Origin of the sequence: Thalassospira sp., assembly GCF_030690045.1 — a bacterium.
Classification (GTDB): Bacteria; Pseudomonadota; Alphaproteobacteria; order Rhodospirillales; family Thalassospiraceae; genus Thalassospira.
Genome location: NZ_JAUYHK010000011.1, coordinates 689049 through 746719, shown reverse-complemented (window position 1 = coordinate 746719; position 57671 = coordinate 689049). Strand labels below are relative to the sequence as shown.

Annotated in this window: 46 protein-coding genes (2 of these 46 cut by a window edge); 30 read left to right on the top strand and 16 right to left on the bottom strand. The window is 56.0% G+C overall.

Features of this window, described 5'->3' with window-relative positions; translation table 11 throughout:
* Positions 1-795 carry the start of a nitrite reductase large subunit NirB gene (gene nirB / locus Q8O73_RS09400; protein WP_305557855.1) on the bottom strand. The gene continues 1680 nt to the left of window position 1, outside the view, so the window shows 795 of its 2475 coding nt (coding positions 1-795); the start codon lies at positions 793-795; the stop codon falls past the left edge of the window.
* Positions 796-1489: 694 nt separating this feature from the next.
* Here nirB and Q8O73_RS09395 point away from each other — a divergent pair.
* The 3 genes from Q8O73_RS09395 to Q8O73_RS09385 all read left to right on the top strand — a co-directional run bounded on the left by Q8O73_RS09395 (position 1490) and on the right by Q8O73_RS09385 (position 4738).
* Entirely contained in the window at positions 1490-2845 is a 1356-nt protein-coding gene (locus tag Q8O73_RS09395; protein WP_305557853.1) for an MFS transporter, read from the top strand.
* A 118-nt stretch (positions 2846-2963) separates the two neighbouring features.
* Entirely contained in the window at positions 2964-3551 is a 588-nt protein-coding gene (locus Q8O73_RS09390; protein WP_305557851.1) for an ANTAR domain-containing response regulator, read from the top strand.
* 2 nt (positions 3552-3553) lie between these two features.
* Positions 3554-4738 (top strand): CmpA/NrtA family ABC transporter substrate-binding protein, encoded by a 1185-nt coding sequence (locus Q8O73_RS09385; protein WP_305557849.1) that lies wholly within the window; start codon positions 3554-3556, stop codon positions 4736-4738.
* Between the two features lie 21 nt (positions 4739-4759).
* Here Q8O73_RS09385 and Q8O73_RS09380 read toward each other — a convergent pair whose 3' ends face one another.
* From Q8O73_RS09380 to Q8O73_RS09345, 8 genes are all read right to left on the bottom strand, one after another.
* Entirely contained in the window at positions 4760-5470 is a 711-nt protein-coding gene (locus Q8O73_RS09380) for a GNAT family N-acetyltransferase (protein ID WP_305557847.1), read from the bottom strand.
* Positions 5471-5572: 102 nt separating this feature from the next.
* The gene (locus tag Q8O73_RS09375) at positions 5573-7321 is read right to left on the bottom strand and encodes a SulP family inorganic anion transporter (protein WP_305557845.1); all 1749 of its coding nucleotides are present in this window, start codon (positions 7319-7321) and stop codon (positions 5573-5575) included.
* A gap of 180 nt (positions 7322-7501) precedes the next feature.
* A complete protein-coding gene (locus tag Q8O73_RS09370) occupies positions 7502-9286 on the bottom strand; it encodes an ABC transporter ATP-binding protein (RefSeq protein WP_305557843.1) in 1785 nt (594 codons plus the stop codon).
* Between the two features lie 11 nt (positions 9287-9297).
* Positions 9298-10377, bottom strand: a complete 1080-nt coding sequence (locus Q8O73_RS09365) for an ABC transporter permease (protein WP_305557841.1) — start codon at positions 10375-10377, stop codon at positions 9298-9300.
* A 91-nt stretch (positions 10378-10468) separates the two neighbouring features.
* Complete coding sequence (locus tag Q8O73_RS09360) at positions 10469-11809, bottom strand: CmpA/NrtA family ABC transporter substrate-binding protein (protein WP_305557839.1); 1341 nt, start codon at positions 11807-11809, stop codon at positions 10469-10471.
* A gap of 441 nt (positions 11810-12250) precedes the next feature.
* On the bottom strand, positions 12251-13723 hold the full coding sequence (locus Q8O73_RS09355) for a multicopper oxidase family protein (RefSeq protein WP_305557838.1): 1473 nt from the start codon (positions 13721-13723) through the stop codon (positions 12251-12253).
* A 76-nt stretch (positions 13724-13799) separates the two neighbouring features.
* Entirely contained in the window at positions 13800-14180 is a 381-nt protein-coding gene (locus tag Q8O73_RS09350; RefSeq protein ID WP_305557837.1) for a hypothetical protein, read from the bottom strand.
* A 130-nt stretch (positions 14181-14310) separates the two neighbouring features.
* Positions 14311-15387, bottom strand: a complete 1077-nt coding sequence (locus Q8O73_RS09345) for an NAD(P)-dependent alcohol dehydrogenase (RefSeq protein ID WP_305557836.1) — start codon at positions 15385-15387, stop codon at positions 14311-14313.
* 404 nt (positions 15388-15791) lie between these two features.
* Here Q8O73_RS09345 and Q8O73_RS09340 point away from each other — a divergent pair, with 404 nt between their 5' ends.
* The 5 genes from Q8O73_RS09340 to Q8O73_RS09320 all read left to right on the top strand — a co-directional run bounded on the left by Q8O73_RS09340 (position 15792) and on the right by Q8O73_RS09320 (position 22787).
* Positions 15792-17618 (top strand): ABC transporter ATP-binding protein, encoded by a 1827-nt coding sequence (locus tag Q8O73_RS09340; RefSeq protein ID WP_305557835.1) that lies wholly within the window; start codon positions 15792-15794, stop codon positions 17616-17618.
* Between the two features lie 39 nt (positions 17619-17657).
* Positions 17658-19190 (top strand): ABC transporter substrate-binding protein, encoded by a 1533-nt coding sequence (locus tag Q8O73_RS09335; protein WP_305557834.1) that lies wholly within the window; start codon positions 17658-17660, stop codon positions 19188-19190.
* Between the two features lie 63 nt (positions 19191-19253).
* Complete coding sequence (locus Q8O73_RS09330) at positions 19254-20177, top strand: ABC transporter permease (protein ID WP_305557833.1); 924 nt, start codon at positions 19254-19256, stop codon at positions 20175-20177.
* Between the two features lie 4 nt (positions 20178-20181).
* Positions 20182-21036, top strand: coding sequence for an ABC transporter permease (locus Q8O73_RS09325; protein WP_305557832.1), 855 nt, complete (start codon positions 20182-20184; stop codon positions 21034-21036).
* Entirely contained in the window at positions 21033-22787 is a 1755-nt protein-coding gene (locus tag Q8O73_RS09320; protein WP_305557830.1) for a peptidase M14, read from the top strand. Before Q8O73_RS09325 ends, Q8O73_RS09320 begins: the two co-directional genes overlap by 4 nt.
* On the opposite strand, the gene Q8O73_RS09315 is transcribed toward Q8O73_RS09320, so the two are convergent.
* From Q8O73_RS09315 to xylF, 5 genes are all read right to left on the bottom strand, one after another.
* Positions 22751-23995: an ROK family transcriptional regulator gene (locus tag Q8O73_RS09315; RefSeq protein WP_305557828.1), complete on the bottom strand. Its 1245-nt coding sequence runs from the start codon at positions 23993-23995 to the stop codon at positions 22751-22753. The genes Q8O73_RS09320 and Q8O73_RS09315 overlap by 37 nt on opposite strands.
* A 62-nt stretch (positions 23996-24057) precedes the next feature.
* Positions 24058-25236 carry a fumarylacetoacetate hydrolase family protein gene (locus Q8O73_RS09310; RefSeq protein WP_371135068.1) on the bottom strand — a complete coding sequence of 393 codons (1179 nt, stop codon included), beginning with the start codon at positions 25234-25236 and terminating at the stop codon, positions 24058-24060.
* Entirely contained in the window at positions 25233-26072 is an 840-nt protein-coding gene (locus Q8O73_RS09305; protein ID WP_305557826.1) for an ATP-binding cassette domain-containing protein, read from the bottom strand. Before Q8O73_RS09305 ends, Q8O73_RS09310 begins: the two co-directional genes overlap by 4 nt.
* 11 nt (positions 26073-26083) lie before the next feature.
* Positions 26084-27349, bottom strand: a complete 1266-nt coding sequence (locus Q8O73_RS09300) for a sugar ABC transporter permease (protein WP_305557824.1) — start codon at positions 27347-27349, stop codon at positions 26084-26086.
* A gap of 90 nt (positions 27350-27439) precedes the next feature.
* On the bottom strand, positions 27440-28471 hold the full coding sequence (gene xylF, locus Q8O73_RS09295; protein WP_305557822.1) for a D-xylose ABC transporter substrate-binding protein: 1032 nt from the start codon (positions 28469-28471) through the stop codon (positions 27440-27442).
* Between the two features lie 249 nt (positions 28472-28720).
* Between xylF and Q8O73_RS09290 the strand changes: the two genes are divergently transcribed.
* Together Q8O73_RS09290 and Q8O73_RS09285 are read left to right on the top strand one after the other, a co-directional pair.
* Positions 28721-29482 carry an SDR family NAD(P)-dependent oxidoreductase gene (locus Q8O73_RS09290; protein WP_305557820.1) on the top strand — a complete coding sequence of 254 codons (762 nt, stop codon included), beginning with the start codon at positions 28721-28723 and terminating at the stop codon, positions 29480-29482.
* Positions 29483-29545: 63 nt separating this feature from the next.
* Positions 29546-31717, top strand: a complete 2172-nt coding sequence (locus Q8O73_RS09285; RefSeq protein ID WP_305557818.1) for a dihydroxy-acid dehydratase — start codon at positions 29546-29548, stop codon at positions 31715-31717.
* On the opposite strand, the gene Q8O73_RS09280 is transcribed toward Q8O73_RS09285, so the two are convergent.
* Together Q8O73_RS09280 and Q8O73_RS09275 are read right to left on the bottom strand one after the other, a co-directional pair.
* Positions 31714-33675, bottom strand: a complete 1962-nt coding sequence (locus Q8O73_RS09280; protein WP_305557816.1) for a 3-hydroxyacyl-CoA dehydrogenase NAD-binding domain-containing protein — start codon at positions 33673-33675, stop codon at positions 31714-31716. The two genes, Q8O73_RS09285 and Q8O73_RS09280, sit on opposite strands and share 4 nt — an antisense overlap.
* Positions 33675-34511 (bottom strand): alpha/beta hydrolase, encoded by an 837-nt coding sequence (locus tag Q8O73_RS09275; protein ID WP_305557814.1) that lies wholly within the window; start codon positions 34509-34511, stop codon positions 33675-33677. The genes Q8O73_RS09280 and Q8O73_RS09275 overlap by 1 nt, the downstream gene beginning before the upstream one ends.
* A gap of 171 nt (positions 34512-34682) precedes the next feature.
* On the opposite strand from Q8O73_RS09275, the gene Q8O73_RS09270 reads away from it, so the two are divergent.
* The 20 genes from Q8O73_RS09270 to Q8O73_RS09175 all read left to right on the top strand — a co-directional run.
* The gene (locus tag Q8O73_RS09270; RefSeq protein ID WP_305557812.1) at positions 34683-36977 is read left to right on the top strand and encodes a bifunctional salicylyl-CoA 5-hydroxylase/oxidoreductase; all 2295 of its coding nucleotides are present in this window, start codon (positions 34683-34685) and stop codon (positions 36975-36977) included.
* Position 36978: 1 nt separating this feature from the next.
* Positions 36979-37740: an SDR family NAD(P)-dependent oxidoreductase gene (locus Q8O73_RS09265; protein WP_305557810.1), complete on the top strand. Its 762-nt coding sequence runs from the start codon at positions 36979-36981 to the stop codon at positions 37738-37740.
* Positions 37737-38234, top strand: a complete 498-nt coding sequence (locus tag Q8O73_RS09260; RefSeq protein WP_305557808.1) for a MarR family winged helix-turn-helix transcriptional regulator — start codon at positions 37737-37739, stop codon at positions 38232-38234. Before Q8O73_RS09265 ends, Q8O73_RS09260 begins: the two co-directional genes overlap by 4 nt.
* A complete protein-coding gene (locus Q8O73_RS09255) occupies positions 38227-39039 on the top strand; it encodes an enoyl-CoA hydratase family protein (protein ID WP_305557806.1) in 813 nt (270 codons plus the stop codon). The genes Q8O73_RS09260 and Q8O73_RS09255 overlap by 8 nt, the downstream gene beginning before the upstream one ends.
* Complete coding sequence (locus Q8O73_RS09250; protein WP_305557804.1) at positions 39039-40196, top strand: acyl-CoA dehydrogenase family protein; 1158 nt, start codon at positions 39039-39041, stop codon at positions 40194-40196. The genes Q8O73_RS09255 and Q8O73_RS09250 overlap by 1 nt, the downstream gene beginning before the upstream one ends.
* A gap of 23 nt (positions 40197-40219) precedes the next feature.
* Positions 40220-41842 (top strand): AMP-binding protein, encoded by a 1623-nt coding sequence (locus Q8O73_RS09245; RefSeq protein ID WP_305557802.1) that lies wholly within the window; start codon positions 40220-40222, stop codon positions 41840-41842.
* Complete coding sequence (kynU, locus tag Q8O73_RS09240; protein ID WP_305557800.1) at positions 41842-43035, top strand: kynureninase; 1194 nt, start codon at positions 41842-41844, stop codon at positions 43033-43035. The genes Q8O73_RS09245 and kynU overlap by 1 nt, the downstream gene beginning before the upstream one ends.
* Entirely contained in the window at positions 43032-43874 is an 843-nt protein-coding gene (gene kynA, locus Q8O73_RS09235; protein WP_305557798.1) for a tryptophan 2,3-dioxygenase, read from the top strand. Before kynU ends, kynA begins: the two co-directional genes overlap by 4 nt.
* Positions 43875-44085: 211 nt before the next feature.
* Positions 44086-45231 (top strand): ABC transporter substrate-binding protein, encoded by a 1146-nt coding sequence (locus Q8O73_RS09230; RefSeq protein ID WP_305557796.1) that lies wholly within the window; start codon positions 44086-44088, stop codon positions 45229-45231.
* 65 nt (positions 45232-45296) lie between these two features.
* Positions 45297-46214 carry a branched-chain amino acid ABC transporter permease gene (locus Q8O73_RS09225; RefSeq protein ID WP_305557794.1) on the top strand — a complete coding sequence of 306 codons (918 nt, stop codon included), beginning with the start codon at positions 45297-45299 and terminating at the stop codon, positions 46212-46214.
* A 7-nt stretch (positions 46215-46221) separates the two neighbouring features.
* On the top strand, positions 46222-47202 hold the full coding sequence (locus tag Q8O73_RS09220) for a branched-chain amino acid ABC transporter permease (RefSeq protein WP_371135066.1): 981 nt from the start codon (positions 46222-46224) through the stop codon (positions 47200-47202).
* On the top strand, positions 47195-47947 hold the full coding sequence (locus Q8O73_RS09215) for an ABC transporter ATP-binding protein (protein ID WP_305557791.1): 753 nt from the start codon (positions 47195-47197) through the stop codon (positions 47945-47947). The genes Q8O73_RS09220 and Q8O73_RS09215 overlap by 8 nt, the downstream gene beginning before the upstream one ends.
* Positions 47944-48633, top strand: coding sequence for an ABC transporter ATP-binding protein (locus Q8O73_RS09210; protein WP_305557790.1), 690 nt, complete (start codon positions 47944-47946; stop codon positions 48631-48633). The genes Q8O73_RS09215 and Q8O73_RS09210 overlap by 4 nt, the downstream gene beginning before the upstream one ends.
* A gap of 9 nt (positions 48634-48642) precedes the next feature.
* A complete protein-coding gene (locus Q8O73_RS09205; protein WP_305557789.1) occupies positions 48643-49047 on the top strand; it encodes a thioesterase family protein in 405 nt (134 codons plus the stop codon).
* A 12-nt stretch (positions 49048-49059) separates the two neighbouring features.
* Positions 49060-49473 carry a RidA family protein gene (locus tag Q8O73_RS09200; protein WP_305557787.1) on the top strand — a complete coding sequence of 138 codons (414 nt, stop codon included), beginning with the start codon at positions 49060-49062 and terminating at the stop codon, positions 49471-49473.
* A gap of 85 nt (positions 49474-49558) precedes the next feature.
* Positions 49559-50254, top strand: a complete 696-nt coding sequence (locus tag Q8O73_RS09195) for a dienelactone hydrolase family protein (RefSeq protein ID WP_305557785.1) — start codon at positions 49559-49561, stop codon at positions 50252-50254.
* A 296-nt stretch (positions 50255-50550) separates the two neighbouring features.
* Entirely contained in the window at positions 50551-50763 is a 213-nt protein-coding gene (locus Q8O73_RS09190) for a cold-shock protein (protein WP_305557783.1), read from the top strand.
* Between the two features lie 173 nt (positions 50764-50936).
* Positions 50937-51074 carry a hypothetical protein gene (locus Q8O73_RS09185; protein WP_305557781.1) on the top strand — a complete coding sequence of 46 codons (138 nt, stop codon included), beginning with the start codon at positions 50937-50939 and terminating at the stop codon, positions 51072-51074.
* A gap of 116 nt (positions 51075-51190) precedes the next feature.
* Positions 51191-51379, top strand: coding sequence for a Thivi_2564 family membrane protein (locus Q8O73_RS09180; RefSeq protein ID WP_305557779.1), 189 nt, complete (start codon positions 51191-51193; stop codon positions 51377-51379).
* A 271-nt stretch (positions 51380-51650) separates the two neighbouring features.
* Positions 51651-57671, top strand: the 5' portion of a protein-coding gene (locus Q8O73_RS09175; RefSeq protein ID WP_305557777.1) for a GH36-type glycosyl hydrolase domain-containing protein. Its footprint extends 2550 nt past the window's final position; only the first 6021 of its 8571 coding nucleotides appear in the window; it begins with the start codon at positions 51651-51653; the stop codon falls past the right edge of the window.

Sequence of the window (57671 nt, the reverse complement as noted above, 5' to 3'; positions counted from 1 at the left end):
CAGGCCGCTTGCTGCGGCCAGCCGTCCGTTGGGGCGAATGCCAACTGCCATCACCACCAGATCGGCCGGGATCATCGTGCCGTCTTTCAGACGGACACCGGTGACGCAATCGATGCCGATGATTTCACCGGTATCGGCCCCGGTAATCACATTTATGCCGCGCCGTTGCAATTCCTGTTGCAACAGATATCCGGCGGACGGGTCCAACTGACGTTCCATCACATGCCCGGCCAGATGCAAAACCGTGACCGACATGCCGCGTGCCTGAAGGCCGACGGCGGCCTCAAGCCCCAATAGACCACCGCCAATCACCACCGCCGGGCCACCGGTTGCGGCGGCCTTTAACATGACATCAACGTCATCGACATCGCGAAAGGTGACAACGCCGGGCAAATCCTTGCCGGGCAGGGGGATCATGATCGGGTCGGACCCGGTCGCCAGCAAAAGCTGGTCATAGGCAATTTCATGACCGTTTTGGGTGATGACCGTCTGGCGGGCGCGGTCAATGGTGATGACCGGATCGCCGGAATGCAGGGTGATGTTGTTTTCCTGATACCATTCGGCAGTGTTGATGACGATTTCATCAAAGGTTTTTTCGCCCGACAGCAAGGGCGACAACATGATGCGGTTATAATTCACCCGGGGTTCTGCCCCGAAAACCGTGATGTCATATTTGTCCGGTGCGCGGGAGAGTAATTCTTCGACCGTGCGCATTCCGGCCATGCCATTGCCGATCACGACAAGGCGGGGGCGGGCGGTTCCGGTAATACTGGCGGGTGCAGGGACGTGATTCATCTGTCTCTGGCTCCATGTCGCGGGAAGCGAATTTGCAATAAAAAAACGCCCGATGCCGATCTGCGATAAAGCTGATCTTGCAACGGACGTCATTATCCGGTGAACCCGACATTGGATTCAGTATGTAAGCCGGTCTTCGACCGGCGCAGCAAACATCTGTGTCTGCGCTGCCCCCTTCTATACAAGATGCGTGCCAGAACCGGTATGGGTTGGCAAAAAACTGTAATCGGCTGGAATAGAAAAGAATTTCGCCCCAATTGGCACTGCACAGATTTTGGGCGAATTATGATGTGATTAAAAAACAAACATACGGTGCGCGTGATGATTAAAAAATAAACATAATGCGGGGTGATGTGGGATGGCAGATCGGACATTTGCCGGGAAGTCTGGCAGATTCATCAGGCAAAACAGCGGGCTGAACAGATAATTCTGCACTGCGGCAAAACTGGCGTGGCGTTTGCAAATCTGATGGCGTGATCGCCGCAATGTTTGCGGTATTTCCCCAGTGCCGGGGAAATCACAGTTCTTCGTCCAATGGCGGGCGACCAGATATCCGGAATTTTGTGCGCCTTTGCGGTGCGCATGGGTCGGGTTTCGCAGGCCGCCAGCGGATTTTCAAGATGAAGCGCGTGGCCCATGACACAAACGTCGGTCGCCACCCCGTCAGGCGACCCAAACGAAGGGCTTCATTGGTATGGAAATCAGAAACAAGGCACCGCGCATCACGTTATTCAATCTGAAAACGGTTCAGATGCGGACGTTTCATCTGACATGGATGGCATTTTTCCTGTGTTTTTTTGGATGGTTTGGCATTGCGCCATTGATGCCGCTGGTGCGGGCGGATCTGGGCCTGAGCAAAGCCGATATCGGCAATACCATTATTGCCTCGGTGGCGATTACCGTTCTGGTGCGGCTTTTGATCGGTCCGTTATGTGACCGGATCGGCCCGCGCAAGACCTATACCGGTTTGCTGGTTTTTGGGTCCTTGCCGGTGATGCTGATCGGCCTTGCCGACAGTTACGAAACATTTTTGCTGGCCCGTCTGGCGATTGGGGCGATTGGCGCGTCTTTTGTGATTACGCAATATCATGCCTCGATGATGTTTGCGCCCAATGTGGTCGGAACGGCCAATGCCACGACGGCGGGTTGGGGGAATCTGGGCGGCGGGGTTACGCAAATGGCGATGCCCGCCATTCTGGCCGTGATTCTTGGATTTGGCGTGACAGAGGCCATGGGGTGGCGTCTGGCGATGATTGTGCCGGGCGTTATGATGCTGGCGATGGCGGTATTGTACTGGAAATTCACCACCGATTGCCCGGATGGCAATTTTGGCGACATGCGCAAAGGCGGTGCCCTTAAACCCGAAGACGACCATGCCGGGGCGCGCAAGGGTATGTTGGCGGCGATGCGCGATGTCCGGGTCTGGGCGCTGTTTGTGGTGTATGGTGCCTGTTTCGGGGTGGAACTGACGATCAACAATATCGCGGCGATTTATTTCTTTGACCGGTTTGAGTTAAGCCTGCAAACCGCAGGGCTGATTGCCGGGTTGTTCGGATTGATGAATATTTTCGCCCGGACTCTGGGCGGGGTGTTTTCCGACCGCTTTGCCGCCAAAAGCGGATTGTCGGGCCGGGTACGGTTCCTGTTTTTTGCGATGTTTGTCGAAGGCATCGCGCTGATCGCGTTTTCACAAATGGACGCCCTGCTGATTGCGGTAGTGATGATGATTGTGTTTTCGCTGTTTGTGCAGATGTCCGAAGGGGCCACCTTTGGCATTGTGCCGTTTGTCAATCGCAAGGCATTGGGGGCGGTTGCCGGGATTGTCGGAGCCGGCGGCAATGCCGGGGCGGTGGCCGCCGGGTTTTTGTTTGCATCCGAAAGCCTCAGCTATCAGCAAGGCCTGATGTATCTGGGCGGGGCGGTGGTGTTGTGTTCCTTTGCTGCCCTTGTCGTGCGGTTTTCGCCCGAAACCATTGCGGCGGAAAAGGCGCGGTTTGAACAGGCCGAACGGGACCGGCATGGATATGCCAGCCCGATTGCCGCAGAATGAAATTGACTGATCCGGCAGGGCATATCGCCCCTGTATCATGCGCCGCCATACCGCTGATAAAAGCGGGATAATAACAAAGAGAGAGAAAGATCATGATCAGGGATCGTGGCAGGATTGAATGAAACTTGAAGAATTCAGCATTCTGGTAATCGACGAGGATACCGACCGCGCGGCCATTGTCGAACGCGGCCTTGCCGAAGGTGGCTATACAAGGGTCAGCCGGATCGGCACATCGTATAATCTGGTGGAACGGGTGCAAGCCCTTGCCCCGGATGTAATCATTATTGACCTTGAAAACCCGGACCGCGACACGCTGGAACAGATGTTTCAGGTGTCGCGTGCCATCAAACGCCCGATTGCCATGTTCGTCGGGCAAAGCGACAGTTCGATGATCACGGCATCGGTGGAGGCCGGGGTCAGTGCCTATGTCGTGGATGGTTTGCGGCAGGATCGTATTCGTCCGATTGTCGAAATGGCGATTTCCCGTTTCAATGCCTTTGACCAGTTGCGCCGCGAACGCGACGAGGCACAGGCCAAACTGGGCGAACGCAAGCTGATCGAGCGGGCCAAGGGTATCCTGATGCAGCAAAAAGGTCTGAGCGAGGAGGAGGCCTATGCGCTTTTGCGCAAGAACGCCATGAAGCATAACCGCAAAATTTACGATATCGCGCAAAGCGTGATCACGGCTTTTCAGTTGGAGTTCTAAGCATGACACGCAAAATTGTCCGTCTTGGTTTTGTGCCGCTGGTTGATTGTGCCCTGCCGGTGGTGGCCCACGCGCAGGGGTTTGATGTTGCGGAAAATATTGATCTGCATCTGATCCGGGAAATGTCATGGGCGGCGATCCGCGACAAATTATCCTATGGCGTTTTTGATGCAGCGCACATGCTGGCGGGGATTCCGCTGGCGGCGCGGATCGGTCTGGGCGGGATGCCGGCGCAAAATCTGGTGGTGCCGATGGCGCTGGGTCGGGGGGGGAATGCGATTACCGTGTCCACCCGCCTGTATCAGCGCATGCTGGAACTTGCCCCGCAGATCATGCAGGGACCGCGCGGTTTAAGCGCACGGGCGTTGAAAAAAGTGATCGAGGATGACCGGGCGCACGGACGCCCGGTGATGTCCTTTGCAACGGTGTTTCCGTTTTCCAGCCATAATTACGAATTGCGATACTGGCTGGCGGCGGCCGGGATTGACCCGGATCAGGATATCAATATCGGGGTGATTGCCCCTCCCCGGATGTTTGACAGTCTGCGCAATGGCTGGGTGGACGGGTATTGCGTCGGTGAACCGTGGAATTTGCGTGCTGTATTTCATGGCGACGGGGTGATTGTCGCCCTGAAAGACGATATCTGGCCGCGCAGCCCGGAAAAGGTTTTGGGTGTGCGCGAAGACTGGGCAATATCGAACCCCGATACGGTATCGTCGCTGGTGCGGGCGTTGGTGCGGGCCGCTGAATGGGCTGATCAGGCGGAAAACCGCACGGAACTGGCGCAATTGTTGGCCGATGAGGGGCATGTCGGGGCGTCGTTTGATATTTTAAAGGCGTCACTGGGCGGACAGCCGGTCTTGCGACCGGGCGGCGAGGTGATTGATGTGCCGGACCGCCATGTTTTTTATCGCTATACCGCCACTTTCCCGTGGTTGTCGCAGGGGCAATGGGTTGGATCGCAAATGCAGCGTTGGGGACAGGCGCCGCTGGATATCAATATGGCGGAAATGGTCAAACGGGTTTATCGCCCCGATCTGTACCGGACGGCGGTGGCGGGCATGGATGTTGCCCTGCCGCGAGAAGACTGGCGGATTGAGGGATTGCGAGATGCGCCGGACCGGGCGTTGGTCGGACCGGACGGGTTTTTGGATAACAGCATTTTCACCCCGGATGTGATCGACTGATCCCATCCGGGAGAGGAGACATCAGACAGTGCGCAAGGCGGCAAGGCTTTGGCGTTGCTGGCCGTTTTCATCGAAATTGTCGGGCGACAACCAGGTTTCAAAAGCCTGTTTGATGCCGGGCCATTCAGTATCAATGATGGAAAACCACGCGGTATCGCGGTTACGGCCTTTATAGACCAGCGCATTGCGAAAAATGCCTTCAAACCGAAACCCGTAACGGGCGGCGGCGGCACGGGACGGTTCGTTCAGGCTGTCGCATTTCCATTCATAGCGGCGATAGCCCAATTCATCAAAGGCACGTTTCATCATCAGATACATCGCCTCGGTCCCGGCGATGGTTTGGGCGAGGGCGGGCGCATAATTGATATGGCCAACTTCGACCACGCCCATCGGGGCATCAATGCGCATAAAGGCCGCGACGCCAAGGGCGGTGTTGCTGGCCCGATCCAGAATCGCATGCAACATCGGGTCATTTTGGGCGGCCATTCCGACCAGCCATGTGCGATAGGTGGTGAAATCGTCAAAGGCATCGGTGCTGAGATAGGTGAACCGACGATCATCAAGGGCGGCGAGATTAGCATCAAACAATTGCCGCGCATGTTTTTCAGCGTCAATGGGTTCGACAATGCAATGACGCCCGGTCATGGCGATGCGGGGCGGCATGTTGCAACCCTGCCAATCGGGAACGGCAAGGCCAATCGGCTGGTCATAAGGATTTGTGCGGATCGTCATCAGGCCCCCTGAAAATGGAATTTCAACACAGGTGCTTATCGCCGGATTGGATCGCCCGGCGAAGGGCCAGTTTGCATCAGATCATGGGACCAATTGCCAAAATTACGCGGTTTTGGCGATTTCGGCCAGGGCGGCATCGATATCGGGTACACATAACAATTGCGGATGGGTCAGGATATCCATGTCTTCCAGTACCCGGCGGGGCCGGTCGCGCAGGCCGCTAAGGAACAGGCGGGTGCCGTGTTTCTGACAGGTGGCGATGAAATGTTCGATCCGCGATGCGCCGGTGGCGTCAATCATCGGCACATCATCCATGCACAGGATAAAGTCGCGCGGATATCCGGCGATGCTGTCGATCACATCGGTCAGGCGGTTGGCGACACCAAAAAACAGCGGGCCATTCAAGCGGTATATTTCAACATTGTCAGGCAGGCTGTCACGATAACGGGCGATGTCGGATTCGTGGTTACGCTGGCTGACCGGGGCGGCCGGGGTTGCCATCTGATCGGGTTGATCCTGCGAAATCAGGCCATTGCCGTTATGGGTGCCAGATTGGGTAATGGTGACACTTTCAGACATGCGGTGCATGAACAGAACGGCGGCCAGAACCACCCCGGTCTGGATTGCCACCGTCAAATCCACCATTACCGTCAGGCCGAATGTCAGGATCAGGACAACCCGGTCGCCCAAGGGGCCGCTTAGCAGGCGTTTGAAACGGTCGATTTCGCTCATATTCCAGGCGACGACCATCAGAACGGCGGCAAGGGCGGCCAGCGGCACATAATTGGCCAGCGGGGCCAGAACCAGCATGAAAGCCAGCAGGAAAACCGCATGCAGCATCCCGGCGACCGGCGACCTTGCTCCGGCGCGGATATTGGTGGCGGTGCGCGCAATGGCCCCGGTGGCAGGCAGGCCGCCAAACAGGCCCGATGCAATATTGGCAACCCCTTGGGCCACCAGTTCGCAATTGGAACGGTGGCGACGCCCGGTCATGCCATCGGCGACCATTGCCGATAACAGGCTTTCAACCCCGGCCAGAAAGGCAATGGTAAAGGCGCTGGGCATCAGTTCGGTCAGGCGGGCCAGTGTGATCACCGGCAAATCTGGTAGTGCCAGACTGGCCGAAATGCCGCCAAAGCGTGACCCGATGGTATCAATCGGCAAATTCATCAGGGCGACGGCCAGCGATGCCCCGCCAACCGCAATCAGGAAACTGGGCCATTTCGGGGCCTTGCGACGCAGGAAAACAATCACGCCAAGGGCCAAAAGGGCGACGGTCAGATTGACGATATCGACCGTATCGCGGGCCTGCCACAGGGCGGTGATTTTTGCGATGAATTCGGCGGGCAGTTCGGCCATGCTCAACCCGAACATATCCTTGATCTGGCTGGTGAAAATGATGACGGCGATGCCCGATGTAAAACCGGTCACCACCGGTTCGGGGATGTATTTGATCCAGGTGCCCAGCCGGGCAAACCCGGCAATCAGCAACATGAATCCCGCCATCAGGGTGGCGATGATCAGGCCGTCATAGCCATATTGGGTGATGATGTTAAACACCACGACAACAAAGGCCCCGGTCGGCCCGCCGATTTGAAAGCGGCTGCCGCCCAAGGCGGAAATCAGGAAACCGGCAATAATTGCGGTGATCAGGCCCTTGTCGGGTGTGGTGCCGCTGGCAATTGCCAGCGCCATCGCCAAAGGAAGGGCGACAATCGCCACCGTCAGCCCGGCAAAAATGTCATGACGCAAGGCCGTCAGGCCATAGCCTTCGCGGAAAGTGGTGACCAGTTTGGGCACAAAAAGGGGCCAGACCGGTTTGCGCGGCGAAGACGAGCGGGTTTTGGACATTCTATGCGGTTACCGGTCCCTAAGATATACAGGCGGAATATGGGTTGGGGATAATTATCCACTGAAAATGGTGTTAATGATCCTTACTAAACGACGTTCATTTTGTCAATTGTCTGATGATAAATTCGACCAAAGCATAAGCCGGTCAGAAGGACCGGCTTATGCGGGGTAATGTGTATTTTATTCGGCGACCGCCATCAGGCGCGGCGGGGCGGTTTCCTGTCGCTGCATGCGTGATGCGCGTTTTTGTTTGATGCTTTGCAACAGATGTTCATCGGGATGCGCCCCGCCTTCATAGGCTTCGAGGAATTCCAGAAGTTCTTCGCGGTAAGCGTAATAATCGGGATGATCCAGTAACGCCTTGCGCGACCGGGGCCGGGGCAGATCGACCTCCATGATATTGCCGATGCGGGCATTGGGGCCATTCGACATCATCACCACCCGGTCGGCCAGCAGGATTGCCTCGTCCACATCATGGGTGACGCAAATCGCGGTGACCCGGGTGCGTTTCCAGACATCCATCAACACATCCTGCAATTCCCAGCGTGTCAGGGAATCCAGCATGCCAAACGGTTCGTCGAGCAGCAGCAATTTTGGCGACAGGGCAAAGGCGCGGGCAATGCCAACCCGCTGTTTCATGCCGTTCGACAGATCGGCGGCCTGTTTGTGCATGGAATCCGCCAACCCGACCCGCGACAGGTAATATTCGACGACATCCTTGCGTTCCTGCCGGGTGGCGTGCGGATAAACCTGATCGACCCCCAGTGCCACATTGTCATAGGCCGTCAACCACGGCAGCAATGACGGGGCCTGAAATACCACGGCCTTGTCCGGCCCGGCTTTGGTGATGGTAGTGCCATCAAGGATGATCGCGCCGTCGCTGATATTGTTCAGGCCCGACACCATCGACAAAACAGTTGATTTGCCGCAGCCGGAATGACCGATCAGGGTGATGAATTCGCCTTTGTTCATGGAAAGATCGAACCCGTCCACCACGGTCAGCGGTCCCTTGGGGGTCGGGTAAACCTTGCTGAGATTTTTGAATTCCAGAAAACCGGCATCCTTGTGCGATGCCCCGGCGGCAAGGATTGCCGCAGGCGGTGCATTGCCGATGGTGGTAGTAGAGCCGGTTTTTTTAGTGATCGGCACAATATCGGGCAGGATGATGTCTCGGTCGGTTTCCGCCCCGCGTTCGGCACCGATGGTCATCAGATAATCGGTCACGGCGGCACGCAGGCGGATGAATTCGGGGTCGCTATTCATATCGGCCCGATCCCGCGGGCGGGGCAATGTCACCCTGAATTCTGGGCCCAGTGTGGCATTGGGGCCGGGTTTGAGCGGAATAATGCGATCTGCCAGCAGGATGGCCTCGTCCACATCATTGGTGATCAGGATGATGGTCTTTTTCTCCTGCCCGCAAATGGCGGCAAATTCATCCTGCAATTTGGCGCGGGTCAGGGCATCAAGGGCGGATAATGGCTCATCCATCAGCAGGACTTCGGGTTGCATCGCAAGGGCACGGGCGACCGCCACCCGTTGGCGCATCCCACCCGAAAGTTCGGCAGGTTTGCGGTCGCGGGCATGTGACAGCCCGACCATATTGATGTATTTTTCGGCAATCGCGGCGCGTTCGGATTTCGGTTTGGCCTTGAAAACACTATCGATGGCCAATGACACATTGCCGAAAACCGACAGCCAGGGCATCAGCGAATAGGATTGAAACACCACGCCGCGTTCCGGGCCGGGGCCGCTGATTTCCTTGCCCTTGAAGATGACGCCGCCCCGGTCGGGGGCAATCAGCCCGGCAAGGGCGGAAATCAGGGTGGTTTTGCCTGATCCGGAAAAACCGACAATGGCGATGAATTCGCCTTCCTCGACTTTCAGATTGATATCGGACAGGACATCGGTGCGCCGTACGCCGTCGCCATAATGTTTTGACAGGCCGGAAATTTCAAGAAATGCCATTATTCCTGCCCCTATCGGTTGGCCGAGAAGGTGAAGGCGCGTTGCAGCGCATACATCACCCGGTCCAGCATGAAGCCGACAATGCCAATCGTCAGAACCGCAACCATGATTTTGGCCAGCGATTGCGACGATCCGTTTTGAAATTCATCCCAGACAAATTTGCCAAGACCGGGATTTTGCGCCAGCATTTCAGCGGCAATCAAAACCATCCAGCCCACGCCCAGCGACAGGCGCAACCCGGTAAAAATCAGCGGCAAGGCCGATGGCAGGACCAGTTTGGTGATGGTTTTGCGGGTCGGCAATTGCAAGACCTTGCCGACATTCATCAAATCCTTGTCGATAGAGGCGACGCCAACCGCAGTATTGATCAAGGTCGGCCACATCGAACACAACATCACCGTGACGGCCGAAATTACCAGCGATTTTGGAAAAAGATCGCTGGTATCGACATACAGGGCCGAGACAATCATCGTGACAATCGGCAGCCACGCCAAGGGTGATACCGGTTTGAAAATCTGGATCAGCGGGTTGATCGCACCATTGAAGGTTTTCGACAGGCCCGAAGCAATGCCCAGCGGCACGGCCACCAGTGTCGCAATCGCAAACCCCAGCCCGACGGTAAACAGCGATGTGATGATTTGATCGATATAGGTCGGCTTGCCGGTATAGGTCCGCATTTTGATTTTGTCGGCATCGCCGCTGGCGATCAGTTTGGCGTTGCGTTCGTCCTGACGATCATAAAAATCGGCGGCTTTTTCGCGTTCGCGCACATGATCATCCCACAAATTCACCGCCTGTTCCCAGACCTGCGCCGGGCCGGGGATGGCGCCCAGTGATGTTTCAACCTTGGGGGCCAGAACGCCCCACGCCACCAGAAACAGACCAATCCCCAGCAAGGGAATAACCAGAACCCGTTTAAGTTCATGAAGCTGTTCACGCGGACTGTCGCCCGCGATCATTTTCAAAAGGGGTGTCAGCCAGGAAAACCCCAACGCGTCAAGCCAGCCGCTGGCCTTGTTGATCGCCGTGAAGATTTTTTCGCGGCGCGGGGCGACTGCCGGGGTGGAATGGGCATCTGTTGCATGGGCCATCTTGCAGATCCTTGGAATTCTTTCGGGAAATATCTGGCGGTGTGCCGGGGCAGGGCCGGTCATGGCGAAAGACCGGCCCGGCTTGCGTGGCCTAACTGCCTGCAACCTCGTTGCCGTCGATGATCTGGCCGGATTTCAGGCCAATCGGCAGGGAATCGATATAGGCGTTCGGCTGTTTGCCATCGAACGGAATGCCATCAATGACGTCCGTTGCCGGGGTTGTCGGGCGATAACCGTCGCTGCCCCACGGAAAGTCGGCCTCGGCAACGTGGCCTTCCTCGACCAGCATTTTGGCGGCCTCAAGATAAATATCGGGCAGATAGACCGATTTTGCGGCTTCTGCGTACCATGCATCATCCTTGTGTTCGGCAATCTGGCCCCAGCGGCGCATTTGCGTCAGATACCAGACGGCATCGGAATAATAGGGATAGGTGGCAAAGTGACGGTAAAACACGTTGAAATCGGGAACGTCGCGTTTGTCGCCCTTTTCATATTCAAAGGTGCCGGTCATCGAATTGGCGATGACTTCCTTGTCCGCCCCGACATATTCGGGTCGTGACAGGATTTCGACGGCTTCCATCCGGTTGGCATTGTCGCCTTCATCCAGCCATTGGGCGGCACGGATCAGGGCCTTGGTCAGGGCCAGCGTGGTGTTGGGATTTTGTTTGGCAAAGTCGGCGGTAATGCCAAATACCTTTTCCGACCGGTTTTTGAAAATGTCGTAATCGGTGACGACCGGGACGCCAATGCCCTTGAAAACGGCCTGCTGGTTCCAGGGTTCGCCTACGCTGTAACCGTGAATGGTACCTGCCTCAAGGGTGGAGGGCATTTGCGGTGGCGGGGTGACGGAAAGCAGGGCGTCGGCCTTGATCTGGCCGGAAATGTCGGTCGGCGAATAATAGCCAGGGTGAATATTACCCGCCGCCAGCCAGTAACGCAGTTCGTAATTGTGGGTCGAAACCGGGAACACCATGCCCATATTGAACGGCTTGCCTTCGGCCCTGAATTGATCAATCACCGGTTTGAGGGTATCGGATTTGACCGGATGGACCGATTTGCCATCGGCGTCCGTCGGAATGTGGGGTTTCATCATCGCCCAGACATCGTTGGAAACGGTAATGGCGTTGCCATTCAAATCCATCGTGAAGGGGGTGACGATGTGGGCGGGGGTGCCAAAACCGATGGTCGCGGCAATCGGTTGCCCGGACAGCATATGCGCGCCGTCCAGTTCGCCGGTGATCACACGATCCAGCAAGACCTTCCAGTTGGCCTGCGGTTCAAGGGTGACAAACAGGCCTTCATCCTCGAAAAAACCTTTTTCGTAGGCAATCGCCAGCGGGGCCATGTCGGTCAGCTTGATGAAACCAAATTTCAATTCGTCCTTTTCCACATCCAGCATATCGGCATGGGCGGGGAAAAGACCTGTCGTCATCAGCAGAACAGAGGCGGCTGCGCCTAACAGAGTGCGGCGGGTAAATTTTAATGAACGCATCTTTGTGTACCCATTTTTAAAGCCCGACGGGCCTTGCCCAAATAAAAAAGCCGCCGAACGAACATTATCGCCCTGGTGCAACAGGGGATGTGTTCATTCGGCGGCTTTGCCTGAGGCACCCATCATTGGGTGCGGTATTTCGGGGTTCCAGAAACAATCATGGAACCTGACTGAGCAACTGCAAACAATGTGCCAGAAGCCGGGAATAGATAAATTATGATGTGATTTCAGGTAGGTCTGCCAAAATCCCTGATTTTGATGCGGTTATTATATGTGCGCCGCACAGAAAATAATGATTAAATTTTAATCTTGTTCATTTTTGGTGATTAAAATTTATGCATTATGGCCCGGCGCGGATAATCATCCGCGCCGGGATCGTGGTCAGGCGATACCGTCATAATCCAGCGTTGTCATCATGCCGGTCGCCATATGATACATATGATGGCAATGAAACGCCCATTTTCCGGGATTGTCGGCATCAAAGGCGATGGTGACGGTTTGTCCGGGCGGCACCATCACTGTATCGCGCATGGCCCCCTTTATGCGGACGTCATTGATGGCGGCAACCTGAAAATGATGACCATGCAGATGCATGGGATGGGACATCATCGACGGATTTCGGAACGTGATTTCGACCCGGTCCTGCGCCCGCACCCGAACCGGGATATTTTCAACCCCGTCAATCGCCATGCCCCAGACATAACCCGCCATCGTGCCGGTCAGATCAACCGTGATGTGACGATCCGCCGGGCGGTCGGCCAGTGTTTCAATGCTGCGCAGGCGGGTTTCAAGATCAAGGCCGACAACCGGGCCATCTGTTGCGCCGGCCGGATCGATTTTGCGCACATTGACCCCGGCAGGTTGCAGAATGATGCCGGTGCGTTCGCGTGCGCCTTCGCGCAGGGCCAGAACAGGCACGGCATCGCCATCGTCGGGCATGCGCAAAACGATATCAAGGCGCTGGGCAATCGCGATGGGAAATTGCGACCCGGTCAGCGGTGCAACCGGATTGCCATCCACCGCCACAAGGGTGCCAGTGACGCGGCCCAGATCAAGGGTGAAGCTGGTCGATGCACCGCCATTGATGACCCGCAGCCGCACCATGCCGCCGCGTTCGGTGGCAATGATTTCAGGATCATCCAGAGTACGGTCATTGGCAAGATAGGCGTTATGATCGATGTCGTTCAAATCCATCATCATGTTGCCGGGCATGGTGTTCATGGCACCGGCCATACCGCCCATATTATGGCCGGCCCCATGACCCGCGCCATGCCTCATCGCACCATGACCGGAGCCGCCGCGCAGCTTTTCCAGCAATTCCATCGGGTCGGCAAAGGAAAAATCATGCAGCATGACCACGACTTCCTGCATGTCGGTCTTGCGGTCTTTGGCATCGTGAATAATCAACGGGGCGGCCATCAATTGTTGTTCCTGCAAACCATGATGGGAATGCATCCAGTGGGTGCCTGCACGCCGCAGGGCAAAGCGGTAATCATAAGACGCGCCGGGGGCAAGCAGGGGTTGCGAGATATCCGGCACGCCATCATCCCGCCATGGCGGGGTCAATCCGTGCCAGTGGATCAGGCTGGGATCGGCAATGGCGTTTTCAAGGCGCAGGGCAAAACCGTCTTCGCGGTTCAGGGTCAGGCCCGAAACACCATTGGGGGTCAGCAGGCCATAAACCGTGGCGGCCCGGCCTTTGACCTCGATCTGCCGGGTCGTGATCCGAAGGGGTGCAAGATCGGCATGGGTCATCGCCGCATGGGCGCTGCGCACAAAGGCGGGGGTGGCAAAGGCGGTCGCGCCGATACCGGCCAGTCCGGCAAGCATTTGCCGACGGGTGATCATGGTCATGAGATTATCCTGTGTAACGATCAAAAACATACCGGACGCGGTGCAGCACCTTGTCCGGGGTTGCTGTCAAATGGCGTTACACGGTTTGCGGAGGCTGTTGCGGCAGGGATGGTGTAAAGGCGCGGGCGATATGATTGCCCGGATGCCGCCATGTCGGATTTATGATGCCGATCTGTGCGGTGATCAGGGGCATGACCGGCACGCACAGGCCGCAAATACCATGTCCGTGATGATTGACCGCGAGGGGATCGGCGGTGCTGTTATCCGGGGATGAGGTGTGATGTTGATGATGGGACATTGTGGCGTGGTGGGTGGCAGAGGTTGTTTGCCCCAAGGGTGGAGCAAAATGCGACATGCCCGATAAAACAAGGGCCAACATCAGGCAAATCGACAGCCCGCGCCGATCCGACAAGGCGCGCAGGCAATGTTTGCAAAACAGATGAAATATGTCGGTCATGGCATATGTTGTTCTGAGGGATCCAAACCCGATAAAGCCTGCATAATATGGCAGATTAAGGGTCATAGTGCCAGCCGGATATAAATATCCCCTCGTCTGGCGGGGATATTTACAATGTTATCCTGTGTCATTATGCCGGAGTAATCGCGACCTTTAAAACACCATCACGTTGATGGGAAAACAGATCATAGGCGTCTTCGATCTGATCAAGGGTAAAGCGATGGGTGACCATCGGGCGCAGATCGACGCGGTTCGACGCGACAACATCAATCAGGCGACGCATGCGTTCCTTGCCGCCGGGGCACAGGGTGGTGATGATTTTATGATCGCCCAGACCGGCGGCAAACGCGCCCAGCGGAATGCGCAAATCGCCGGAATAAACCCCCAGACTGGACAGGGTGCCACCCGGACGCAGGGCATTCAGGCCTGCTTCAAAGGTGGCCTGGGTGCCAAGGGCCTCGATAGCGACATCGACACCCCGGCCATCCGTCAGGCGCATGATTTCCTCGACCGGGTCGGATTTTTTGAAATCAATCACATGATCCGCCCCCATTTTTTTGGCAATTGCCATGCGTTCAGGCACGGTATCAACACCTATGATGGTAGTCGCCCCCATCAGTTTGGCCCCGGCAACAGCGCACAGGCCAATCGGGCCCAATGCAAAGACAACCACGGTATCGCCAATTCGTACCTTGCCGCTTTCGGCCCCGGAAAAGCCGGTGGACATGATGTCGGGGCACATCAGAACCTGTTCGTCGCTTAAACCATCGGGCACCGGGCTTAAATTCGTCATGGCGTCGGGCACCAGAACATATTCGGCCTGACAACCGTCAATGGTATTGCCAAACCGCCAGCCGCCCATTGCCTTGAAACCGTGTTTTGTTCCGGCCCCATCCTGTGAATGGCAGCCACACAGGCAGGCGTAACTATGGCCGCTGGGCGTGATTGCACCGGCAATCACGCGCTGACCTTCGTGGTATCCTTCAACACCGGACCCCAGTTTTTCAATGATCCCGACGGGTTCATGACCGATGGTCAGACCCTTGGCAACCGGATATTCGCCTTTGAGGATATGCACATCGGTGCCGCAAATGGTGGTGGTGGTAATGCGGATCAGAGCATCCATCGGCCCGACATCGGGGATCGGTTTGTCATCCAGCACGATGCGTCCGGGTTCGACAAAAATCGCTGCTTTCATCATGGCCATCAAGAATCTCCTTATATAGGGTTCCGGGTTTGGGGCGATCATTTCGCCAGCGACCTGTGCGACGTCGTCCTGCGGTCCCATGCCGGGGATTTAACCACGGAGTGGAATGTGGATGCCATGCGGTATGTCAATTTGCCCTGATCATCGATTTGTTGACGAAATGTCGAATAAATGCTGATATCGAATCATAAACAATATACAGTCTACAAAATCAGATCAGGATGAGGCGGGATATGACGGGCATCAGGTCATCCGGGCGACACGAATGCGTTGCAACCGCAGGCATGAAGCCGGGGGCACATGCCGGATTCAGGCTGCGCCGTGTGTCATTGTTTCCTGAAACGCATCCCTGATCGCGCCCCTTACTTTTTCATCGAATGCCGACATTTTACGAGGATATTTGCGTGACCGAAGCTGCATCTTCTCCGCTTTTGAGTGTCGATAATCTTTCTGTTGAATTCGGGTCGTCGCGTGTTGTCGAAAATCTGGGTTTTTCTGTTGCGGCTGGTCGGACTTTGGCGATTGTCGGGGAATCGGGTTCCGGAAAATCGGTGACATCGTTGTCGGTGATGCGTCTTGCCGACATGATGGGGGGCAGCTATGCCAGCGGTAAAATCATGTTTGCCGGGAACCGGGGAACGGTTGATTTATTGTCGCTGACGCAAAAGGAGATGCGAGCCATTCGTGGCAAGGAAATTGCCATGATCTTTCAGGAACCGATGACGTCGCTTAATCCGGTTTTTACGATTGGCGACCAGATCACCGAAACCCTGATCCTGCATGAAGGCATGGCGAAAACGTCGGCAATGGCCGAGGCCAAACGGCTTTTGGATATGGTACGCCTGCCCGATGCCAAAGACCTTTTGCATCGTTATCCCCATCAATTGTCCGGCGGCATGCGCCAGCGGGTGATGATTGCGATGTCGCTGGCCTGTGGCCCCCGGCTGTTGATTGCCGATGAACCGACAACCGCCCTTGATGTGACCATTCAGGCGCAAATTCTGGGGATTATTCAGGATTTGCAAAAAGAACTGGGTATGGCGGTGGTGTTTATCACCCATGATATGGGGGTTGTTGCCGAAGTCGCCGATGATGTTGTGGTGATGTGGAAGGGCAAGAAGGTTGAAGAAGGCCCGGTTGCCGATATTTTCGCCCATCCGTCCCATCCCTATACCCAGACCTTGCTGGGGGCTGTGCCCCGGCTGGGCAGTATGGCGGGTGAAGATTTTCCCAAACGGTTTCCGGTCATTGTCATGGAGGGCAATATCCCGAAATGCATGGGTACCGAACATGTGCAAAACACCGTGCAATATGACAAAAAACCGATCCTGTCGGTCCGCGATCTGGTGACGCGATTTGATATCAAAAAGGGATTTTTTGGCGGTGTGACCCATCGGGTACATGCTGTTGAAAAGGTCAGTTTTGATATTTATCCCGGTGAAACCCTTGCTCTTGTCGGGGAATCCGGATCCGGCAAATCGACGATTGGCCGCACGATCCAGCAATTGCAGGATGCGACCAGTGGCGATGTTTTTTTCAGGGATCGTTCCCTTGCCGCGATGAACAAGGGTGAACGCCAGAAACTGCGCCAGAAAATCCAGTATATTTTTCAGGATCCGTTTGCATCCCTTGATCCGCGCCAGAAAATCGGATTTTCGATTGCCGAGCCGATCCGCACCCATCATTTGATCATGGATGAAAAACAGATCGGCAAGCGGGTGGATGCCCTGCTGGAACGGGTGGGGTTGCCAATCAGTTGCGCCGGCCGGTATCCGCATGAATTTTCGGGCGGCCAGCGCCAACGCATTTGCATTGCACGGGCGCTGGCATCCGATCCGGAACTGATTATTGCCGACGAGGCCTTGTCGGCCCTTGATGTGTCGATCCAGGCGCAAATCATCAATCTGTTTATGGAATTGCAGGAAGAACGCGGACTTTCCTATCTTTTCATCAGCCATGACATGGCGGTTGTCGAAAAGATGAGCCACCGGGTTGCGGTTCTGTATCTGGGCCAGATGGCGGAACTGGGTACCCGCCGTCAGGTTTTTGAAACGCCGTCCCACCCCTATACGCAGCGCTTGCTGGCCGCCGTTCCGGTTGCCGATCCGCGCCGCGCCCATAATCGTGTTTTGCTGGAAGGGGAAATTCCAAGCCCTGTCCGGCGGGTCGGGGATGAGCCCGATCTCCTTGTTCACAGGGAAATCGCCCCCGGTCATTTCGTGGCCGTCTGATCGTCTGAAATTCGGGTTTTCGCAACAGGAGAGAATGGCATGGTGAAGAAAAAGGGATTACAGGCAGCGCTGCTGGCGCTTGCCCTGACGGGGGGCGTTTTTGCAACTGCCCCGGCACAGGCTGAAGGAACACTGATTGTTTCGTCGCCGCAAGACCCCGGCAGTTGGGACCCGATTGACACGTTTCTGGTCAACTGGGCATCTGTTTCGACCAATATTTATGATGGCCTGACCTATCGCGGGCCGGATGCCAAACTGGTGCCGGGGCTGGCGACGTCGTGGGATGTTTCCGAAGACGGCAAAAAAATCCGGTTTCATCTGCGCGAAAATGTCACTTTTCACAATGGCGAACCGTTTAATGCCGATGCCGTGAAATTCACCTTTGACCGCCTGTTGGGCGAAGAAGGCGCCAAAGGCCCGCAACGGTCAAACTATATCGCGATCAGTTCGGTTGATGTGATCGACGATCTGACGGTTGATTTTAACCTGACTGCGCCCGATCCGGTTTTGCTGACCAAATTGGCGGGGTACGGGGCGATGATCGTGCCGCCGAAATACATCACCGAACAGGGCGACGATTATTTCAACGTCAATCCGGTCGGCACAGGGCCGTTCAAATTTGTGTCCTACGAACCGAAAATCGGCATCAAGCTTGAAGCCTTTGCCGATCATTGGGGCGGTGCACCCAAATTGTCGAACCTTGAATACCGGTTTATCACCGAACCGGCTACCGCCGTTGCCGAATTGCAGGCGGGCCGGGTTGATATCGTGATTCCGCCGACCATTCCGATTGGCATGATTCCGACCATCGAAGCCGATGACAAACTTGCTGTGGTCAGTGTCGCCAGCCCGACGGTTGTCGCCCTGCGTTTCAACACCGCCAACGGCATTACAGCCGATGAGAAGGTGCGCAAGGCACTGATTCTGGGTGTGGACCGCGAGATGATCATTCAGTCGATTTTGGGTGGACAGGCATCGCCGATTGCCAGTTTCCAGGGTGAATTGTCGTTTGGTAATGACCCGGACATGGTGCCGCTGCCCTATGATCCGGAACAGGCGATGGCCCTTTTGGCCGAAGCCGGGGTCGCACCGGGTGCAAGCCTGCAAATTGATATTCGCGGCAATGACGCGACCTTTAACGAAGTGGTACAGGCTGTCGCCAGCTATCTTCAGGTTATCGGTCTTAATGCGACGATCCAGCCCTATGAAACCAATGTGTTGTTGAACGACATCATTCCGACCGGCAAAACCGGCGAGATGTTCCAGCAATCATGGGGCGGCTGGACGCTGGATTACGACAATACGGCGTATTCGATGTATCACAGCGGCGAAAAATGGAACCCGTATGACAGCGACGCGGAACTTGATGCGTTGCTGGAATCTCAGCGCGCCATCACTGATCAGGCCAAACGCGAGGAAATCCTGAAATCCATTGCGCATTATACGGCAGATCGGGCTTTGGAAATGCCGCTTTATAACCTGAACGCCATTTTTGGCGTGAACAAGCGCGTCAAGAATTTTGAAGGTGTGCCGGACAGCCGTTTGCGACTGACCAATGTCAGCGTTGACTAACACAACAGGAATGCCGCCCGTCTGGTGCGGGCGGCATTTATCCTTACAATAAGGACGGGGCCCTTGGTCGGTTTTCTTATCAAACGTTTCGCACAAGCGGTATTTGTCATTCTGGCGGTGACGCTGATTGTGGCCTTTGCCATCCGCCTGACCGGGGATCCGGCGTTGATGTTGACGCAAGGGTCAGGCAGCGTGACCGAGGCCGATCTGGTGCGCATCCGCGAGGCGTTGGGCCTGAACCAGTCCTTTTTTGCTCAGTATTGGGGATTTCTGACGGGGCTGGTTACCCTTGATTTCGGGCGCAGTTTTTTGGGGGGCACCCCGGTTGTCAAACTGGTCGGCGCGGCCTTGCCTGCCACCCTGTTGTTGGCCCTGGCATCTTTGGTGGTGTCGATTGCGGTGTCGATCCCGCTGGGCATTCAGGCGGCAGTATCGCGTGGGAAATGGCCAGATCAGATGATCCGCATCCTGTCGCTGGTCGGCTTATCCTTTCCGAATTTCTGGCTGGCGATCATGATGGTTCTGTTGTTTTCGATCACCCTGCAATGGTTGCCGCCCAGCGGCATGGACGGCGCGATGAGTTTCATCATGCCTGCCCTGACCATGGGAATCATCCTGACGGCGACCAATGTGCGGCTTGTCCGGACGTCGATGCTTGAAACCCTGCAATCGCAATACATCATGGTGGCCCGCGCCAAGGGGCTTAGCGAAAATGTCGTGCTGTACAAACATGCCCTGCGCAATTGTGCCATTCCGCTGATTACCTATTTCGGTTTGCAATTTGGCGCGCTGTTGGGCGGGATTGTGGTAGTGGAACGGGTGTTTAACTGGCCGGGACTGGGCACGCTGGCTTTTGACGCCGTCGGGGCCCGTGATTATCCGGTGTTGCAGGCGGTGATTACCGTTCTGTCGCTGTTGATCGTTGCTGTCAATCTTCTGGTCGATATTGCCTATGGCTTTATCGATCCGCGCGTCCGGACGGAGTAGGCCGATGTCATCCCCTGTTTCATCATCGCGGTTTGCACAGTTCAAAGGTCTGGAATTCGTGCTGGGTACGATCCTGACCGGCGGTATGTGTCTGGCCGTTTTGTTTTCCGATTTCATTTTTCCCGACAGCGCCTTTAAAATCAATCTGATGGCGCGCCTGCTGCCACCCTTTGCCGATTGGAGCCATCCGTTTGGCACCGATCCGCTGGGCCGAGATGTGTTGGCGCGGGTGATTGGCGGCGGCAAAATTTCGCTTCAGGTCGGGTTTGTTTCGGTTGCCGGGGCGGTCGTTGTCGGCGTGATCATGGGCCTGATTTCCGGGTATTACCGCGGGTTCTGGGACATGATCGTCATGCGCTTTGCCGATGTGCAGCTTGCCATGCCGTTCATTCTTCTGGCGATCACCTTTATCGCCATTGTTGGTGGCGGCCTGACCAATATGATCATTTTGCTGATTGTGTCGCAATGGGTGCAATATGCAAGGCTGGTGCGTGGTCTGGTTCTGTCGTTGCGGGATCGGGAATTTATTCTGTCGGCCCGTGCGATTGGCGTTAAGGATCGCAGCATTTTATTTCGGCATTTGCTGCCCAATCTGATCGGGCCGGTGATTGTGCTGATGACGTTGAATGTCGCTACCAATATCTTGCTGGAAAGCAGCCTGACGTTTCTGGGGTTGGGTGTTGATCCGCTGATCCCCAGTTGGGGCGGTATGCTGGCCGATGGCCGAACCTATCTTCAGAATGCGTGGTGGGTCAGTGTCTTTCCCGGGCTTGCCATTCTTTTGACCGTGCTGGGCCTGAATCTTTTGGGGGACTGGCTGCGCGACAGTCTTGATCCGACAGGCAGAACATCGAAATGACCATCATTTATCAGGGCGGGTTTGACCGCACACTGGATCGTCTTGTCGCGGATTTCGGGGCAGAGACCCATCGCGGAAAAACCATCGAGGCATGGTTGTTTGAAGACGAACCCAGCCGCCGTTCTGCCGAACAAAGCCTTGCCACCTTTGGCGTTCAGGCCCGTATTCGCAGTGCTTACAAGCCGCTTTTGCATTTCTTTCTGGAAGATGCCGGGCTGGACGGATTTTCGGAAATTGTTGTTGCCTGTCCCGAATATACCGGCTGTGCGGGCAACCGTTTTTTGCTGGAAACCTATCCGCTGGCGGCGCTTGTCGGTGATGCGAAAATACGGTTTGTGACGGCCAAACGGGATGATTTTGTCTATGATGTGACCCTGACACGGGCGGATGGTCATCGGGCAAATTATTCTGTTTTCGCCCCTAATCGTCATCATCTGGATGCGGTGGGCGAAAGCTGTGTGTCGCCGACCGGCTGGATCAGGATTACGGATGCGAATGGGACCATTCTGCGCGATGAACGGATAGAAACCGATTACGAGGCGCTGTTTGCAACCGGCATTCAGGCGATTGCCGGTCATGACTGGGGCCATCGCGAACCTTATTTTGAGGAATTGAATATCCGGGTGACATTACCGGGTACGGATCGCAATTGTGGATACGGGTTTGAAGCAATCAGCCTGCATGAAGCCCTGCATGAGGATTTCTATTTTTCCCTGCTGGAATTGTTTCAGAAAAAATCGGGTCGGCCCTTGGGCGACCGGGGGTTGCAACCTGGGCAAATTATCCCGGAAATCATTCACGGCGATGGTGCGCCGACACTGATGATTGAAACGCGGCCTTATGCCGTTGCCGAACGTAGCGGAGCAGTCCAAAATCTTGAGGACGCACAGGCCCCGTTATCAGCCGATCAAATCCGCGATGAACTGGCGGCGATTGACGGCGAAACGTTTGAAACGCGGTCTTATGCCGGGCGGCCTTTGCGGGCGCGATATCATCGGGGACGTGATGCCGCCGTCATGATCAGTGGCGGGCAGCATCCCAATGAAACCAGTGGCATTGTCGGGGCCTTGCGTGCGGCCAGAATTCTGGCCGCACGGCCCGGTGCGCATTTTACAATTTCGCCGCTGGAAAACCCCGATGGATATGCCGTGCATCAACGGTTATGTGCCGATAATCCGGCGCATATGCACCATGCGGCGCGTTATACCGCGCTGGGCGATGATCTGGAATATCGCACGGGGGACCGGTTGTATGAAAAGGAAATCCGGGTTCAGGCCGAACGTCTGAGCGGCGCACAGTTGCATGTCAATTTACACGGGTATCCGGCGCATGAATGGATCCGGCCCCTGTCGGGGTATGTGCCGCGTGGTTTTGGTATGTGGACCTTGCCAAAGGGATTTTTCCTGATCATGCGCCATCATGCGGGATGGAGCGAACGCGCCGAAAATTTCATCGACCACGTGACCAGAAACCTTGTGGCGGTGCCGGGGCTGGTCGCGTTTAACCGGGCGCAGATTGATCTTTATGAAATCCATGCCGGTGAAACCGGTTTTCGCATCATCAACGGTTTCCCATGTCTGGTTTCGGTTGATGACCGGCATCAGGTGCCGCTGACGCTGATTACCGAATATCCGGATGAAACAGTTTATGGCGAGGCGTTTGTCGCCGGACATACGGCACAGATGGCAACGGTTCTGTCGGCGTATGAGGCCTTTCAGGCCGTGCTGACGGAAAACATCCGTTCGTCGTAACGCAACAGGGATTGGCCGATGGCCCCCAATAATGCCAGATCCTGATCCCAGGGCAGGTGCAGGATTTCGGGGCCATCGCGCAATTCCGCCACCAGTGCCTCGCGCAGGCCGCGCCGCATGTCGGGTTCCATCAAATCATAGGCGCGCGCACCCGACCCGGTGATCAATATGCGTTCCGGCCCGATCAGGGCGATCAGATTGGCAATGCCATATCCCAGAACCTTGCCCGCATGACGGAACAGATCGGCGATGTCTTCGCGGCCATTGCGGGCCAGATGTACCAGTTCCATCATCTGTTCTTCGGAGGGGTGCAGGCTGTTGGCGGCCGGGGGCAGGTCGATCAGCCCGGCGGCATCGCGCAGCAGGGCATAATCGCCGATATAGGCTTCCAGACAACCGCGGCGTCCGCAATTGCATATCGGGCCGTCGGGCTGATATTTGGTGTGGCCAAATTCGGCCGCCGCGCCAAACGGCCCGTTATAAACCGAACCGTTCAACACCATACCCATGCCCACCCCGTATCCCAGCATGATAACGGCAAAATCGCCAGCGCCGTGCCACTGATCGTTCTGGGTGATGGCGGTGGCGATGCAATTGGCGTCATTCGACATTTCCACGATACAGCCATAACGCTGCATCAAGGGGGCGGTGATTGGAATGTGGCGGTGCCGCAGGGCGGGCGACCACATGATGTTGCCGCTATTGGCATCGGCAATACCCTGAACCGCAATGCCAATGCCCGATGGCCGCACCGACAGCTGATCCTTGTGATCGGCAAGGAAACGGTCAATCAGGTGACACAGGGTTTCGACCAGTGCATCGCTGTCGAGATCAAGGGTATTGGTGACATGTTGGCGGGAAACATCAATTTCGCCCTTGAAATTGCCAAGGACGATTTCGATGTGGTTGATCGTCAGTTTTACCCCGATCATCGCAACCGCAGAAGGCACAAGATCCAGCAGGATTTTCGGTCTGCCCCGGGCGGCATTTGCAACGGTGCCCGCACCATTGGGAATGGGGGATGACTGGATTTCACGCACCAGCCCCTGTGCAATCAGGTCGGCGGTCAGCGCGGTGACGCTGGCCGGGCTGAGACCGGTGGCCGCCCCGATATCGATCCGCGCCGCCGGTCCCCGGACGCGAAGATAGCGTAAAATTGCGACCTGCGATGGTTGACGGAGAATATCGGTTTCGGATGACCGGATCATGGGGCGGGATGTTGTCCTGTGGTTAGGCGGGATCAGGGGAAGGGGAAAGAAGGGACGCGGGCCTAAAGAAGGCCGCGCGCCGCCAGATTGGTGATCAGGGCGGTAATGCCAAACTGCCAGGGTGCAATCACATCGGACCGGTCCACCCGGTTGACCAGTGCGCCCATTTTGGGTGTCGATATGGTGACGATATCGCCGACCTGGTGTGTGAAGCCGCGACCATCGGCACCCCGATCGGCAACCGGGGCAAACATGGTGCCTAAAAACAGCATGAACCCATCGGGATATTGATGATGTTTTCCGGCGGCCTGGGCAACCAGACTTTCGGGGCTGCGGCTGATTTTGCTCATGGAACTGACGGCTTCGAGATGGAATCCTTCGGGGCCGTCAATTGTCAGGCCGATATCGGCGGATTTGGCATCGGCCAAGGTGAAGGCACCGTCAAACAGGCGGATAAACGGCCCGATGGCGCACGAGCCGTTATTGTCCTTGGCCTTGCCCAGCAACAGGGCAGATCGTCCTTCGACATCGCGCAGATTGACATCATTGCCAAGGGTTGCGCCAACGATACGTCCTGTCGAGGTCACGGCCAGAACGACTTCGGGTTCGGGATTGTTCCAGTGCGACACCGGATGCAGGCCGACATTTGCGCCATGTCCGACCGATGACATCACCGGGGCCTTGGTGAAAATTTCGGCATCCGGGCCGATCCCGACTTCGAGATATTGCGACCATGCGCCTTTTTCCAGCAGGATTTTTTTAATCTCGGCAGCCTTGTCCGAACCGGGCACAATTTGCGACAAATCATCGCCGATAATATCGGTGATCCCGGCGCGAATGACATCGGCCTTTGAGGAATCGCCACGGGCCTGTTCCTCGATCACCCGTTCCAGAAGACTGGCGACAAAGGTGACGCCGCTGGCCTTGACGGCCTGCAAATCATTGGGGGCGAGCAGATGCAATTTGCTGTCATCGGCATCGGGCTGGCTGTTTTTTACCGCATCGGCAAGGTTACCAACCAGGGGGAAATCCTTGGGGTTTGCCAGATCGGCAACAAGGTCGGATCGTTCCAGAAGCTGACTGACCGTCGGGGCGAGGCTGCTGATATCGCGCAGATTGCCACCATCGACCAGAACGGGCGTTGGTCCCGAAACACGCGGGTCCCAGATGCGCCCGATCAGCAGGGCATCCTGCGCATCATGGGGCAGGATATCGTGTGGTGTCAGTGTCATCGCGGTCATAATGTCGGTCCTGTTGTTTCGGTATCCTGCGGGCGAAGTGTCGCCCCGTGAATATTGGTGGCGCCAGGGCCAGCCAGATGCAAAAGATGTTGCGGCATTTTTCCCAGAATGATCATGCCCAGAACATCGTCATGGGTGACGTCTTCTGTGCGTACCGATCCGACCAGCTTGCCGTTCTTCATCACATGCAAACGGTCAGATAAATCAAATACATCATGTAAATCATGGCTGATCAACAAAATGCCAAGTCCGTCCTGTTTTAACTGGGCAATCAGATCGCCGACCATTCGGGTTTCATGGACGCCAAGGGCGGCACAGGGTTCATCCATGATCAGAACGCGGGCCTCGAATAACAGGGCACGCGCAATGGCGACCGATTGCCGTTGTCCGCCCGACAAGGCCGATACCGGCGATGCGAATTTTTGAAAATTCGGGTTGAGGCGGTGCAGAACCTCGCGGGCCTTGTGTTCCATTGCGGCATCGTTGAGAAACCCGAAACGGTCGGTAATCTCGCGGCCCAGAAACAGGTTTTGGGCGGCGTCCAGATTATCGGCCAGCGCCAGATTCTGATAAATCGTTTCGATATTGTGGTCGCGGGCATCGCGGGCATTTTCAATGCGGGCTTCCTTGCCATCGACAATCACGGTGCCGCTATCGGCGACATAGGCCCCGGACAGGATTTTGATCAGGGTGGATTTGCCCGCCCCGTTATGGCCCAGAACACCCACCACTTCGCCGGGGTAAAGATCGATGGAAACACCATCAACCGCCTTGACGCCGCCAAAACTGATATGGATGTCGCGCATTTCCACCAATGGCCGGATATCTGTGGTCATGTCCGTGCTCCTTACGTGGTTGGATCGCTATGGCGACGGTTAAGATACTGGTCGCTGAACACGGCAAGCACGAGAACAAGGCCGATAACGATGCTTTGCAGCGACGTATCGACCCCCAAAAGCGCCATGCCGCTTTGCAGGCTTTGCATCACCAGCGCACCAATCAGCGCACCATAAATGCTGCCGACGCCACCGGCCAGCGAGGTGCCGCCAATCACCACGGCGGCAATGACGCGCAATTCATCAAGTGTGCCCAGATCATTGCCTGCCGATTGCAGGCGGGCTGATGAAATCGCCGCACTGATCGCGCATAAAACGCCCATCAGGGCAAAAACCGCAACCGTCATGCGTTTGGTATCAATTCCGGCAAGGGCGGCGGCCTGTGGGTTGCCGCCCATTGCAAAGACATAACGGCCAAACCGTGTGCGGCGGCTGACGACGATCAGGGCGATGGCCACCAGAATGACGATCAAAAGCGGGATCGGCAAACCATGTGAAATTTGCAGGTTTTCCGGCGTGACCGGCAGGCCGCGTTCGGCAAGGATTGCCTCGGCCGCACGGGTCGGCAGGTAATAGGCATTCAGGGTTATGATAATCGCCAGAACAATACCGCCCTTGATCAGGGCATTGGTATATTCGGCCCATAACGGTTTGACCGGAAATTTGAATGACAGGCGACGGCGACGTTCGATGATGGTGGCATAAATGATGCCGATAATGGCAACAAGGGCGACGATCCAGCTCCAACTGGCGCCAATCGTGCCGTCAATACCCCCACCCAGCAGCATGAAATTGGCATCGAGCGGTGCCACGGTGCGGCCCTGTGTAACCCACCATGCCGATCCGCGCCAGACCAGTAACCCGCCCAGCGTGACAATAAAGGCCGGAACGCCCAGATAGCCAACCGCTGCCCCCTGAATGCCGCCAATTGCCGCCCCGATGATCAGGCCGACCAGCAAGGTCAAAGCCCATGTGGCCGGATGGTTGTAGCCCAGATATTGCGGCAACAGATCGGCCTGCACTACGCCCATGATCATGGCAAGCACGCCCAGCATCGCGCCAACCGACAGATCAATATGACGGGTGACAATGATCAGCACCATGCCACATGCCATCACGGCGACCGAGGCGGTCTGGACCGACAGGTTAAAAAGATTGCGTGGTGTAATGAAGCGGCCACCGGACGCCAGATCGAAACCGACCCAGATGATCAGCAGGACAATTGCCAGTCCCACCAACCGCCGGTCGACTTCCATTTTGGACAATAGTCGGTACATTTGGTTTGCCTGTCAGACGACGGGACCGGTTCGCACGGGTGCGACCGGCCCCGGTTTTACATATTGGAAGGGATCAAATCCGGTGGGCGATCAGTCGCACGCAGCAACCTGACCGGCCGGAACCCCCTTGCACACCACGTCCTTGGTGACCCAACCAGCATCAATCACCAGATCAAGCTTGTCACGGGTGATAGCGACCGGTTCAAGGAAATAGGACTGCATGGCAACCCCGTTCGGGCTGTTCCATTCCGTGGTGCCACTGACATCGGCAAGAGCCTTGCCACCCGCCAGTTCAACAGCGATTTCTGCGGCGCGTTGCCCCAGAACGCGGGCGTCTTTCCAGACCGAAACCGTCTGGGTGCCAAGGGCGACACGGTTCAGGGCGGCATGATCGCCATCCTGCCCGGAAACCGGGATGCCCTGCATACCCTGCGCCGACAGGGCGGCAACCACACCGCCTGCGGTGCCGTCATTCGACGCCACGACCGCATCGACCTTGTTGTCGGCGGCGGTCAGGAACTGTTCGGTGTTGCGCTGGGCGATGGCAGGTTGCCAGCTTTCGGTATAGGCCTCGCCAACGACTTTGATGGCGCCGCTGTCAATCGCGGCTTGCAGGACTTCAAGCTGTCCTTCATGCAGGATATTGGCATTGGGGTCGGTCGGGGCACCCTTGATAAAGATGTAATTGCCATTCGGCTGTTGTTCAAAAACAGCCTGGGCTTGCAGGCGGCCGACTTCCTTGTTGTCGAAGGTAATATAATAGGCGCTGGGGTCTTCGATCAGTCGGTCGTAACCGACCACCGGAATACCTTCATTGATTGCCTGGGTGATGGCGGCACCAATCGATGATGAATCCTGAGCCAGCACGATCAGCGCATCTGCGCCGCGTGTGATCAGGCTTTCAATATCGGAAAGCTGTTTGCTGGGTGAACTTTGGGCATCGGCGCTGATATAGGTCGCCCCGGCTTTTTCAAGGGCGGCCAGCATGGCGGCTTCGTCGGTTTTCCAGCGTTCTTCCTGAAAGTTTGACCAGCTGACGCCAATCACAAGTTCATCGGCAAGTGCCGGAGTAGCAGCGATGACGCCGCCGACAATGGCGGCGGTATAAAGGATTTTTTTCATCTGTTTCTTCCCTGATGGATGTGTCTTGCAGTGCGACATTTATTTTTATTGTCGAAAAAATGTTGACGCCTTCGAGAAGGCCTGTCAAATATTTTTTAGAAAATGAACAAAAATTCCGTATTTTTTGGAATATTAATGCCGATTTTCGGCTATTTTCTGAGATCGGACAGGGATTTTGTGGTTTCCGGCATGAATTTAGTTTTGTTTCATAATTAAAAATGCCGGAAAAAACCGGGACAGGAAACGGCGATGACAGCGACCTATCACGACATTGCAAAACAATCGGTTTTGATCACCGGCGGCGCGTCGGGAATCGGGGCTTCGATTGTCGAGGCTTTTTGCCAGCAAGGGGCAAAGGTTGGATTTTTCGATATTGCCGACGAAGCGGCAGCGGCCCTGTGTGACCGTCTGGCAGAGGTAACGGGCAACCGGCCCCATTATGCATCGCTGGATTTGCGCCAGCAGGACCGGATTCCCGATGCGGTGACGGCCATGGCCGAGAAGATCGGCGCAATTGACGTGATGGTCAATAATGCCGCCAGCGATGATCGCCATACGGCAATCTCCACCGGCCCAGCCTATTGGCATGATCGGCTGGATGTCAATTTGTCGCATCAGTTTTTCTGTGCGCAGGCGGTGTGTCGCGGCATGATGAAAAAGGGTGGCGGCAGTATCATCAATTTCAGTTCGGTCAGTTTCATGATGGGATTGCCTGATCTGGTTGCCTATGAAACCGCCAAGGCCGGGGTGATCGGCATGACCCGGGCGCTGGCACGGGAATGGGGGATGCATGGCATCCGGGTCAATACCGTCATTCCCGGCTGTGTGATGACTGAACGGCAATTGCAATTATGGATCACACCGGAAGACGAGGCCCGCATTCAGGAACAGCAATGCCTGAAACGGCGGCTGGTTGGCGAGGATGTGGCGCAAATGGTGTTGTTTCTGGCGTCCGGTGTCTCGGCGGCCTGTTCGGCCCAAAGTTTTATCGTCGATGGCGGGCTGGTGTGACATTCTGTTACGCAACGTCTCCTGACTGACCGTATCGTCTCTGATCATAATGGATTTTTCCCGATGATGACCGCCTTGCGCCCGCTGCTGGAACCTTTTTCGATTGATGAAACCGCCAATCCGTTCCGTGATTGCATTCAGGGGCTTGCCAATCAGCCGATTACCGTGGTGCGGTTGTTGCGCGATGCCTGTCTGGAAAATCCGGTGGTGCAAAAGAACCGCGATTTCACCGTGCCGGCCATTCGTGAAGTGGTCGGGCGGCTGGTGGAAAACCGGCCCCGCGTGGCGATCATTGCCGGTGCGCCCGATCATCCTGCCCATTTACTGGACCGGCCACAGGCATTGATGGCGGCCCTTCGCATCTGGGAACAGGGCGGGGTACCGTTTTTGTTTCATGTGCCGGTGATTTGCGATGGCACGGCGCAAAACAACATCGGGCAAAGCTATTCTTTGGCGTCGCGCAACCATACGGCGGCGGCGGTCAATATCACCTTTGAGGGGCACAGCTATCACGCCGCCTATGTCATTGCCGGGTGCGACAAATCCCCGGCGGCGGTGGTGGCGGGGTTGGCCTCGGCAGAATATGCGCGGCGGCATCGTGGCGATCAGGCCCCGGTCTGGGCGGTGTTTGCCCCGTCGCATGTTCTGAAAGGTGGCGATATTCCGGAAAATACCCGGCGCAGTCTGGAAAAAATCGCCCGCGATGCGGCGGCTGCCGGGCATGATGATCTGGGCGGCGATATCACCGAAAACATGCGTTATATCCTGCAATGCACCAGCGACGAGGCCTTTGCCGGGCAACTGGAACGCGCCCGGTTGCTGGGCATTATTGATAATGCGACCGAACGGCGGGTTCTGGATGAACTGGCAGCGGCGACCTGTGATTCAAAGGGCGGGATTTGCGCCTTTAACGGCACGGGTAATTCATCGCGCACCATGTTGGCGGCCTTTGGTCTAACGCCGCCGGAACTGGAGCTTCTGACTGATGTGCCGCCGTTTGATGCGGTGGCCGCCGGGGTTGATGCCCTGTTTGGTGTGATGAACAAACCGGAATATTCGATTTGCAACCTGTTGAAAGCCAATTTCGCCAATTTCGTGCGCATCCATAACGCCACCGGGTCCAGCAGCAATATGTTGCTGCATCTGCCTGCGATGATGCGGTATGCCGGATTTGATGTGACGCTTGAAGATTATGAACAGGTTCGTACCGAAACCCCGGTACCGGAAATCTTTGCGCACAGTCTGACTGAAAACCGCGATACCTTTGTTCTGGCACAGCAATTTGCCGAAGGTAAAAATCGCGGGATGGAAAGCATTTATCGCATTCTGGATGATCTTGGCGTGGCGATGGATCTGGATGCTCGCACCGTGACCGGCAAGACATGGCGACAACGCATTGCGATGCTTGATAATCCGATTGATCTGTCATTGGGCGATCAATCGGTGATCCGGGCGACACCGGTGCGCAAACGATCCGGGGTGGATGTTTTGCGCGGCAGTTTTTTTGACAGTTCGGCGGTCAAGACATCAGGTATGAGCGACCGGCAAATCAGCCATTTCGACGATCATGTGTTCATTGTGCGTTATTATGAAAATGAACATGTCTGCAACGCCGATTTTGCCTCGCCCGATCTGGTGGACCGGCTGGTGCATACCGGCGGTGTCGATGCCGGCCTGATTGCCGCCGTGGTTCGGCGCAATGGCGGGGGGGATGTTGATCTGGCCGATACGAAATCATTGCTGGAGCAGGGATTTTTGTCCTTTGCCTTTGTGATCGGCGGGCAGGGGCCGGAAGCCTATGGCATGCCGGAAATGTTTGCGCCGTCACAAAATCTGCGCCATCACCGCATTCTGGAATCATCCAGCATCCTGATGACCGACGGGCGTTACTCCGGGGTTACGAAGGGGGCCTGCATCGGCCATACCGTACCCGAAGCCTTTGCCGGGGGCGGGATTGGCTATTTGCAGGATGGCGATATTTTGCATCTGAACCTGACCGCTTTGAAACTGGATTTGCTGGATCACGATGCCTTTGCCCGCGGGCAGGATATTGCCATTGATCCCCGATCCCTTGCCGGGCGTGACCAGATTTACGCGCTGCGCAAAAAACGCATGGTCGAACGCCAGTTCGACATCGCCGCAGGCAGTGTCATGGCCCATATTTCCGACGCATCGCACGGCGTTGTGCCCGATATCGTCGATCAGCGGGCGGTGCGTCCGTGGCGCAATGATTAGGGTGATGCGCGCATAAACATCGGCCCGCCGCGCCAGCGCGGAAAGCCATAGCCATTGACCATCACCACATCAATTGCTTCGGGTGTTGCGGCGATGCCTTCGGCCAGAATTCTGTCGCCTTCATCCTGTATGGCGGCAAGGATGCGGGCCATGATGGTATCGGCATCAAAGGATTGGCGGGTGATGCCCTTGCGGGTGGATTCCGCAATGATGATATTTTCGACCATTGGGTCGGTTTCGCCTTTGGACGATGTATCGGAATAATGATACCAACCCGCCCCGGTTTTACGGCCAAAACGGCCCATTTCGCACAGGATATCGCCAATGGCGACATAACGGGCGGCAGGGTCGCGGGTGAGGGCCTGTCGTTTGCGGGTGGCCCATGAAATTTCAAGCCCGGCCATGTCCTGCATGGCAAACAGGCCCATTGGAAAGCCGAAATCAACCATTGCGGCATCAATTTCGTGGGGCATTGCGCCGTCTTCCAGCATGAATTCGCAGTGTTTGCGATAGGCCGACATGATCCGATTGCCGATGAAGCCATCACAGACCCCGCAAGGGACCGCAATTTTGCCCAGGCGGCGGGCAAAGGCAAAGGCGGTTGCCAGGGTTACGGGGCTGGCCGAGCGGGTGCGGACAACCTCAAGTAATTTCATCACATGAGCCGGGGAGAAGAAATGCAGGCCGATCACCCGGTCGGGATGGGCGCACCGTTCGGCAATCGCATTGATGTCGAGATAGGAGGTGTTGGACGCCAGAACCGCATCGGATTTGCAGTGGGCGGACAGTCTGGCAAACACGTCATGCTTGACGCCCATGTCTTCAAACACTGCTTCGATCACCAGATCGCAATCGGCAAGGGCGGCGTAATCCGTGCTGCTGACCAGATCGCCCAGAAGCTGATCGTGGCGGGGCTGATCGATGATGCCGCGTTTGAGCGACCCGTCGAGATGATGGCGAACATTGCCAACGCCGCGCTCACAGGCATCGGCATCCCGTTCGATCATCACCACGGCATAACCGGCCAGAAGGGCGGCGGTGGCAATGCCCGCCCCCATGATACCGCCGCCAATCACGCCGATTTCGCGAACCGGGCGGGGACCAACTCCGGCCAGTTCGGGTAGCTTGGCAACGGATCGTTCGGCAAAGAAAATATGGCGCAGCGCCTTTGACTGGCGGCTGTCGCGAAGGCGAACGAAATTTTCCCGTTCAAGGCCAAGGGCGGTTTTGGCATTCTTGGTGACAGCGGCCCGGATGGTTTGGGCGGCAATCACCGGGGCATCCTGCCCACGGGCCTTTTTGCCGATCCCGGCAATGATGGCATCCCAGACATCCATTGCCGGGGCATTGACCGGGGCGCGGTCAATCAGGGCGGTCGGGCAGGGTTCGTTTTTGATCCGTTCTGCCAGTGCGAGGGCCGCAGCCCGCAAATCCCCATCGGTGATAGCATCGATCAGGCCGAAATCATGGGCGGTTACCGCATTGACGGGTTTGCCGCCGGTGATCATTGCGATGGTGTTTTCAACCGCGATCAGGCGAGGCAATCGCACTGTGCCACCGGCACCGGGGATCAGGCCCAGATTGACTTCGGGCAGGCCCAGTTTGGCCGTGACGGTGGCGATGCGGTAATGGCATCCCAAGGCGACTTCAAGCCCGGCACCAAGCGCATTGCCGTGAATGGCGGCAATCAGCGGCTTGGTCGATTGTTCCAGTTTGACGATCAGATCGGGCAGGATCGGGTCCATCGGCGGTTTGCCAAATTCGGTAACATCGGCCCCGGCGATAAAGGTCGATCCGGCACAGATCAGGATCGTGGCCCTGAGCGCGTCATCGCGTTCGATCTGATCAATCGCATCCCAAATCCCGCGCCGGACCGCATAGTTGGTGGCATTGATCGGCGGATGATCAATCGTGATGATCGCGATGTCGTTTTCAATGAGGGTGCTGACCGGTGACATTATGCATCCTCTAGGGCAATGGGATGGAGCAGACAGGCAACCAGATCAGAATCCGGATCGGCCAGATCGGCGATCACGTCGAAATGGTGTTTGTCGGGGGCTTCTACCGAGCGGGTCGCGGCCCCAAGCCCGGTCCAGATATTGGCCAGAAGATCATTCTGGCGAACAAATTCCGGTCTTTCATCCGCCCCCACCCAGCAGGTAATCGAGCATGGCAGATGCGGGCGGGTCAGTGCAGCACTTTCAGCGATTGCTTCGTCTTCGTCGAGTTTCAGGACGTCATTCATTGCGGTTTTCAAAAGCGGGCGCAGATCGTGCAGGCCGCTGATCGAAACGGTGTTTTTGGTGCGCACCTGCGTTGCCGGTGACAGGGGCGAGGTCGCGCAATTCATTCGGCTGACCAGATGGCCGCCCGCCGAATGGCCGGTCAGGTGAATGGGGCCAGAAATGCGGTTGGCAACATGGTCAATCGCCGCCCCGATTTGCCGGGTGATTTCCGACAGGCGGGCGTCGGGGGCCAAAGTGTAGCTTGGCATACAAACGGCCCAGCCGCGTGCCACGGCACCTCGCGCCAGATGCGACCATATCGATTTGTCAAACGCCTTCCAATAGCCGCCATGCACGAATACGACAGTGCCCTTTGGTGTGCCTTCGGGCAGGAACAGGTCGTATTTTTCGCGGTTGGCCTTGCCATAGGCAATATCAAGTTCCGCGCGGTTTAATGCCGTCATTTCATCGCGGAAGGCCGATGCCAGTTTGGCCCACATGCCGGGGAAATTTTCTGCGCCGGGAATATAATTGCCGTTGCTGTATGCATCATCCCAATCCGTGATCATGTCCGTGCCTTCCGGTTTTATGGGGTTTTGTGCCTTCCTGATCTGGCAATTCTAGGGGAAGATGCGGATATTTCAAACTCAAATATTTTATGCTTGAAATAAATAAATCACAGGCGTACCGTTCCAGTCAGTTTCCCAAAACAGCAAAATGCATCAAGAAGGGAAAATCAGGTGAGAATAGCGTGTCTGGGTGGCGGTCCTGCGGGGCTTTATTTCGCGATTTCGATGAAATTGCGTGATCCGTCGCATGAAATTGTCGTGATCGAACGCAACAAGCCCGATGATACATTCGGCTGGGGCGTGGTTTTGTCGGATGAAACCCTGAATAATCTGGCGCGGAATGACGCCAAAAGCGCGGAAGCCATCCGGGCGCATTTTTCCTATTGGGATGATGTCGCGGTTCATTATCGCGATACCAAAACCGTTTCGACCGGGCACGGATTTTGCGGCATTGGCCGACAACGTTTGTTGCTGCTGTTGCAGGAACGGGCACGTGAACTGGGCGTTGAATTGCAATTTGAAACGATGGTCGGAAGTGCCGCCGATCTTGCGGGCCGATATGACCTTGTCGTCGCCAGTGACGGGTTGAATTCCCGCACACGCACCGAATTTTCCGATCAGTTCCAGCCCGATATCGATACCCGCAAATGCAAGTTTGTCTGGCTGGGCACCCACCAGAAATTCGACGATGCCTTTTCCTTTATTTTCGAGGAAACCGACAAGGGCTGGGTCTGGGCGCATGCCTATCAGTTTGATGATGATACTGCGACGTTCATTGTCGAATGCAGCGAGGAAACCTGGGCCGCCTACGGCTTTGGCGAGATGACCAAGGAACAGTCGATTGCCACCTGCGAGGCGATTTTCAGGGACCATCTGGGCGGTCATGCCCTGATGAGCAATGCCAACCATATTCGCGGTTCGGCGTGGCTGAGTTTCCCGCGGGTTTTGTGCAAACGCTGGTCGCATGAGAATATTGTTTTGATGGGCGATGCGGCGGCGACCGCGCATTTTTCCATTGGATCGGGCACCAAACTGGCCCTTGAAAGTGCGATTGCGCTGGCAAGTTACCTGCATTCGGAATCCGATATGCCCAATGCTTTTGCCAAATACGAGGATGAACGCCGACTGGAAGTGCTGCGCCTGCAATCGGCGGCGCGCAATTCGATGGAATGGTTCGAGGAAATTGGCCGTTATTTCGATCTGGACCCGGTGCAGTTCAATTATTCCCTGTTGACCCGGTCGCAACGGATCAGTCACGAAAATTTGCGGGTGCGCGATGCCGTGTGGCTGCAATCGGCCGAAAAATGGTTTCAGACGCAGGCCGGTGTCGCCAAGGATGCCCCGGTGCGTCATCCGATGTTTGCACCATACCGGTTGCGCGACATGTCGCTTAAAAACCGCATCGTGGTATCGCCAATGGCGCAATACAAGGCGGTGGATGGTTGCCCGACCGACTGGCATCTGGTGCATTATGCCGAACGGGCCAAGGGCGGGGCGGGGCTGGTTTATACTGAAATGACCTGTGTGTCCGACACCGGGCGCATTACGCCGGGCTGTCCGGGGTTTTATGAACCGGCGCATGAGGCCGCATGGAAACGCATTGTCGATTTTGTTCATGGCGAAACGGATGCCAAAATCTGCGCCCAGATCGGCCATTCCGGGCGGAAGGGATCGACCCAGCTGGGATGGGAAGAAATGGATGCGCCGCTGCAAGATGGCAACTGGCCGCTGATATCGGCATCGGATATTCCGTGGTCCGATAAGAACCAGACGCCCAAGGCAATGACCCGCGATGATATGGACCATGTGCGCGATCAGTTTGTGGCATCGGCGGCAATGGCGGACCGTGCCGGATTTGACATGATCGAAATTCATGCCGCACATGGATATTTGCTGTCATCCTTTATCAGCCCGGTCAGTAATGCCCGCCGGGATGAATATGGCGGGTCGCTTGAAAACCGGATGCGGTATCCGCTGGAAGTGATCCGGGCCGTACGGGAAATCTGGCCGGCGCACAAACCCTTGTCGGTACGGATTTCCGCCAATGACTGGGTGGGCGATGACGGGGTCACACCCGAAGAAGCCGTTGATATCGCCCGGATGTTGAAGGCCGCACATGTTGATATTTGCGATGTGTCGGCAGGGCAGACGACAAAGGCCGCCCGGCCTGTTTATGGCCGGATGTTCCAGACGCCATTTTCCGACCGTATTCGCAACGAGGCCGGAATCGCCACGATGGCGGTGGGCAATATTTATGAACCCGATCACGTCAATTCGATCCTGATGGCAGGCCGGGCCGACCTGGTGTGTCTGGCACGGCCCCACCTTGCCAATCCGTATTGGACATTACATGCCGCATCATCGCTGGGCGACCGTGCGGAAAACTGGCCTGCCCCCTATTATGCCGGGCGCGATCAGATGTGGCGGCTGGCGGATCGGCCCGACACCATGACGGGCAAGGTGTGATATGACAAAACTGGCAATCAGACGGGCGGTGGTGACGGGCGGTGGATCGGGCGTTGGTGCGGTGATTGCGCAAAAACTGGCCGCGGCCGGGGTGCAGGTAGTGATCACCGGACGCCGGATGGAACCGTTGCAGGAAACCGCCAGCCTGCACCCCAATATTGCGCCCTTGCAGGCCGATGTCAGTGATGAAAATTCGATGGTTGCGATGTTTGCCGCCGCCCGAAAATTGCTGAGCGGAATTGATCTGGTGATTGCCAATGCCGGCATGGCGCAAAGTGCGCCGGTGGCAAAAACCGGTCTTGATTTGTGGCACGATACGCTGGCGGTTAATCTGACCGGGGCGTTTTTGACGTTTCGCGAAGGATTGGCCGCGATGGATCGCACCGCGCCGGGCCGGTTGATTGCCATTGCCTCGACCGCCGGGTTAAAGGGATATCCCTATGTTGCGGCCTATTGCGCGGCCAAGCATGGCGTGGTTGGGCTGGTGCGGGCGATGGCGGTGGAACTGGCGAAAACGCCGGTGACAGTCAATGCCATATGCCCCGGTTTTACCGAAACCCCGATGCTGGCACAATCCATCGAGAATATCGTAGCGAAAACCGGCATGAGTCATGACGCCGCCCGTGCCAGCCTGAGCGCCGCCAATCCGCAGGGCCGGTTTATCCAACCTGCCGAAATTGCCGATACGGTGATGTGGCTGTGCGCTGAAAATGCCGGGTCGGTTACCGGGCAGGCGATTTCGGTTTCGGGGGGCGAGATATGACCGTATCGTCCGGCGCACTCGCATCGAAAAAATCATCGGTGGGGTCGGTTGACCTTCCCAAGACCCGCCTTAGGGCATGGTTGCAGATTTTAAAGGTTTCGCGCCAGACCGAGGCGGCCTTGCGCGAAAAAATGCGGGTCGATTTCGGATCGACCCTGCCGCGGTTTGACGTGCTCGCCGCCCTTGACCGGTGCGAAGACGGCATGCGCATGAGCGAACTTTCCAGTGCCCTGATGGTCTCGAACGGCAATGTCACCGGCATTGTGGACCGGCTTGTGGCCGATGGCATGGTGGTGCGGGTGCCGGTTGAAAATGACCGCCGGGCATCAATTGTCAAACTGACCGCCGACGGCCGTGCACATTTTACCGAATGTGCGCAGGTCCATGAAGGATGGGTCAGTGATTTGTTTGGCGATCTGAGCGCCAGTGATGCCGATATCCTGATTCATATTTTACGCGATGTCGTCCGACACAAAGAGGTTCCCCATGACTGAGATGGCCGGTCTGAAACCAAAGACCTTTAACTGGCGGATGGATGGGGCGATTGCAGTGATTTCGCTGAACCGTCCGGAACGCAAAAATCCGCTGACCTTTGAAAGCTATGCCGAATTGCGCGATACGTTTCGTGATCTGGTTTATGCCGATGATGTCAAGGCGGTGGTGTTCGAGCCGACCGGTGGCAATTTTTGTTCGGGCGGCGATGTGCATGATATTATTGGCCCGCTGATCGGCAAGGATATGAAAGGTCTGTTGGCCTTTACCCGCATGACCGGTGATCTGGTCAAGGCGATGATTGGCTGTGGCAAGCCGGTGATTGCGGCGATTGACGGTGTGTGCGTCGGGGCGGGGGCGATTTTGGCGATGGCATCGGATTTGCGCATTGCCACACCGGGGGCAAAAACCGCGTTTTTGTTTACCCGTGTCGGGCTTGCTGCCTGTGACATGGGGGCCTGCGCCATTTTGCCGCGCATCATCGGGCAGGGGCGAGCAGCAGAATTGCTGTATACCGGCCGGACCATGACGGCGGACGAAGGCGACAAATGGGGATTCTATAACAAAATCGTCGATGCCGATGCGCTGCATGACGAGGCGCTGATGCTGGCGAATCGCATCGCATCGGGTCCCGGATTTGGCCATATGATGACCAAAACCATGCTGGCGCAGGAATGGAGCATGGGTATCGAACAGGCAATTGAGGCCGAGGCACAGGCACAGGCGATTTGTATGCAGACCCAGGATTTCCGCCGCGCCTATGAGGCGTTTGTGATCAAGGAAAAGCCGGTATTCGAGGGCAATTGATGGCGGATAAAACCTTTCTGGACTGGCCGTTTTTCGAGGATCGTCACCGCGATCTGGCGCAAAAACTTGATGTCTGGGCGACCGCGCATCTGCATGGCATTGATCATCATAATGTCGATGAGGCTTGCCGGGCGCTGGTGAGGATGCTGGCCGCGGGCGGGTGGCTTGTCCATGCGGCGATTGATCCGGCAAGGCCGGATGCCCGGCTTGATGTGCGCAGCCTGTGCCTGATTCGCGAAACACTGGCGCGCCATGATGGTCTGGCCGATTTTGCCTTTGCCATGCAGGGGCTGGGCAGCGGGGCGATTTCGCTGTTTGGCAACCCGGCCCAGCGCACAGAATGGTTGCCGCAGATTCGGAATGGATCGGCTTTGGCCGCCTTTGCGCTGACCGAACCGCAATCGGGATCGGATGTTGCCAATATTGCCCTGACGGCGCGGCGTGATGGCGATGATTATATTCTCGACGGTGAAAAAACCTGGATTTCCAATGGCGGCATTGCCGGGTTTTATGTGCTGTTTGCCCGCACCGGCGATGCACCGGGTGCCAGGGGGCTTTCGGCCTTTATCGTGCCTGCCGGTATTGCCGGTTTTACCATTGCTGAACGCATTGAAACCATCGCCCCGCATCCGTTGGCGCGGTTGAAATTTGAAAATTGCCGGATTCCGGCACATGCGATGATCGGCGCATCGGGCGAGGGGTTTAAAATCGCCATGTCGGTGCTGGATGTGTTTCGCGCGACTGTGGCGGCGGCGGCATTGGGGTTTGCGCGTCGGGCGCTGGACGAAACCCTAAATCGTGTGCAGGAACGCCAGTTATTTGGTGCCCCTTTGTTTGATTTGCAGATGGTGCAGGGGCATGTCGCCGATATGGCGCTGGATGTCGATGCATCCGCCCTTCTGGTTTATCGTGCCGCATGGTTGAAAGACAGTGGTGCTGCGCGGGTCAGTCGCGAGGCGGCGATGGCGAAACTTTTTGCAACCGATCATGCCCAAACCGTCATTGACAAGGCGGTACAAATTCATGGCGGCGACGGGGTCCGAAGTGGACATATCGTTGAATCGCTGTATCGGGAGATACGTGCCCTTCGTATTTATGAAGGCGCGTCGGACGTCCAGAAAACAATCATTGCACGGCAAACGCTGGCACAAAAATAACATGCTGTATCAGGGACTTTACCATGCTTGGACCGACCGCACATATCGATACCTTTACCCGCGATAATTTACCGCCTTTCGATGAATGGCCGGAATTGCGCACCGACGGATTTGATTATCCGGATTATCTCAATGTCGGGGTTGAACTGACAGACCGCATGGTGGAACGCGGGTTTGGCGATCATACCGCCCTGATCGGCAACGGGCGGCAACGCACCTATAAAGAATTGGCCGACTGGACCAACCGCATTGCCCATGCCCTGATCGCCGATTATGGCGTCAGGCCGGGCAACCGGGTCTTGATCCGGTCTGCCAATAATCCGGCGATGGTGGCATGCTGGTTGGCGGCGACCAAGGCCGGGGCGGTGGTGGTCAATACCATGCCGATGTTGCGAGCGGGCGAATTGTCGAAAATCGTCGATAAGGCCGAAATCAAATTTGCCCTGTGCGATACGCGGCTGATGGATGAAATGGTTCTGTGCGCCAAAAGCAGCCAGCATCTGAAAACCGTGATCGGGTTTGACGGCACCGCCAATCATGATGCCGAACTGGACCGCGCCGCCCTGACCAAACCGGTGATGTTCGAGGCGGTGAAAACCGGGCGCGATGATGTAGCGTTGCTGGGTTTTACATCGGGCACAACGGGCGAACCCAAGGCAACCATGCATTTCCACCGTGATCTTTTGATCATTGCCGACGGATACGCCAAAGAAGTCCTGCAAGTGATCCCGGATGATGTTTTTGTCGGATCACCACCGCTGGCCTTTACCTTTGGCCTTGGCGGTCTGGCGGTCTTTCCGTTGCGGTTCGGGGCAACCGCGACCTTGCTGGAAACGGCGTCGCCGCCCAATATGGTGGCAATCATTGAAAAATATAAGGCGACGGTGTGTTTTACCGCACCGACCGCCTATCGGGCGATGCTGGCGGCGATGGAAGACGGGGCGGATTTGTCATCCCTGCGTGCCGCCGTGTCGGCGGGCGAAACATTGCCTGCCCCGGTCTATCAGGCCTGGATGGAAAAAACCGGCAAACCGATGCTGGACGGGATCGGGGCAACGGAATTGCTGCATATTTTCATTTCCAACCGATTTGGCGATTCCCATCCGGCCTGTACGGGCAAGCCGGTAGCGGGATATGAGGCCAAAGTCGTTGATGACAAGATGAACGAGGTGCCACGCGGCACTGTGGGGCGTCTGGCGGTACGCGGACCGACCGGGTGCCGGTATCTGGCCGATACGCGGCAACGCAAATATGTCTGTGATGGCTGGAACATTACCGGCGATGCGTTTCGTCAGGATGAGGATGGTTATTTCCATTTTGCCGCCCGCAATGACGATATGATTGTGTCGTCGGGCTATAACATTGCCGGGCCAGAGGTCGAGGCGGTGTTGCTGTCCCATCCCGATGTCAGCGAATGCGCGGTGGTTGCCGCCGCCGATGCAGAACGCGGGAATGTGGTGCGGGCCTATGTCGTTCTGGCCGGAACGGCATCGGCATCGCCGGAAATGGCGAAGATTTTGCAGGATTTTGTCAAGGCGACGATTGCCCCTTATAAATATCCGCGATCCATTGTCTTCATTGATGAATTGCCCAAAACTCCGACGGGGAAAATCCAACGGTTCCGTCTGAAACAGGATGCGTCTTGATGATCGATTTTGCCGCCACCAAATCGCTTTTTCACCTGCCAGAAGGGATCATTTACCTTGATGGCAATTCGCTGGGCCCGTTGCCGAAAAAGGCAGCGGCACGGGCGGCGTCGGTAATTTCCGATGAATGGGGCGATATGTTGATCTGCGGCTGGAACGAGGCGAAATGGATGGAACAACCCGCACGGGTGGGCGACAAAATTGCGCGTCTGATCGGGGCGGTCCCCGGAACGGTGGTGATGGGCGATACCCTGTCGATCAAGGTGTATCAGGCACTGGCAAGTGCGCTTGAACTGCGCCCGGATCGCAAGGTTGTAATGTCCGATAGCGGCAATTTCCCGACTGATCTTTATATGGCGGACGGCCTGATCAAAAGCCTTGGACGCGGGCATGTCCTGAAAACACCATCCCCGGAACAGGTCGAAGGCCTGATTGATGAGGATCTGGCGGTTTTGATGCTGACCCATGTTGATTACCGCACCGGGCGGATGCATGACATGCAGCGCATCACGCAAAAGGCCCATGATGCTGGGGCACTGGTGATCTGGGATCTGGCGCATTCCGCCGGGGCGGTGCCGGTTGATCTGTCAGGCTGCAAGGCCGATTTTGCGGTGGGATGCACCTATAAATACCTGAATGGCGGGCCGGGCTCACCAGCCTTCATTTATGTGCGACCCGATCATGTGCAACATGTCCGCCCGGCCTTGTCGGGCTGGCTGGGGCATGCGGCACCCTTTGCTTTTGACCCCGATTATGTTCCGGCCCCTGACATTTCGCGTATGCGGGTGGGAACGCCGCCGGTCATTCAGATGAGCGTGCTTGAAACCGCGCTTGAGGCGTGGGACGGCGTGACAATGACCGATATCCGCGCCCGTTCGGTTGATCTTTGCGAACAATTTATTGCCGGGGTCGAGGCACGTTGCCCGATGCTGACCCTTGCCAGCCCGCGCGATGCCGCACAGCGCGGATCGCAGGTGTCGTTCCGGTTTGATCAGGGATATGCCGTGATGCAGGCCCTGATTGACCGCGGGTTGATTGGCGATTTCCGGGCACCCGATATTATCCGGTTCGGCTTTACCCCGCTTTATATCGATCAGGATGATGTGACTGCGGCGATTGGCATTCTGGCCGATGTGATGGCACAACGGACGTGGGATTGCGCCCGGTTTCAAAAAAGACAGGCGGTAACATGAGCGGTAACAAACCTTATGATCCGTCGGGTGAAGGCGCGAAAATGGATTTCGCCGGGGCGATGTCCTATGGCGATTATTTATCGCTGGATGCCATTCTGGGGGCGCAAAAACCCTTAAGCGACGCCCATGATGAAATGCTGTTTATCATTCAGCATCAGACATCGGAACTCTGGATGCGTCTTGCGATCCGCGAAATTACAGCGGCGCGGGATGCCATCCGCAATGATGATTTGCCGCCCGCCTTTAAAATGCTGTCGCGGGTATCGCGGATTTTTGAACAGCTTAACAGTGCGTGGGACGTATTGCGCACCATGACGCCCAGCGATTACACAAGTTTTCGCGATGCGTTGGGGCCGTCTTCGGGGTTTCAGTCCTGGCAATATCGCCAGATTGAATTCATGGTCGGCAATCGCAATGCCGCAATGTTGCGCCCCCATGCCCATCGCGCCGACATTTTCGCCATCTTGCAGGCTGAACTGGCGGTACCCAGCTTGTATGACGAAGCCCTGCGCCTGCTGGAGCGCAACGGCATTGCCATCCCACGCGATATTCTGGACCGGGATGTGGCACAAACCCATACGCCGTCCGATGACGTGATCAAGGCATGGCATGTGGTTTACAGCGATCCGAAATGCTATTGGCCATTATATGAACTGGCCGAAAAGTTGGTGGATTTCGAAGATTATTTCCGGCGGTGGCGTTTTAACCATGTCACCACGGTCGAACGGGTGATCGGCTTTAAACGAGGAACCGGGGGGACGGGCGGTGTGTCTTATCTGAAACGGATGCTGGAAGTGGAACTTTTCCCCGAATTGTGGCGGGTCCGGACAACGTTGTGATGACGTGCGGATGATCTGGTGCAGTTCGATAAAAAGCTGTTAGAACAATCGGTAGACACAAATTGTCACCGAAAGACCGCATCGGTCAGGATGATCTGAAAGATGCGCGCAAGATGCCCGAATGCCAAAAATGAGGGGGTGAAACCCTCCAGAAAAGACATCGGGTTCAGGGAAGCGGTAACTTATGACAACACGTATGGTGGAGGCTTGAATGAAGGGTAACAAGGCAACGGTTGCAGCAGTTGCAATCGCCGCATTGATGACCGCAACGGTCGCACAGGCAGAACCTGTGAAGGTCGGGATGATTACCACATTGTCGGGCGGCGGGGCCGGATTGGGCATTGATGCTCGCGACGGCTTCATGCTGGCGGTCAAACAGGCAGGCAACAGCGATCTGGAAGTTGTGATCGAAGACGATCAGCAAAAACCCGATATCGCGGTTCAGTTGGCCGATAAAATGATCCAGAGCGAAAAGGTCGATATCCTGACCGGCATCATCTGGTCAAATCTGGCGATGGCGGTTGTGCCGTCGGCGATTGCGCAGGATAAATTTTATCTGTCGGTCAATGCGGCCCCGTCGCAGCTTGCGGGCAAGGGGTGCAACAAGAATTATTTCAGCGTGTCCTATCAGAACGATAATTTGCACGAAGCAGCAGGCGGATATGCCAGCAGTCAGGGTTACAGCAAAACTTTTGTGATGGCCCCGAATTATCCAGCCGGTACGGATTCCATCGCCGGGTTCAAGCGGTTCTATTATGGCGATATTTCCGGCGAAGTTTATACCAAGCTGGGCCAGACCGATTATGCGGCCGAAATTGCGCAAATTCGGGCTTCGGGTGCCGATAGCGTCTTCTTTTTCCTGCCCGGCGGCATGGGCATTGCGTTCATGAAGCAATATGCCCAGTCGGGTGTGGATATTCCGTTGATTGGCCCCGCATTCTCGCTGGATCAGGGAATTTTGGGTGCGATTGGTGATGCCGCCCTTGGCATCAAAAATACGTCCAACTGGTCAAAAGATATCGACAATGCCACCAACAAGGCCTTTGTCGAAACCTTCCAGGCGGAATATGGTCGTTTGCCCTCGATTTATGCCTCCTATGGTTTTGACACGGCAAACCTGTTGCTGTCGGCGATGGAAAAGGCCGATGTAAAGGATCAGGATGCGTTCCGCGAGGCACTGCGGGCGGCGGATTTCAATTCGGTCCGGGGCAAATTCATCTTTGGTGCGAACCATCACCCGATTCAGGACATCTATGTTCGTGAAGTGGTCAAGGAAGGTGATGTTCTGACCAACAAGATCGTCGGCATGGCCATTGCCGATCACGTTGATGCCTATGCATCGGAATGCACGATGTGAGAACAGTCTGACAAGTCGGCGGGCATCGTTGCGGTGCCCGCCATCTTGTGACGGAGTTTGCCGATATGTTTTCTTTATTTCTGGAACAGATGTTGAACGGCTTTCAGTCGGGGGTCATGCTGTTCCTGATGGCATCGGGTCTGACGCTGGTTTTTGGCGTGATGGGTCTGATCAATCTGGCGCATGGGTCGCTTTATATGGTCGGGGCCTTTGCCTGTGCCGTTGTTGCCGCATGGACCGGATCGTTCTGGCTGGGACTGGTGGCCAGTCTGATGGCCGCTGCCCTTGCCGGTGTTCTGGTCGAAATACTGGTGATTCGCAGGCTGTATCGGCGCGACCATCTGGATCAGGTTCTGGCGACATTTGCCCTTATTTTGATTTTTTCGGAAGGCACGCGCTGGATATTCGGGTCCTTTCCGTTGTTTTTAAATGTGCCGGACCTGTTGGCGGGGACCGTGATCCTGCCGGGCGGGGCGCAATATCCGATTTTTCGTCTGGCGATTATTGCGGCGGGCCTGCTGGTTGCCGCCGGGCTATTTTTGCTGATTGGCAAGACGCGGCTGGGCACGCGCATCCGGGCGGGCGAGGCGGATCGCGAAATGATTGCCGCCCTTGGCATCAATATTGACCGGCTTTACACCGTTGTTTTTGCCTTGGGTGCGGCCTTGGCCGGTCTGGCAGGGGCCTTTGTCGGCACGACGCAATCGGTGCAGGTCGGCATGGGGGAACCGGTTCTGATTTTGGCCTTTGTCGTGATTGTGATTGGCGGTATCGGGTCGATCAAGGGGGCACTGATCGGGTCCATTCTGGTTGGGTTTACAGATACGATGGGGCGGTTTTTGCTGCCTCTGGCCTTGTCCACCGTTACCGATGCTTCCAGTGCGACCTCCATTGGGTCGGCGCTGGCGTCGATGCTGATTTATATTCTGATGGCGCTGGTTCTGTTCCTGCGGCCAAGCGGTTTGTTCGGGGCAAAAGCATAAGATGATCATGAACCGCGAAACCATCATCAATAGTGTTCTGGCGGCCCTGTTGATCGCCATTCCACTGGTGGCCCAGGCGATGGGCGAAATTTTTATCATTACCCTTGTGACCAAGGTGGCGATTCTGGCGCTGGCCGGAGTGGGGCTTAACATCGCGCTGGGATATGGCGGGCTGGTGTCGTTTGGCCATGCCGCCTTTTTCGGGATCGGTGGTTATGCTGCCGGGATTTTGGCCAGTCATGCCCTGAATTATCAACCGATAGCGACATGGCCGTTTGAAATTTCCGGTTCCACCCAGATGATTGTGATCTGGGCGGTTGCGCTGATTGCATCGGCATTGGCGGCATTGGTGATCGGGGCGATCACGCTGCGCACCAGCGGGGTTTATTTCATCATGATCACGCTGGCTTTTGCACAGATGATTTATTATTTCGCCATTTCCTGGCCTGCCTATGGCGGCGAGGATGGCCTGTCGATTTATGTTCGCAACGGGTTTCCGGGGCTTAATACGCTCGATCCGATCAGTTTCTTTGCCATTTGTGCGGTGTTGCTGGCTTTGGCCCTGTGGTTTTCGGCGGTACTGGTCCGGTCGCGGTTCGGTTTGGCGCTGCACGGTGCACGTCAAAATGATCAGCGGATGAAAAGTGTCGGCATTGCCCCGTTTCGCATCAAACTGACCGCCTTTGTGATATCGGCAATGATCACCGGGCTTGCCGGGGCGCTTTATGCCGATCTGAACCGGTTTGTCAGCCCGTCGATGCTGTCGTGGCACATGTCGGGTGAAATCATGGTGTTTGTCATTCTGGGTGGGGTTGGGCGTCTGTTCGGGCCAGTGGCCGGGGCGGGGCTTTATATCCTGCTGGAACATCTTCTGGGCGGGGCGTTTGATTACTGGCAATTGCCGCTGGGCGTTTTGTTGTTGCTGGTCGTGCTGTTTGCGCGCGGTGGCCTGATTGGCCTTTTGGCGGGGGAACGCAAACATGCCTGATGCCATTTTGTCCTTATCGAATGTCACCAAACAGTTCGGCGCGCTTTTGGCCAGCGATCAGGTGACGCTGGATTTGAAACCCGGCGAAATTCACGCCCTGATCGGGCCGAACGGGGCGGGGAAATCCACCCTGATCAAACAGATCGCCGGGGAACTGACCCCGGATTCCGGCGAAATCCATTTTGCCGGACAAAATATCGGCGGACTGGATGCCGTGGCGCGGGCACGAATGGGGCTGGCGCGGACATTTCAGGTATCCTCGTTGATGCCGGAATTTTCAGTTTTGCAAAATGTCCTGTTGGCGCAACAGGCGGTCAGCGGCAAAATTTTCCGGTTTTTTCGCCCGGTTTTAAAGGATAAATCCCTGATCGACCCGGCGATGGCGCAGCTTGAAAGGGTCGGGCTGGCGGATCGTGCCCATATGCGGGCAGCCGATATTTCGCATGGCGAACGCCGACAGTTGGAAATGGCGGTGGCGCTGTCCTTGCAACCCAAGGCATTTTTGTTGGATGAACCGATGGCGGGCATGGGGCCGGAAGGATCGAAACGTCTGACCGTGTTCCTGGATGCCCTGCGCCATCAGGCCCCGGTCTTGCTGGTCGAGCATGACATGGATGCGGTATTTGCCCTGGCCGACCGGATTTCGGTGCTGGTCTATGGCAAGATCATTGCCACCGGTACGGTCGATGACATTCGCAACAATGCCGAGGTCCGACGCGCCTATCTGGGGGAGGACGCGGCATGAAATCCTTGCTGGATGTTTCAGGCATTACCGCCTTTTACGGATCGTCACAGGCATTGTTTGGGGTGGATTTGCAGGTCCGCGAGGGTGAGGCCGTGGCCCTGATGGGCCGCAATGGCATGGGCAAGACCACCACGATCAAGACAATCTGTCGAATGATGTCACATCGCGACGGCAATGTGGTTTTTGACGGGCAGGATCTGGCGAAACTGCCATCGCACAAGGCGGCCCGGCTGGGCATTGGTCTGGTGCCGGAAGGGCGGCGGTGTTTTGCCAATCTGACGGTGTTTGAAAACCTGATTGCCGCCGCCCGTGACGGGGCGTGGGATTTTGCCCGGATATCGGAATTGTTTCCCCGTCTTGCCGAACGCCGCGATCAAAAAGCCCTGACCCTGTCGGGCGGGGAACAGCAAATGCTGGCGATCGGGCGTGCCTTAATGACCAATCCGCGGCTTTTGATCCTTGATGAAGCAACCGAGGGACTGGCCCCGGTGGTGCGTCAGGAAATCTGGACGGCGATATCGCAGTTAAAACAGGCGGGGCTGTCGATCCTTGTGGTCGATAAATCGCTAAAAGAACTGACGACGGTCGCGGACCGGTGTGTGATTGTCGAAAAGGGCATCACACCGTGGGCTGGAAATGTCGCCGATCTGACACCGGAAATCACCAGCCGTTATCTGGGATTGTGAGGGCAGGAGATGTTTGTATATCGGCAAAAAGTCCTGTTTCAGCATTGCGACCCGGCGGGGATTGTTTTTTATCCGCGTTATTTTGAAATGATCAATGCGACGGTCGAAGAATGGTTTTCCGAGCGGCTGGATTTCGGGTTCGAGATCATGCATGGCAAGCTGGGGGTGGCGGTGCCAACAGCCGCCCTGCAAATCAGTTTTACCGCGCCCAGCATGTTGGGTGACATGCTTGATTTCCGGCTGGTGGCGACCCGGTTGGGCCGGTCCAGCCTTGATCTGATGATCGAGGCGTTTTGCGGTGACGAAAAACGGTTGTCGATGACATCGACATTGGTTTTCACCAAACGCGGGGCCGGAAAATCCGAACCGTGGCCGGATGAGCTGCGTCAAAAAATATCTGATGAAATCAACTGACTGGTAGATGTTATGCACAAGGTAATACAGCCGGATGGCTGGAAAGATCCCAAGGGTTATTCAAACGGCATTCTGGCCGATGGTGCGCGGCTTTATATTGGCGGGCAGATTGGCTGGACCCGTGATCAGGTGTTTGAAACCACCGATTTCATTGGCCAGATGGAACAGGCCCTGCGCAATATCGTAGATGTGGTTGAGGCCGCAGGCGGCAAAGCCACTGATATTGTGCGCCTGACCTGGTATGTTGTGGATAAAAAGGAATATGTCGCCCGTCAGAAAGAAGTCGGAGCAGCCTATCGTAAGGTTATGGGTAAACATTATCCGGCGATGACAATGGTGGTGGTCAGCGCCCTTCTGGAAGATGCCGCGCTGATCGAAATTGAGGCCACCGCAGCCATTTCACCGTTCCACAACGACCCGGCATAATTCCCCATCGGTCATATTTTCGGACGGTTTGGGAGTATAATGCAGGATTAACGAAAATCCGGCTTACCCCCTCAAGGAGGAAATCATGTCTGATACCCTTGCCATCGAGACCGCAGACGGCACCTTTTGGGCCTATGTCGCCAGACCCGCCGTGCAACCGGCCCCGGTGATTGTCGTTATTCAGGAAATTTTTGGCGTCAATGACGTGATGCGCGCGATTGCCGATGATTATGCCGCGCAAGGTTATGTTGCGGTGTGCCCGGATTTGTTCTGGCGGCAGGAACCGGGCGTACAACTGACCGATCAGACACAGGAAGAATGGGACAGGGCCTTTGGGTTTTATCAGGGTTTTGATGTCAATGCCGGGGTGGCCGATATTGGCGCGACCCTGACCGCGAGCCATGCGATGGCGGGGACCACCGGCAAGGCCGGGGTTGTCGGATTTTGTCTGGGCGGGCTTTTGACCTTTTTGTCGGCTGCGCGCACCGATGGCGACGCCTTCGTGTCTTATTATGGCGGCGGGACGGACCAGTATCTGAACGATGCCGGGACCATCACACGGCCCTTGCTGATGCATTTGGCGGGCGAGGATGAATATATCCCGGCCGCAGCACAGGAAAAAATTGTCACCGCCCTGTCGGGGCACAAGCAGGTCGAAATTCATTCCTATTCGGGGCGGCAGCATGCCTTTGCGCGGGTTGGTGGGGCGCATTATCACGCCGGAGATGCCAAAATCGCCAATGATCGCACGGCGGCGTTTTTCAAAAAGCATTTATCCTGAAATAATTCAAAGATGTTTGGAATGTGAATATAAAATATCTTCGGTTCGTATTTTTTATTTCAGATCGGAGATTATTTTTTTAATATTTATACGGGTATTTGAAAATAAACATCAAATACTGCTTGTGTTTATCCGATTTTAGGATCATACATAGCAGGTCGATGGACGGACTGATGACTTGGTCCCGCACAGTCACATGATCTGCGGGCTGATATTCTTGACACCTGAAAATGCGATTTCGACGGTCTGCGGCAACGCGGGCGAGCAAAATACTTATATTTGTGAAAGATTGTTCCATGAGCACCGGAACTGTAAAATGGTTTAATGCCCAGAAGGGCTTTGGTTTCATTGAGCCCGATGACGGCGGCAGTGATGCATTTGTTCATATCAGCGCCGTCGAGCGTTCTGGTCTTGGCGATCTGCGCGAAGGTCAGAAGATTGGCTTCGAACTTGTCGCTGACCGCAAAAGCGGTAAAATGTCGGCTGACAATCTGAAGTCCCTGGACTGATATTCCGGCTGAGACCGTTTGAACAGCGGTCCTGCTCCGTACTTTGAATGCAATGATGATTTGTTGTTTTGTCGTACGAGCGCCAACACATTTTTGGGTCCCGCACGTCATAGATGTTGCGGGACCTTTTATTTAGCCGGTTGTTTTATGATTGGCTTGCACAGGAGGCCATCATGGCCAAAGGACAAATGCGCAGTAACAAGGAAGCCAAGAAACCCAAAAAGGTGAAGGAACCTGTCGCTGTTCCGGAATCTGTACTGAAGGGTATTTCGGCCAATTCGACCAATACTGCGACCAAAAAGAAGAAATAAGACGTGCTTTCTGATTTCCGTGCGTGAGATTCAGGGCTTTTTTCCTGTCAGCCTGCCGGTGACAATTCCGTTGTTACAGTATGGACGGGAAGCTATGATTCGGAAGGAAAATCGATATGCCTCTTATGAACCTGATTATTTCCCTCATTGTCGTTGGTGTGCTGCTTTGGCTTATCAACACTTACATCCCGATGGATCGCAAGATCAAAAGCATCCTTAATGTCGTTGTTGTCATTGCGGTCGTGCTGTGGCTTCTGAGCGCCTTCGGGGTGCTGGGTTCTTTAAATAACGTTCGGATCGGCTGATCCACCGGATGATTGTGCCCCTCTGATCTGTTGAAGGGTCAGCCGGTTCGGCACCATGTTTTGTTCCTCTGCCTTGTGTAGCAAAGGCAGAGGCAAGACATCTTATTTGTACCTTAAATATCCTTGAATGTACCCCGACGGGGCCGGTCCTGACCTGACCGGCATCTCCGTGCGATATGGTATTTCAGCTTTTCTGGTCAAATTGCTTTCCATGCATACGGCGGCAACCCGACGGGCTTGCAGACCGTCATCGCCAACCGGAAAGTCACCCATGAACGTTTTCTTGCGTCGTCTTTTTGATCCTTTTTACGCTTCATCCTTGTGGGATGATAAGGCCGTCGTTCGGGAAGAGCTTTTTAGCGCCGAACGGCTGGAGCAGCACGCTGAAACGCTTGCGGTGTCGCAGCCTGTCACCGGATCACCGCCGAATGTGCGCTCGCTGCATTCAAGACTGGATGAAAATGCGGCGGTGTTGCTTGCGGCCTATCGGGCGACAGCGCACGAACTGGAAGGTGGCCGGGGTGTGGTGCCGGCGGCGGAATGGCTTCTGGACAATTATCACCTTGTCGAAGAACAAATTCGTGAAATCCGGGATGATTTGCCTGCCGGATATTATCGTCAGTTGCCAAAACTGGCCACGGGACCCTTTGCCGGATATCCAAGGGTGTTTGGCCTTGTCTGGGCGTTTGTCGCACATTCCGACAGTCATTTTGATTCTGAAATCCTGCGTCGGTTTCTTAATGCCTATCAACGGGTTCAACCCCTGACGATTGGTGAATTGTGGGCGGTGGCGATTACGTTGCGTATTGTCCTTGTTGAAAATTTGCGTCGCCTGACCGACCAGATCACGATGGGGATGAAAGAGCGCCTGGAAGCGGATGCCCTTGCCAGCAAACTTTTCGTTGCGGGATGTGCCTGGTCGGCGCTTGAAACCTATATTGCGGATCGCCCCGCAGGTCTTTTGTCTGAAATTTTCGCCGCCCAGCTTGCCAAAAGGCTGCGTGATCAGGATCCGGATATCACGCCGGCGCTGAAATGGCTTGAAGACCAATTGGCGGCGCAGGGAACCTCGATCAATGACGTGGTGCGCCACGCCCAGCAGCGACAGGGCGCATCCAATGTGACCGTGCGCAATATTATCACCAGTATGCGTCTGATTTCCGATATTGAGTGGGCGGACCTGTTTGAAAGTGTCAGCCTGGTTGATGCGCGTTTGTCCGCCGCCAGCGGTTTCGCCGCAATGGATTTCCCGACCCGCAATCTGTATCGCAGCGCCATTGAACAATTGGCCCGTCGTTCCCCTTGTTCCGAACTTGATGTTGCCGATCAGGCATTGAATTCCGCGCATATTGCCCGTGCCGAGGCCACAGGAGAGGCAGATGATACCATCCGTCGGCGGGTTGGCGACCCGGGCTATCATTTGATTGGGGATGGACGCCGCGCTTTTGAGCAATTGATCGGCTTCCGGCAGACGCCCCGGCTTTGGGTCAGCCGGTTTAATGTCCGGCTGGGTATCGGTGGATATGTGGGAAGTCTTTTGCTGGTTTCCCTGATCTTGCTGGTCCTGATGATGAATGCCGTCTGGTTTGCCGGGATTGGTTCAGGATGGCTGGTTCTGTTTGCTGTTTTCGCTTTCCTGCCTGCGACCGAGATGGCGACGGCCCTGGTCAATCGCGCTATAACCTGGAGTTTCGGGGCGAGCGCGTTGCCGGGGCTTGAACTGGCAGACGGGGTTCCGTCCTCCATGCGAACGGTGATTGTCGTGCCGACGCTCCTGACCCATGAGGCTGATCTTCTGGAGCAGATTGAACGCCTTGAGGTGCATCATTTATCGGGTGCTGGCGGGGATTTGTCTTTTGTCTTGCTGTCAGACGGACTGGATGCCGATCAGGAAGTGGTCGAAGATGATGCCCGGTTGCTGACGATTGCAATTGCTGAAATGGACCGGTTGAACCGGGAACACGGACCGGGGCCCTGTGGTTTGCGGTTCAGGTTGCTGCATCGCCGCCGCCTTTATAATGCGGGTGAACAAAAATGGATGGGGTGGGAACGCAAGCGCGGCAAGTTACACGAATTTAACCGGTTGCTGCGGGGGGCGACGGATACGTCTTTCATAACGGTCGATGAACATGTGCCAGAGGCACCCGAACATGTTCGCTATGTCATTACTCTTGATGCCGATACACGCCTGCCAAGGGATGCGGCCATACGTCTGATTGGTAAAATGGCCCATCCGCTGAACCAGCCGGTATTCGACGATGCCGGACTCCGGGTTACCAAAGGTTATGCGATATTACAGCCTCGCGTTACACCGGCCTTGCCCATTCGCGGCGAAGGGTCCGCCTATCAAAAGATTTTTGCCGGCGCTTGTGGCATGGACCCTTATGCGGCGGCTGTTTCGGATGTTTATCAGGATCTGTTTGGCGAAGGGTCATATACCGGCAAGGGTATTTATGATGTGGATGCGTTTGAAAAGGCGCTGGCCGGGCGGGTTCCTGAAAATATCATGTTAAGCCATGATTTGTTTGAGGGGATATTTGCCCGTGCCGGACTGGCATCGGATGTCGAAGTGGTGGAGGATTTTCCGTCCCGCCATGATGTTGCCGCCAAACGTCAACATCGCTGGACCCGTGGCGATTGGCAGCTTTTGCCCTGGTTGTTTGGGTCGGTAACCGGACCGCGCGCCGTTCCCCTGATCGGGCGCTGGAAAATGCTTGATAATCTGCGCCGATCATTGGTGGCGCCGTTTACGATTGTCGCATTGGCGCTGTGCTGGTTGTTGCCGCTGGTACCGGCCCTTATCGGCACAGGTATGATTGTGGCATTGATTGCCTTTCCGGCATTCCTGCCGGTATGGTTTTCGGTGTTGCCGCGTCATCGCGGCATTCTTTTGCGCAGCCATATTGCCGGTTCGGTGGGGGACCTGAAACTTTCCTGTTTGCAAACGGCAATGCAAGTGGCCTTTTTGGCCGACCAGACATGGCGTATGGGCGATGCCATTGTCCGAACCCTGATCCGGATGTTTGTAACGCACCGCCATTTGCTTGAATGGACGACGGCGGCACAATCGACAGCAAGTCCGCGTCTGGATATGGCCGGGTTCCTTTCCCGGATGGGCGGGGGGATCGTTATTACCCTTGTCCTTGCGTCGGGGGTACTGGCAATCACGCCATCATCATGGCCGGTTGTTCTGCCTTTTGCCTTGCTTTGGTTATCGGCACCGGCAATTGCCCTATGGGTCAGTCGTTCGCCCGGCAAGGCGACAGATCACGTCCTGCGCGATGATGTGGCGCGGGATTTGCGGCTTGTTGCGCGACGGACATGGCGTTTTTTTGAAACCTTTGTCACGCCGGAAGACAATATGTTGCCGCCGGATAATTTTCAGGAAACGCCAAATCCGGTTGTGGCGCACCGAACGTCGCCGACCAATATCGGCCTGTATCTGTTATCGACCATCGCCGCCCGTGATTTTGGCTGGGCCGGGATGCTTGAAACGGTTGAACGACTTGAAATCACGTTTGCGATCCTGCACAAACTGCCGCGGTTTAAAGGTCATTTCTTTAACTGGTATGGCACGCGGGATTTGCAGGCTCTTGCCCCGGCCTATGTATCGTCGGTCGATAGCGGCAATCTTGCCGGACATCTGATCGTGGTCGCGACGACATGCGAGGAATGGGCGCAAACAATCGGTATTTCCGATCTGCGACCGGGCATGTCTGATAATCTTGAAATCATTCATCAGGCGATCTTTGCCGCGGCGACACCGCTCAGCGAAGTCGAAACGCAAATAAGTGCGATCCTTGACGACATCAGAACTCAGCTTGAAAGCGTTCAGACAATCGGGACTTCCTTGCCCGCGTTAAACCGTCTGGCGGATAAAGCATTCAGGGCAGTAGAAAATATTAAGACCTCGGCGGACGATGACAGACTCGCCGATTTGCTGTTTTGGGTCGGGGCCGTGCGGAACAATATTGTCGAATACCGCCGTGACCAGATGTGTCTTGAAGAAACCCGGGATATTCTTGTGGCGCGCCTTCAGGCGCTTGCCGTCATCGCGCGTGACATGGCGCTTGAGATGGATTTTGCGTTTCTGATCGACCCGGAACGCAAGCTTTTGTCGATTGGCTATTCTCTGGCGGATAACAGTCTGGATACCAGTTGTTACGATCTTTTGGCGTCCGAGGCCCGTCTGGCCAGTCTTTTTGCCGTGTCAAAAGGCGATGTGACGACGCGCCACTGGTTCCGGCTGGGGCGGTCGGCAACACCGATCGGGTCTGAATCGGCATTGGTTTCGTGGTCGGGCTCGATGTTTGAATATCTGATGCCCTCATTGGTGATGCGCGCCCCTGTCGGCAGTCTTCTGGAACAAACCAGCCGTCTGGTCGTTGCCCGGCAGCAATCCTATTGCCGGTCTTTTGGTATCCCGTGGGGAATTTCGGAATCGGCCTACAATGCCCGTGACCTTGAATTTACATATCAATATTCCAATTTTGGCGTGCCGGGGCTGGGATTGAAACGCGGCTTGTCGGAAAATCTGGTGATTGCGCCTTATGCGACCGGGTTGGCTGCGATGGTTGACCCGGTTGGTGCGCATGCCAATTATGCCCGCCTGTCTGTCATGGGGGCGGACGGACGTTATGGTTTTTACGAGGCACTGGATTTTACCCGGTCACGATTGCCCGAAAATCAGGATTTTGCGATTGTACGTAATTTCATGGCGCATCATCAGGGCATGACGATTGTGGCCATTGCCAATGCCCTGCAAAATGCACGGATGCGAACCCGTTTTCACCGTGAACCCATCATTCAGGCCAGCGAATTGTTGTTACAGGAACGCATGCCGCGCGAAATCGCCATTGCCCGTCCGCGTGCCGAAGAGGTGCATACCGTCGCCCCTGATTCAGTAACCCGCGTGCCCAAGGTGCGGCGTTTTGCCTTGTCGGATATCGCCGAGGCCGTCGATGTGCCGATTACACATTTGCTGTCGAATGACCGTTATACTGTCATGATGACGGCGACTGGCGCCGGATACAGCCGGTGGCGCGATATTGCCATTACGCGGTGGCACGCAGATTCAACCTGCGATGATTGCGGGACACATATTTTTCTGCGCGATACCCATAATGGTCGTATCTGGTCATCAAGCGGGCAGGGATATGGCGATGATGCCGACAGCGGCGCAATCGTATTTGGCGAGGATTACGCCGAATATACCCGCCATGACGGGAATCTGACGACGATCATGGATGTTCTGGTTTCTGGCGAGGATGACGGCGAGGTCCGCCGGGTGTCGCTGGCCAATAGCGGGCGCAAGCCGCGTGTGATTGAACTGACATCCTATTGCGAACTGGTTCTGACGACACCATCGACAGACAATGCCCACCCGGCCTTCAGCAAGATGTTTGTTCAGACCGGATATCTTCCTGAATTCGGCGCATTGACAGCAACACGTCGCCCGCGATCTTTTGGTGATCCGCGCATTTGGGTGGCTCATTTTGCGGTGGTTGAAGGGACTGTTGTTGCCAATCCCCAAATGGAAACTGATCGGGCGCGCTTTTTGAAACGCGAAAGCAACGCGGCGGTATCGTCCGTGATAACGGAAGGGCGTCCGCTTTCAAATACGGTCGGTACTGTTCTGGATCCGGTGTTTGCGTTGAGATACCAGGTTTCCATTCCGCCGGGAAAAGTTGTCCGTGTGGCCTTCTGGACCGTTGTAGCATCGACAGAAGCCGAACTTTTGGACCTGATCGACAAACATCATGATCGCAGTGCCTATGAGCGGGCCAAAACGCTTGCCTGGACACAGGCGCAGGTTCAGTTGCGTCATCTGGGTGTGGAAGCCGAAGAGGCTGCTGATTTTCAATCACTTGCGGCCTCGGTTCTTTATGCTAATCCCCGTTTTCGCGCATCTTCAGGGGCGATTGTCCACGGGATGGCCCCGCAATCGATGTTGTGGCCATTGTCGATTTCCGGCGATCTTCCGATCATTTTGCTGCGAATTGACGATATTGAAGATATTGCCAAAGTACGCCAGTTGTTGCGCGCCTATGAATACTGGCGGATGAAGGGGCTGGATGTTGATCTGGTTATCGTCAACGACCGTGCCTCATCCTATGTTCAGGATTTGCAGATTGCAGTTGAAACGGCAGTGCGCAGCAGTCAGGCCCACCCGCGTTTGGGGGAAAATGTTGTGCGGGGCAGGGTTCATGTCCTGCGGGCGGATTTGCTGAGTGCCGAGGCTCGGGCCTTGCTGTTGTCTGTCGCGCGGGTGGTTCTGGTCGCGCGTCTTGGT

Coding starts and splice junctions, on each gene's coding strand:
- Q8O73_RS09195 (WP_305557785.1), top strand. CDS start 49,559: ATGTCTGATACCCTTGCCATCGAGACCGCAGACGGCACCTTTTGGGCC.
- Q8O73_RS09370 (WP_305557843.1), bottom strand. CDS start 9,286: ATGGCATTTCTTGAAATTTCCGGCCTGTCAAAACATTATGGCGACGGC.
- Q8O73_RS09180 (WP_305557779.1), top strand. CDS start 51,191: ATGCCTCTTATGAACCTGATTATTTCCCTCATTGTCGTTGGTGTGCTG.
- Q8O73_RS09305 (WP_305557826.1), bottom strand. CDS start 26,072: ATGACCACAGATATCCGGCCATTGGTGGAAATGCGCGACATCCATATC.
- Q8O73_RS09360 (WP_305557839.1), bottom strand. CDS start 11,809: ATGACGACAGGTCTTTTCCCCGCCCATGCCGATATGCTGGATGTGGAA.
- Q8O73_RS09210 (WP_305557790.1), top strand. CDS start 47,944: ATGAAATCCTTGCTGGATGTTTCAGGCATTACCGCCTTTTACGGATCG.
- Q8O73_RS09265 (WP_305557810.1), top strand. CDS start 36,979: ATGACAAAACTGGCAATCAGACGGGCGGTGGTGACGGGCGGTGGATCG.
- Q8O73_RS09285 (WP_305557818.1), top strand. CDS start 29,546: ATGATGACCGCCTTGCGCCCGCTGCTGGAACCTTTTTCGATTGATGAA.
- Q8O73_RS09345 (WP_305557836.1), bottom strand. CDS start 15,387: ATGGCCATGATGAAAGCAGCGATTTTTGTCGAACCCGGACGCATCGTG.
- Q8O73_RS09260 (WP_305557808.1), top strand. CDS start 37,737: ATGACCGTATCGTCCGGCGCACTCGCATCGAAAAAATCATCGGTGGGG.
- kynU (WP_305557800.1), top strand. CDS start 41,842: ATGATCGATTTTGCCGCCACCAAATCGCTTTTTCACCTGCCAGAAGGG.
- Q8O73_RS09320 (WP_305557830.1), top strand. CDS start 21,033: ATGACCATCATTTATCAGGGCGGGTTTGACCGCACACTGGATCGTCTT.
- kynA (WP_305557798.1), top strand. CDS start 43,032: ATGAGCGGTAACAAACCTTATGATCCGTCGGGTGAAGGCGCGAAAATG.
- Q8O73_RS09385 (WP_305557849.1), top strand. CDS start 3,554: ATGACACGCAAAATTGTCCGTCTTGGTTTTGTGCCGCTGGTTGATTGT.
- Q8O73_RS09280 (WP_305557816.1), bottom strand. CDS start 33,675: ATGTCACCGGTCAGCACCCTCATTGAAAACGACATCGCGATCATCACG.
- Q8O73_RS09220 (WP_371135066.1), top strand. CDS start 46,222: ATGAACCGCGAAACCATCATCAATAGTGTTCTGGCGGCCCTGTTGATC.
- Q8O73_RS09215 (WP_305557791.1), top strand. CDS start 47,195: ATGCCTGATGCCATTTTGTCCTTATCGAATGTCACCAAACAGTTCGGC.
- Q8O73_RS09365 (WP_305557841.1), bottom strand. CDS start 10,377: ATGGCCCATGCAACAGATGCCCATTCCACCCCGGCAGTCGCCCCGCGC.
- Q8O73_RS09335 (WP_305557834.1), top strand. CDS start 17,658: ATGGTGAAGAAAAAGGGATTACAGGCAGCGCTGCTGGCGCTTGCCCTG.
- Q8O73_RS09230 (WP_305557796.1), top strand. CDS start 44,086: ATGAAGGGTAACAAGGCAACGGTTGCAGCAGTTGCAATCGCCGCATTG.
- Q8O73_RS09225 (WP_305557794.1), top strand. CDS start 45,297: ATGTTTTCTTTATTTCTGGAACAGATGTTGAACGGCTTTCAGTCGGGG.
- Q8O73_RS09395 (WP_305557853.1), top strand. CDS start 1,490: ATGGAAATCAGAAACAAGGCACCGCGCATCACGTTATTCAATCTGAAA.
- Q8O73_RS09245 (WP_305557802.1), top strand. CDS start 40,220: ATGCTTGGACCGACCGCACATATCGATACCTTTACCCGCGATAATTTA.
- Q8O73_RS09325 (WP_305557832.1), top strand. CDS start 20,182: ATGTCATCCCCTGTTTCATCATCGCGGTTTGCACAGTTCAAAGGTCTG.
- Q8O73_RS09375 (WP_305557845.1), bottom strand. CDS start 7,321: ATGTCCAAAACCCGCTCGTCTTCGCCGCGCAAACCGGTCTGGCCCCTT.
- Q8O73_RS09355 (WP_305557838.1), bottom strand. CDS start 13,723: ATGACCATGATCACCCGTCGGCAAATGCTTGCCGGACTGGCCGGTATC.
- xylF (WP_305557822.1), bottom strand. CDS start 28,471: ATGAAAAAAATCCTTTATACCGCCGCCATTGTCGGCGGCGTCATCGCT.
- Q8O73_RS09200 (WP_305557787.1), top strand. CDS start 49,060: ATGCACAAGGTAATACAGCCGGATGGCTGGAAAGATCCCAAGGGTTAT.
- Q8O73_RS09185 (WP_305557781.1), top strand. CDS start 50,937: ATGGCCAAAGGACAAATGCGCAGTAACAAGGAAGCCAAGAAACCCAAA.
- Q8O73_RS09300 (WP_305557824.1), bottom strand. CDS start 27,349: ATGTACCGACTATTGTCCAAAATGGAAGTCGACCGGCGGTTGGTGGGA.
- Q8O73_RS09190 (WP_305557783.1), top strand. CDS start 50,551: ATGAGCACCGGAACTGTAAAATGGTTTAATGCCCAGAAGGGCTTTGGT.
- Q8O73_RS09310 (WP_371135068.1), bottom strand. CDS start 25,236: ATGACCGCGATGACACTGACACCACACGATATCCTGCCCCATGATGCG.
- Q8O73_RS09350 (WP_305557837.1), bottom strand. CDS start 14,180: ATGACCGACATATTTCATCTGTTTTGCAAACATTGCCTGCGCGCCTTG.
- Q8O73_RS09275 (WP_305557814.1), bottom strand. CDS start 34,511: ATGATCACGGATTGGGATGATGCATACAGCAACGGCAATTATATTCCC.
- Q8O73_RS09290 (WP_305557820.1), top strand. CDS start 28,721: ATGACAGCGACCTATCACGACATTGCAAAACAATCGGTTTTGATCACC.
- Q8O73_RS09205 (WP_305557789.1), top strand. CDS start 48,643: ATGTTTGTATATCGGCAAAAAGTCCTGTTTCAGCATTGCGACCCGGCG.
- Q8O73_RS09390 (WP_305557851.1), top strand. CDS start 2,964: ATGAAACTTGAAGAATTCAGCATTCTGGTAATCGACGAGGATACCGAC.
- Q8O73_RS09250 (WP_305557804.1), top strand. CDS start 39,039: ATGGCGGATAAAACCTTTCTGGACTGGCCGTTTTTCGAGGATCGTCAC.
- Q8O73_RS09380 (WP_305557847.1), bottom strand. CDS start 5,470: ATGACGATCCGCACAAATCCTTATGACCAGCCGATTGGCCTTGCCGTT.
- Q8O73_RS09315 (WP_305557828.1), bottom strand. CDS start 23,995: ATGATCCGGTCATCCGAAACCGATATTCTCCGTCAACCATCGCAGGTC.
- Q8O73_RS09255 (WP_305557806.1), top strand. CDS start 38,227: ATGACTGAGATGGCCGGTCTGAAACCAAAGACCTTTAACTGGCGGATG.